The following is a 55,343-nucleotide window of genomic DNA, read 5'->3' on the forward strand; positions in this document are numbered from 1 at the left end:
AGGAGGTTGGCCAGCTTGGCGCACCACCGCTCCCAGGTCGGCGCGCCCACGATAGCGACCTTGTCGAAGTCGCGGCGGTGGCGCAGGTCCAGACAGGTGTTGCGCCAGGCGGCTCGAGCGCGGCGACCTCGCCGAGCCAGACGTTGTCGCGGGCCTCGGCGAGCCGGGCTTCGGCGTTCGTGTCATCTCCTCAAGCCTGCCGAGCTGAGCGGGGTCGACGCGCAGGAACCGGCAGCGGGTGCAGGCGGGCCGCATCGCCGCGCCGCGGATTCAAGAGAGCCGCTCTGCGCCTCCCAGCGTCTGTCGCCCGCGGCTCTATCGCTCGTAGCTGGCCGCGGGAATGCCGCGCTAGTCTCGACATTATACCCCCGGGGGTAGTTGAGAGGCAGGAGCGAGACGTGGACGTGGACAGCGTGCAGCTGGTGGATGTGCTTGGACGGCTGCGGCGGGTGCAGGGCCAGATCGGCGGGATCGTCCGCATGATCGAGGAGGGCCGCGACTGCTCGGACGTGGTGACGCAGCTCGCGGCCGCGTCCCGAGCGCTGGACCGCGCCGGATTCAAGATCATCGCGACGGGCATGCGGCAGTGCATGGTCCAGGACGACGCGGGAACCCGCCGGTTGAACGAGGAGGAGCTGGAGCGGCTGTTCCTGTCTCTCGCCTGACATCTCGTCAACATCGAGGACACCTGCGGAGGAGTCCATATGGATGTCGCCTACGAGCACAGCGTCACCGTCGAGCTGCCCTATGCCGAGGCGGTCACGCGGACCCGTGAGGCGCCGGCCGAGCAGGGCTTTGGCGTGCCGAGTGAGATCGACGTGCAGGCCGCCCTGCGGGAGAAGCGCGGTGTGGAGATGGAGTCCTACGTCATTCTCGGGGCCTGCAACCCGGATCTGGCGCACCGGGCGCTGGACATCGACCGCAGCATCGGCGTGCTGCTGCCGTGCAACGTGGTGGTCAGCGGCCACGACCGCGGCGCGAAGGTGCAGATCTTCGATCCCCTGATCATGGCTGCCGTTATGGGCCGCGAAGAGCTGCAGTCCATCGCCCAGGACGCGGCCCGCCGTCTGCAGACCGTGCTGGACACCTTGACCACCCGCACTGAGGAGGAGACCTGATGGACCCCAAGACCGCCTACGAACGTCGCCAGGACGTGCAGCTGCTCGACGTCCGCGAGGATGCCGAGTGGAACGCCGGCCGCATCGAGGGCGCAGTCCACATCCCGCTGGCGCAACTGCCGGCACGTCTGGCCGAACTCGACCGCGGCCGTCCGGTTGTCACGGTGTGCCGCAGCGGTGGCCGCGCCGGGAAAGCGAGCGAGCACCTCGCCCAGGCCGGACTCACCGCCGAGACCATGGACGGCGGCATGACCGCCTGGTCGCAGGCCTGCCTGCCGTTCACCGCCACCGATGGCGGCCCAGGCCGCGTCGCCTGACGCGACGCCCTTTCCATTTTTCGAACTCACATACCCTACGGGGTAGGGAAGGCAGTCATGGTTCAGATCGTGACAATCGAGACGTCCAGCTTGGGGGACCGCAGCTACCTGGCCCACGATGGGGAGGTGGCTGTGGCGGTGGATCCGCAGCGCGACATCGACCGGGTGCAGGCGCTGGCCGCCGAGCACGGGGTGCGGGTCAGCCACGTGCTGGAGACCCACGTGCACAACGACTACGTCACAGGAGGGCTGGAACTCGCCCAGGCCACCGGCGCGACCTACGTGCTTCCGGCGGGTAGCGACGTGGAGTTCGAGCACACCAGCGTCGCCGACGGGGACGTGGTGGACGTCGGCGCGATGCGCGTGCGGGTGCTGCACACCCCTGGGCACACCCACCACCACGTCAGCTACGTCCTGGCCGACACTGGCGGTGCGGTGCAGGCGGTGTTCACCGGCGGGTCGATGCTCTACGGCGCGACCGGGCGCACCGACCTGGTCAGCCCGGACGACACTGTGGAGCTGACTCACGCGCAGTACCGGTCGGTGCGGCGGCTGGCCGCGGAGCTGCCCGCCGAGGCCGCAGTGCTACCCACCCACGGGTTCGGCAGCTTCTGCTCGGCCACCCCGACCAGCGGCGACGCCTCCACCATCGGGCAGCAGACCCAGGTGAACCCGGCGTTGACGCTGGCCGAGCAGGACTACGTCGACACGCTGCTCGCCGGGCTGGACGTCTACCCCGCCTACTACGCCCACATGGGCCCGATCAACCGGCGCGGCCCGGAGCCGGTGGACCTGTCACCGCCCGAGCCGGTGGAGCCGGCCGAGCTGCGCCGCCGCATCGAGGCCGGTGAATGGGTGGTGGACCTGCGGGAGCGCACCGCGTTCGCCGCCGCGCACCTGGCCGGCTCGCTCGGGTTCGAGCTGTCCACCAACTTCGTCACCTACCTGGGCTGGCTCTACCGCTACGGCACCCCGCTGACGCTGATCGGGGAGACTCCTGAGCAGGTCGCCGAGGCCCGCCGCGAGCTCGTCCGCATCGGCATCGACGAGATCACCGGTGCCGCCACCGGTGACATCGAGGCCCTCGCCGGCGGGCAGGAGTTGCGCTCCTACCCGGTCACCGACTTCGCGGGGCTGGCCAAGGCCCGCGAGCAGGGACCGGTGCAGGTCCTCGACGCCCGCCGCAACGACGAACGGGCCCGCGGATACGTGGCCGGGTCCCAGCACATCCCGCTGCACGAGCTGGCCGACCGCATCGACGAGGTCCCGCAGGGCGAGGTGTGGATCTACTGCGGCTCCGGCTACCGCGCCTCCATCGCCGCCTCGGTGCTGGACCGCCCCGGCCACCACGTCGTGTTGATCAACGACTCCTACGACGCCGCGAACGCCGCAGGCCTGGAGGACGAGCACCCTACTGAAGGCGCCGGCGCGAGCGACCGGAGGTCCCCCCGATGACCCAGCCCCACCACAGCCATCACCGCGCCCATCCGGAGCGGGTCGACGCGGCCACGGTCCGCGCGTGGCTCGCCCAGCCCGACACGGCGACCGTGCTGGACGTCCGCACCCCGGCGGAGTTCGAGACCGTGCACATCCGCGGCTCCTACAACGTGCCGCTGAACCTGCTCGACGAGCACGCCGAGCAGCTGGCCCCCCGGCTCGACCGCCACGTCGTGCTGGTCTGCCAGTCCGGGCCGCGGGCCGCACAGGCCCGACAGCGCCTCGCCACAGTCGGCGCGGACCGGGTTCACGTCCTCGACGGCGGCATCACCGCATACGCCGGCAGCGGGAGCGATGGCGGTGACGGTGACGGCGGCGGTAAGGCGGACGGCAGTCTCGTGCGGGGCCGGGCCCGCTGGTCACTCGGGCGCCAGGTCCGCCTCGTCGCCGGGACGCTGGTGACGGCCGGGTTGGTCGCCGGGCTGCGCGCCCCCAGCGCACGGCTGCTCTCCGCCGCGATCGGGGCCGGGCTGACCGTGTCCGCGCTGACTGACACCTGCACCATGGCCCGGGTGCTGTCCGCGCTGCCCTACAACCGCGGCCCCCGCGACCGCACCCCTGCTGAGGTCCTCGCCCAGCTCCCGGCCGGGGCGGCGGCCCGACCCGCGCCGTCGCCCACCGAGTAGCGCCGTGCTCGCCGGGACCGGACTCGGGCAGGTCATCGGGGTGCTGCGCGGGCTGCTCGGCGGCGGGTCGATCCTGGCCGTGCCCGCCCTGGTCTACGGCGCCGGGGTGCCCCTGGCCGCGGCGGTGCCAATGTCGCTGCTCGTCGTCGGGATCTCCTCCGCGGCCGCCCTGCTGCCCAGGCTGCGCCACGGTCAGCTCGCATGGCGCATCGCCGGGGTGTTCGGGGCGGCCGGGGCCGGGGCGGCGTTCGCCGGGGCGGCGGTCAACCGACTGCTCGACCCCCGGGTGGTGCTGATCGGGTTCGCGGTGATCATGGTCGTCGCCGCGGTGCGGATGCTGCGCGAACAGACCACCGAGGGCGGGGACTGCACGCTGCCTGGGGGCGGAGTGAACTGGCGCGGCTGTCTACCCAAGGCGATCGGCTCCGGGCTGGTGGTCGGGTTCCTCACCGGCCTGTTCGGCGTCGGCGGCGGCTTTCTGATCATCCCCGCTCTCGTGCTGCTGCTGGGCCTGCCCATGGCCGTGGCCGTTGGCACCTCGCTGCTGGTCATCGTCATCAACTCCGCCGCCGGGTTCGCCGCCCACGCCGGCGACACCACCCTGGACTACCGGCTGACCGCCGCGTTCACCCTCGCCGCGATCTTCGGCTCCATGCTCGCCAGCCGGGTCGCCACCCGGTTGCCCGCCGACCGGCTCCGCCGCTGGTTCGCCTACCTCGTGCTCGCTGTCGCGGCCTTCGTCACAGTCCGGACCCTGGTAAACCCGTCGCCGTGACTGGATGAGCCGCAGCGGGGCCATCCAGGTCATGGCAGGTGGTAGGTCATGCGAAGCGTCCGCGCGGAGGGAGCGGCCTGACATCGGATTCCCGGCCCGGGCGTGAGCGCGGGTCCGTCGGCGATGTCCGTCTCCACCACCCACCGCCTGCCCCGTCTTCGCGTCGTCGCCGTTCTGCTGGCTGAGTCCCATCCACATCATTACGCCCGTGTCGACCTCCGAACGTTCTACTATCTCCGTACGGAGTCATAGGTTGTGATCGGCGGCGTGCGGTTCGTGCCCGGGAACGGGCGACCCAGTTCCATCTGCTTGCGGCGTTGGGCCTCGGCCGTCGGGCCGGTTGGCCATGTCCTGTCGATTTCGGCGTTGAGCTCTGCGCCGAGCAACACAGCGAGCGCACTGACGTAGAAGAAGAGCAGCACACCGATCGGCGCGGAGAGCACCCCGTACTTGGAGGTAAGTTCCAGGTAGGCCTGTAGCCCGTAGCTACCGGCGAAACACAGCACTATGGCCAGAGCAGCCCCGGGCAGGTCGCGACGCCAGGGCCTGCGCACCGGCACGCTGAGGTGATAGAGGTTCGTGAGGGCCATCACCCAGACCAGCGCGACCGTGGGCCGATAGGTCAGCTGCAGTAGTGTCGTGGCAGCCCGGGTGACGGAGCCTGTGGGGATCAGCTCGATGAGCAGGTCGGGCCCGCGCACGAGCACCGGCAGGAGAACGGCTCCAGCGCCAGGGCGCCGAGGTAGAGGCCGAGCGCCAGAAGGCGAGCCTTCAGGCGCTGCGCAGGTGAGGCAGGTCGTAGGCGATCGTGATGGTGCGCACAAAGGCGCCCATTGCAGCGGAGCCGGCCCACAGCGACAGCACGAAGCCCAGCGAGGCGACGCTGGCGTAACCGCCCCCGAGCACGCGGCTGACGACTGGTTCGATCAGGTCCCTCACGGCCTGCGGTGAAAACACGTTCCCGGCCACCGCGAGAACACTGCCCTTGATGCACCACCTGGGGATCTGTCATTTCCCCGAAGTAGCCGACGACCTTGAGCAGCCCGAGCACGAGCAGGGGCAGGGGCGCCCAGAAGGCCGCCTCCGCGGCGAGACCCAGTATACGGTCGTCGCGGGAGTGCCGGGCGGTGCGGTGGACGAGGTCCGCCGCTGTCCGCAGCTTCTTCAGCCACCGGCCATACAGCGACGGCACCCGCGTGGTGGCCAACCGACGGAGTGTCTTCGGTGGGAACGCCAGCTATCGGGCTGCCAGCGTGGGGAGAGGCCCATCATGCGACTCTCGTGGTCGGGCAGCGATCACGGGTGGCGGTCGGTTACCGGGGGAGTGTGTTGGAGCAGTTCCTGGAGGGCGCTTCGGCGGACCTTCCAGGTGGCGGTGGTCGGCAGCTCGGGCCATGGGAACTGCCGGGGAGCCGCCATGGGTGGCAGGTCGGCGGCCGCGGCCTGCCAGCGGGCGGGGTCGAGGGCGGTGTCGTCGCGGGTGCAGACGACCGGCACCGGGTTCTGGTCGGGCTGCGTGGTGAGGACCAGCTCGGTCAGTTCGGGGAGCCGGTCGAGTAGCAGGTCCTCTACCGCCAGGTAGTTCGGCAGGGCGGGGATCGCGTCGACCGCTCGTCCGGCCAGGCGGAGTTGGCGGGTGCGGGTGCCGATGTCGCCGGTGTCCCACCAGCTGTGCAACTGGTGGTTCCGAGTGCGCTGCGGCTCGCCCAGGTATCCGGCGAACAGGCCGGGGCCGCGGGCCAGGATTCGCCCGTACTCACCAGGCCGGTGTACCCGACGCCCGGTGGCCGGGTCGACCAGCCGGACCTGGGTGAGCGCGATCCCCGGCCAGCCGACGTCGCGGGTGTCCCTGCCCGCACCGCGTCGGCGCGCGCGGAATCCGACGCTGATCGCGCCGAGTTCGCTCTGTGCGTAGGCCTGGGCGTAGATCGGAAGCCTGCGCCGTGAGGCGGCCAGCATCCGGCGGATGGTGCGCGGGTGCGCCGCGTCGAAGGTGGACAGGAAGATCCGCACGTTGGCCAGCGGCCGGTCGGGGTGCTCGGCGAGTTGTTCCCAGTGCAGGAACACATTGGGGAACGTTTCGAGCAGGGTGGGCCGGTAGCGGGCGAGCAGGGCCGCGGCCGCGGCCGGGTCCGGATCGACCATCGCCAGGTGCGGCGCGCCGACCGCGGCGACGGTGAACGGCCCGGACAACGTCCTGGCGTGCGCGGTGGTCAGGCAGGTGGCGACAACATCGTGGGGACGCAGTAGCAGCCGCCCGCCCATGACCTGGACCGCCGCCTGCCCGACGAGGCTGTCACCGGTGTGGCCGATCAGCTTGGGCACTCCGGTGGTGCCCGAGGTGTGCGTGATCGCCACCAGCTGGTCGCCTGTGCGGCTGCGGGGAGCGGGCGCGGCGGCGCCCCGTAGCTGCGTCAGCGGTACGGCTCCAGCGGCCGCGCCGTCCACGCTGATCAGCCGGCGCAGGCCGTCGAGCTCGCCGAGTTGGTGGTGCATGATCGCGGGCAGGTCGGCGATCGTCACCGGGTTGCCGAGGCGTGCAAGTAGTTCGGCAGTGGTCGCCGCATCGAACTCCGGGGCGATCAGTGCCGGTACCGCGCCGATCCGCGCGGCCGCTTGGGCCAGCGCGAGGACGTCGATGTTGTGTGCCTTGACGATGGCGACGGTGTCGCCGGGACGCACCCCGGCCGCGTGCAGCCAGCCGGAGGTCTCCTCCACGAGCCTGGCGATGTGCTCCCAGTGCAGCTCGCAGCCCAGGTCGGGGGCGATCGCCAGTGGCCGGTCCAGCCAGATCGGCAGCGGCCCGTGCACATCCGCCACTGCCTGCGCGAGCTGACCGAGTGACGCGCTGCCCGCGCCCCACAGCCGTCTCGTCAGCCGTGCGGTGGCCAGCGCGCCCAGGACGGTCATCCGAGCACCCCGAGGACCAGCAGCACGACCACGACGAGGGCAGGTAGCAGGCACGCCGACCAGGACGCCAGCAGCCGCCAGGTACTGGGCGTGCCGTTCACGATGTCCTCCCGCGCGTCCCGGGGGCGCGTACGTAGCGGTAGACCGGGCAGTACCCGATCAGCCCGCTGACCACGAGGTCCGCGACCCCCAGCACCAGCAGCGCCCCCGCCGCAACCGCGACCATGCCCTCCGCATGGCGAACGAGCACCCAGATGCCGCCCGTGGCCAGCAGGAGCCCGGCCAACAACCGCACCACCCGTTCGGCCCTGGTCATGTTGATCGCCGGGCGCTTCCAGCGAAACCGAGCACCCGACCCTGCGGGTGCTTTCACAACGTCAGACACGTGTACCCCCTGGCGCTCCGGCAACGTCGTCGGATTCAGCAGGCCCGGGCGTGGACGCCCTGAGAGGGAGGGTGAGCAGCGCCGCACCGGCAACGACCAGGGCGAGCGACCACAGCTGAGGCTGGGTCAGCCCGAGGACCGCTTCGTCGTTGACCCGGACGATCTCGACCAGGAAGCGGGCTGTGCCGGTGAGCACCGCGTAGGTGCCGACGACGGTGGTGGGGCGCCACCTGTGTCGCACGCTCCACAGCAGCCCGGCGATGGCGAACGCGGCCACTGTCTCGTAGAGCGGGGTGGGGTGAACCGGCACGGTGGTAGGCACTACCCCATTGGGGAAGGCCATCGCCCAGGGCAGGTCGCTGGGGGTCCCGTAGGTGCCGTCGCCGGCCAACAGACATCCCAACCGCCCGATTCCGTAGGCGACCGACGCCGGCGCGGCCGAGACCGCGGCCAGTTCGGCCAGTGGCAGGCGGTGCCGGCGGGCGATCACCACGAAGGTCGCCACTCCGGCGAGGAAGCCGCCGTACCAGGTGAACCCGGACCCGCCGAAGTCGTGGACGCTGAGGCTGCCCAGGTGTTCGGCAAGGTAGTACAGCTTGGCCCCGAGGAAACCCACGAGCGTTGTCGCGAGCACCAGCGTGGTCGCGACGTCGGGATCCCAGCGGAGCCGGCGGAACTCCCGGGTGAGCAGGACGACCGCGGCCAGGGCGGCCAGCGCCTTGCTCACCCCGTAGCTGCCGATCGGCAGGCCGAAGATTTCGAACAGGGTCGGGTACACCGTCACTCCCTGGCGATAGGTCACGGGTCGCAGGCGAGGTCAGAGCCGTGTGCCATACGACGACACCGTCGGGCGGGAAAGGGCCAACGCGCACGATCACGCTACGAACGTTTCGCCACCACGTGCTCTACTGACGACGGCCGGCCGGCTCAGCCGCTCGAGTCGCCGTCTGAGCCGCCCTCGCCATCGGAGCCATCCATCATGCCGCCCATGTCCATGCCGCCCATGCCGGACATCATCTGTTGCATCTGCGGGCGCATCTGCTCGTGCATATCCCGGGCGTCGTCGCGCATCTCGGCCGGCATCGCTTCGATGCATCCCTCCATGGATTGGTCCATCTGGCGCATCTGCTCGTCGGCGTCGGGTTCGGGCGGCTGGGCGTTGGCGACGCCGGCGCCGGCCAGACCGGTGCCGAGGGCCACCGCGGTCGCAACTGCCAGGCCCAGACGACGCGTCTTGAACAACATGATGAAGTACTCCTCAACTCGTGATCGGTGGACAGGCCTGACGCTAGGGCCGTGCTGTGAAGATCTGATGAACGTCGTCGAGGTCACCGGTTTCGTTCGCCGGCAGGCGTACCAGGAAGCGGCTGCCGTGCCCCGGCTCGCCGTGCATGGTGATGTCACCGCCGTGTGCGGTGACGAGTTCGGCGGCCACCGCGAGCCCGATACCCGAGCCGCCGGCTTGCGCCCCGGCGCCGCGGAAGAAGCGCTCGAACACGCGTGGCTGCTCCTCGGTCGGGATGCCAGGGCCGGTGTCGGTCACGGCCAGCTCGATGTCGCCGTCGCGCTGTCCGAGGGTCACGGTGACCGTGCCGTGCGGCGGGGTGAACTTGGCCGCGTTGCTGATCAGGTTGGTCAGCACCTGCCGCAACCGTGCGGGGTCGACGCAGGCCGTGACCTCGGCGAGGTCGGTGACGAGCCTGAGGTTGCGCTCTGCGAGGTGGCCGGTGAACCCGTCGAGTACCTCGTGGACCAGCGGGCGCAACGCCACCTCGCTGCGATCCAGGCTGAACCCGGCCGCGTCGGCGGCGGCCATCGCCTCCAGGTCGGCCACCAGCCGGCCCAGCCGCAGCGACTCCTCGTGCAGCGAGTCGACCACGGCGGGGGTGGGGGCGGTGAGGCCGTCCTGGACGGACTCGAGCTGACTGCGCAGGACGGTCAGCGGCGTCCGCAGCTCATGGGCAACGTCGGCGGCGAAGACCCGGCGCAGCTCGTCTTCCCGGGCGACCGCGTCGGCCATCGCGTTGAACGAGGTGGCCAGCTCACCGACCTCGTCGACGGAGGACACCACGGCGCGCCGGTCTCGCCGACCCGCCGCGAGCGCATTGGCCGCCGCGGTCAACTCGGTGAGCCCCGCAGTGGGGCGCCGGGCGAAGGCCAGCCCAACCAGCAGCGCCAGTACCCCCGCGACGAGTGCGCCTCCGAGCAGCAACCAGTTGACCGAGGTCCGGAACTGCGCGTCCGCGGCAGGCAGCGCAGCGTGCGGGACCTGCAGCACCGCGGTGCCGACCTGCGTTCCATCGACCACGACCGGCAGCCGGCTGGTCGCGCCGGGCGGCGGGATACCCATCATCTCGCGGTGCATCGCCGCCATCTGCGGACTCATGGCGAAGCCGGCCGACGACCACACCGGGCGCCCCTGAGCGTCCAACAGCTCGATCCTCGCTCCCGCCATCACCACGGCCGGCGCAAGCCGGTTCAGCGACTCGGGCCGCCAGCCGCCGGTCTGCTGGTACTCCTCGGCGAGCAGGGCGACGATCTGCTGCTCGCGCGCCTGGCGCTGGGAGTCGAGGTAGATGTCGAAGCGGGCGCCGATGGCCAGGTTCACCAGCAGCGCCGTGAGTGCCGCCGCCGCGACCGCGGTCGTGACGAATGCGATGGTCAACCGGCGGGCGAACCGGCCGGCCCACAGACCCCCCAGCGGCTTAGGCATCGCGCTCCATCCCCAGCTTGTAGCCCACACCGGGCACGGTGAGCACCAGGCGCGGTGGCCGGTCGCCGAGCTTGCGTCGCAGGTTCTTGACGTGCTGGTCGATGGTGCGCTCGTCGGTCTCGTACACCTCGCGCTGCACCCGGGCCATCAGCTGCAGCCGTGACCACACCCGTCCGGGGCGGGCGGCCAGGGTGGTGAGCAGGTCGAACTCGGTGCGGGTCAGGGTCACGCGCCGCTCGCGCACCCACACCTCCCGCTGTTCCGTGTCGATGCGGAAGGACCCGTCGCCGAAGGACGCCGGCCCTGCGCCGTCGGATGCGGGCATGGCGCGGCGCAGCACCGCGTCCACCCGCGCGACGAGCTCGCGAGGGCTGAACGGCTTGGCGACGTAGTCGTCCGCCCCCAACCGGAGCCCGGCGATCCGCTGGGACTCGTCGGCCTTGGCGGTAACCATGATGATCGGCAGGGCGGTGGTGGCGCGGACCTGGCGCGCCACGTCCTCCCCGTCCCGGTCGGGGAGCCGGAGGTCGAGGATCATCAGGTCCGCGCCGGGGGCGAGCTCCAGCGCCCGGGCCGCGGTGGCGGCCTCGAGCACGCCGTACCCGCCACGCTCGAGATAGCTGCGCACCAGAGCCCGGATCTTCGGCTCGTCCTCGACGACGAGCACCGTCCTCTGCACCGTCTCCACGCACCCTTCGCTTGGTCAATGAGGGTCGGACGGAAGGTGTTCCGCCACGGCCTGGCGGACCTCCTCGACCGTGCGGAACACCTTGGGTGGAACGAGTTGCACCGATCCGTCCGGGCGCACGACGTAGCTGAGGGGGATCACCGGTGGTGCGTCGAGCGCCCGCTGCAGCGCTCCGTCTGGATCGGTGACCGACGGGAACCGGACGTCGCCGTCGGCCAGCATGCTCAGCGCCGCCTCCGGCAGGTCCCGCACGTTGACTCCGATCACCGCAACCGCGTCCGGTTCGGCCGCGTACGCGTCCAGGACCGGCATCTCCTCCTTGCAGGACGGGCACCAGGACGCCCAGAGGTTCAGCAGCGCCGGGCGCCCGGCCAGCGCGGCCCCGAGGTCCACTTCGCCCGGCGCGCCGAGGCAGGGCACCACGATGCCCGCGAGCGGACCCGACGGCGGCGGGGCGGCCGGGTCGGGTGCCGGGCAGGGGTCCAGCGCAGCCCGCGCCCGCAGCGGGGCGAGCGTGGCATTGTCCGGAGCCGGCACGGTTTCCGAGACGTGCGGGCCTGGTGTCCTGGTCGAGAGCGCCTCGCGGCCGCTGTCCCGGGGCCAGAGCGCGACCACCCCGGCGACGGCGAGCACCACGACCACGATCGTCGCGCGCACATCCGCGCGGGTCAGCACCTTCGCGATCCGGCTCACCGCCGCGCACCGCCGCCCACGAAATCGAACCGCGGGCCGCCCCTTCCTGTCGGTAGCTGGCCTGGCATGTGCTCCTCACCGTCCGCGGCGTCCGCAACCTACGTATCTCGACAGTAGAATACGGCTCCGCGGCCGGCGCGCTCGGGCGTCGCTGGATGGGGTAGACGTTCCCGGGGATGGACCCAGCCGCCCGGGAAGGTGACGTGAGCACGATGTTCTTCCAGCAGTTCTCCCTGCAGAGCCTGGGCCACGCGTCCTATCTCGTGGGGGACGAGAAGACCGGGCAGGCACTGGTGTTCGACCCGCGCCGCGACGTCGACGTCTACCTGCGCGCGGCCCGCGAACAGGGCCTGCGGATCGCCTACGCCGCCGACTCGCACGGCCACAACGACTACCTGTCCGGGCTGAGCGAGCTGAGGGCCCGTACCGGCGCGGACCTGTGGGGCTCGGCGACCGGCGATCTGGGCTACGCGCACCGGCCGTTGAAGGACCGCGAGGTCATCGAGATCGGCGATGTGGGCGTCGAGGTGGCGCACACGCCCGGACACACCCCCGAACACATCAGCCTGCTCGTTTACGACAGGTCCGCGAGCGCGGACACGCCGGCGCTGATGCTCTCCGGCGGCGCGCTGCTGGTGGGGGACCTGGCGCGGCCCGACCTGCTCGGCGGGCCCGAGCAAGCCCGCCAGGCCGCCCAGGTGTACTGCGACACGATCCAGACCACGCTGCTGCGGCTGCCCGACCACATGCAGGTCTTCCCCACCCACGTCGCAGGGTCGCTGTGTGGGGGCAACATCGGTAGCCGGCTGTCGACGACGGTCGGGTTCGAGCGGCGGACCAACGCGATCCTCGCCGAGGTCGACTCCGCGGACGGCTTTGTGCGCGAGTGCATCCGGCTGGACAACCTGCCCGCGGTACCGCCGTACTGGAGGCGGATGCGCGATCAGAACCTGGCCGGCGTCGCCGAGCTCGGTCAGCCCGCCGAACCCCCGGCGCTGACGGTGGCCGAGTTCGCCCGGCATCAGGAGGCCGGCGCGCTGGTCCTGGACGTCCGTGCCTCGGAGGCCTTCGGTGGCGGCCACGTCCCCGGCGCACTCAACGTCGGCCTCGGGTCGGCGTTCGCGACCTGGGCCGGCACCGTGCTGCCCGATCAGGCCCAGGTGCTGCTGGTGCTGGACCGGCCCGAGGACCTGTGGGAGGCCACCTGGCAGCTGCTGCGCATCGGCTACCCGCTCCCGCGGGGCTGGCTGCGCGGGGGCATCACGGCCTGGCGCACCGCGGCTCGCCCGGTCGAGACCATCCCGCAGATCACCGTGCACGAGCTCAAGGCTCGGCTGGACCGCGGCGAGACCGACCTGCTCGACGTGCGCCAACCCGACGAGTGGCACACCCGGCACGTGCCGGGCGCCCGCTGGATCACCGGTGCCGAACTTCCCGACCGGGTCGACGAGGTGACCGACGACCGGCCGCTCGCGGTCACCTGCGGCAGCGGCTACCGCTCCTCGGTCGCCACGAGCGTGCTCGCTCGCCACGGGCACCGCGACGTCGTCAACGTCGCCGGTGGCATGACCGCATGGAACAACGCGCGCTACCCGGTCGAGCAGTGAATCGGATCAGATCGGTGGCCAGCCCAACCGGGCGTACCAGGCGAGCATCCCGCTCATCGCGGCCGTCCAACCACCGGTGATCATCAGGACCCCGGTGACTGTCAGAGCCAGTCCGCCGCCGATCTCGATTCGCCGGCTGTGCCGGCGCAGCCAGCCGAACCGGTCCCGGCCGCGGGCGAGGCCGGCGGCCAATGCCAGGAACGGCAGCCCGAGGCCGAGCGAGTAGGCCAGCAGCAGCAGCGCACCGCGTCCGAGGTTCGCCGCGCTCGCCGCGGTGGTCAGGATCGAGGCGAGGACGGGGCCCACGCACGGCGTCCACCCGAACGCGAAGGCCGCCCCGAGCGGCAGCGCGCCGCCCGGGCCGGTGCCGAAGCGGCCGAGGTCGACACGCAGCTCGCGCTGCAGCAGCGGAATTCGGATCAGGCCGGTCATCGCCAGCCCCATCACGACCACCAGCACCCCGCCGACGACGTTGATCGTGTGCTGGTTCTGGCGCAGCAACAGCCCGAGCGCGGAGGCGGTCGCGCCCAGTGCCGTGAACACGATGGCGAACCCGGCGACGAACAGCAGCGCGCCCAGCAGCACCCGCCGGCGGGTGCCGAGCGCGGCCCCACGGCCGGTGCCGCGGCTCCCGGACAGGCCCGAGATGTAGGACACGTAGCCGGGCAGCAGCGGAAGCACGCAGGGCGAACTGAACGACACCGCCCCGGCCACCGCGGCCAACGACATCAGGGCGAACAGCTCCACCGCAGGATCCCCCTCTCATCCGTGGCCGCGGCCCCGGCAGGCGCCGACAAGTACTGAGTGAGATAGTAGTTTCTCGTGTGGGACGTCGAACCGGGGACGAGATGCGCAGCGGGATGCACGCCGACTCGGGGCCGGTGACACCCTCTCGGTGGACCGGGATGCACCGTTGGCGCGGCTGGACCGCGTCGCCGTGAACGTGCAGCGCACTCCTGTGTTGCGCGGATTGGACCTGCAGCTCGGGCCCGGTGAACTGGTCGGGATGCTGGGCGCCAACGGATCCGGGAAAACCACCCTGCTGCACGTGCTGGCGACGTTGGTCACGCCCTCGGCCGGCCGCGGTCAAGTGCTCGGCGCCGACCTCGGCGGCCCGGAGTGCGCCGAGGTGCGTCCCCGGATCGCCCTGGTCGGCCACCAGCCCGCGCTGTACCCGCAGCTCACCCTGGCCGAGAACCTGCGTTTCGTGGCCCGGCTCATCGGCCATGACGACACCGCAGCCGACCGAGCACTCGACGCCGTCGGGCTCGGCGGCGCCGCGCAGCGGCGGGCGGACCGGTGCTCGCAGGGCATGCAGCGGCGCGCCGAGCTGGCCCGGGTGCTGTTCACCGAGCCCCAGCTGCTGTTGCTCGACGAGATCCACGCGGGCCTGGACGCGGACGCCGTCGGCCTCGTTGACGAGGTGGTCGCGCGGGTCCGCCGGCGGGGCGGGCGTGCGTGCGTGCGTGGTGGTCTCGCACGAGCCCGACCGCATGACCGGCCTGGTCGACCGCATGGTGCGCGTGTCCGAGGGCCGGGCGTAGCGTTCGGAGCGGTGCTCGTGACCCCCGGGACCGCGGCGCTGCCTGCGCCGCTGACCCAGTGTCTCGAACGGGCCCGCAAGGACCTGCGGCTGGAACGCCGGGCCGGGGAGGCGTTGCTGGTCACCGCGCCGTTCGGGGCGGTGGCGCTGCTGCTCGCACCGTTGGCGGTCGGGGTGGACACGCCGCTGCTGCGCGAGCTCGGGCCGGCGTTGTACTGGCTGGTCGTGTTGCTGTTCGGAGTGCTGGTGACGCTGCGGGCCAGTGCGGTCGACGGGCCGGCGCAGCTGGCCCTGCTGCGGCTGGCCGGGGTCGGGCCGCGGGTGCGGCTCGCCGGGCGTGCGCTCGCCAACGGTGTGTTGCTGCTGGGATTCCGGCTGCTGCTCGCCCCGGTCGCGGTGCTGCTCTACGACCCGGACCTGAGCGGTTGGCCGTGTCGCCGCGCTGCTCGCCGCGTGGTGTGCCCGCTACCTGGAGGAGATGACATGACCGTGTTCGGCCGCCGTCTCCCGCTCGTCACCGGCATCGCCGGTGCGGCCGGGCTGACGGCCGCGATGCTGTCACCGCCCGACCACCTGCAGGGCGAGCTGGTGCGACTGATGTATGTGCACGTTCCGGCCGCGTGACGGCATTTCTGGCCTACGCGGTGACCTTCGCCGCCAGCCTCGGCTACCTGTGGCGGCGCCGCCCGGGCCTGGACCGGCTGGCCGCGGCCAGCGCCGAGGCCGGGGTGTTCTTCACCGGGCTGGCCATCGCGCTGGGTTCGATCTGGGGCAAGCCGACCTGGGGCGTGTGGTGGATCTGGGACGCCCGCCTGGTCACGACCGCGCTGCTGTTCTTCATCTACCTCGGCTACCTGGCGCTGCGCCGCCCCGCCCCGGACCCGGTGGCGCGGGCGCGCCGGTCGGCGGTGTTCGGGGTGGTGGCGTTCGCCCAGGTCCCGCTGGTGCCTTTCTCGGTGCTGTGGTGGCGCACGCTGCACCAACCGCCCACGGTGCTGCGGCCCGCCATCGACCACACGATGCTCGCCGCGCTGCTGGCGAGCGTCGTGGCGTTCACGCTGCTCTACGCGCTGCTGGTGCGCCCCCGGGCGCGGCTAGCCCCGGCCGAGGAGGAGCTCTACGCGGCCGAGAACGCCCGGCCCCGGGCGCTGGCCGGGCGACGCGGTGTCCGCGCCGCGATGGGAGGGGACCGGTGTCTGACTGGGCGTGGGTGGCGCTGGGCTACGCGGCGGCAGGCGTCGGGATCAGCGGCTACGTCGTGATGCTGCGGGCCCGCGCGGCCAGGTTGCGGCGGCGGGCGGAGGAGCCGCAGTGACCTGGGCGAGCGACGGGACCCGGGCGAGCGCCGGCGCGCTGACCCGCTATCGGTTGCTCGCCGTCGCCGCGCTCGGTGTGGTGGCCGTGCTCGTCGGGCTGCTCCTGTTCGGCAACCTCAACCGCAACCTCGTGTACTACCTCACCCCCGACGAGGCGGTCGCCCGGCCGTGTTCACCGGCGTCTACGCGGTCGGGCTGCGGGAGATGCGGGCCCTCGCCGAACCACCACGCCCTCCGGAGCTCACGATCGAGGTCGTGAGCCACATGTGGTGGTGGGAGGCACGCTACCCCGACACCGGTTTCGAGACCGCGAACGAGATCCACGTCCCCGTCGGCGAGCCGGTCTCGCTGCGGCTGTGGACCGCCGACGTGATCCACAGCTTCTGGGTGCCGAGGCTCGCGCCCAACCTCCTGCCTGACCGCGTCAACGAGATGTGCCTGCTCGCCGACGAGACCGGCACATTTCGCGGGCAATGCGCGGAGTCCTGCGGGATCCAGCACGCCAACATGGCCTTCCGCATCGTCGCCGAGCCGCGCGAGCAGTTCGAGGCGTGGCTGGCGCAGCAGAGCCGACCGGCCAGGAGCCCGCGTCCGAGCTCGCCGCCCGAGGCCGCAGCGTCCTTGAGACCACCGCCTGCGCCAGCTGCCACACCGTCGTCGGGACCAGCGCCTCGGGTGACGTGGGACCGGACCTGACCCACGTCGCGAGCCGGGACCGGATCGCCGCAGAGACGATCCCCAACGACATCGGTCACATGGCCGACTGGATCAGCAACTCGCAGACGGTCAAACCCGGCAACCTCATGCCGCCGCAGCCGCTGTCCCCCCAGGACCTCCGCGCCGTCGTCACGTACCTGCAGGGGCTGGAATGAGCCGCCCGTAGCGCAGCCGTCGTCAGTGTGCAGGAACGGCTCGGGCCTGAGGAGGCCGCTGGCCCTCGTCTCGAGGATCGGGAGGGAAGAGCCCGGCCTGCGCGGCCCGAGTCACGGACGGCCGGCGCCCTCTTGTCCGAGCCTGAGCCAACGCCGCGGCTGAACGCCGTTGGTACTCCATGCAACCTGCGTTACGCGCATCTACGTAGTGATAACGTAGGTTACCTACTGCCTGACTGCGTAGATGCTGCCTGTGCTGCCGTTGGCGATGACGCGGGCGATGAAGGAGTGAGAGATGGGGCGTGCAGAGCGGCGTCTGGCGGAGCGCCAGCAGCGGCGGCGTACCCGGAGCACCGCCGCTCCCGCGCGGCCCCCGGCCGCCGTCCGGCCCTCGGATCACGAGGCCGGCCACGCCGTGCGGGCGGAACTCGACCGGCAGAAGGTGACGCGAACAACCGGCGGCGCTTCCGGCCCGACTGCCCGCGACGCCGCAGGCATGCCCTCCTCAGCTACGACCCCACCGCGGGTCCGCGCCGCGAAACGACCCGCTGTCGTCACCACCGCTGCGTCGCTGCACGCAACGTCCGTCAGCTGCAGTGCCATCGAGGGCGCCGCGCCGCAGGCGCTTGGGTTGACCTACACCTTCGAGGCCGCCGAAGACGGAGAGGCGTACCCGCTGACAATCCGGTTCGACGGGCGCCGCACCGGGGTCAGGGGCAAACCGGGTCCGCAGGACGCCTTCACTGCCGTCGAGACCATCGAACGGATCGAGCCGGGCGGCGGACACGTCACGCTCACGAAGCGCATCGACGGCATCTCGCCGGGAGACTGGGAGGTGACCGCCACCCCGGTTCCCGACGCTGCGATCCGGATGGGCACGGCGTCACGCCCGATCCCGTCCCGAGCATCCACCTCCGGCGCCACCGGATTCGCGCCCCTCGTCCGGGTCCGCGCGCCCGGGGTCCGCATCGGGGCATGGCCTGGCCTGGTGGGATCGGGGGCCGCGGTCGCGCTGGCCGTGCAGGCCCTGCTCGCAGCCCGCATCCCGATGCCGGTCACCCCGGTCCTGCTGCTGTCGCTGCTCGCGTGCCTGATCGGGCTCGTCGGCGCCAAGGTGTACTACTTGGTGGAGCATCCGCGGCAGCGGCGGCGGGGCCTGATGAGGATGGCCTCGGGAATGTGCATCCAAGGCTTCATCCTCGCCGCCATCGCCGCCCTCGTCATCGGCGCCCTGCTCGCGGGGCTACCGGTCGGCCCGCTGCTGGACGTCACGGCACCGGGGCTGCTGTTCGGGATGGCGATCGGGCGTGTCGGTTGCTTCTTCGGGGGCTGCTGCGCCGGACGTCCGACGGGTAGGCGGTGGGGCCTGTGGTCCTCCGACCGCCGGCTGGGCGCGCGGCGGGTTCCCACGCAGTTGTTCGAGTCCACGCTGGCACTGCTCGTCGGCCTGGCAGCGCTGACGATCGTCTCGACGGGGTCGCCGCAGCCCGCCGGGGTCGTGTTCGTCGCCGCGCTCGCCGCCTACATCCTCGGCCGTCAGCTGCTGTTCCCGCTGCGCGATCTCCCCCGCCACACGAGCCACGGCCGAGTCCTGACGGCCGCAACCGCCGGGCTGGTGCTGATCGCCGCGCTCGCCGTCACATCACTCGGCTGACCGGTTCGAAGCGGCCGCCGACCCCACCCCACCCGGGGTGGGGTATAGTGACGGTTGTGGATGAGCAGCAGCGCGCCGTGGTCAATCGGCTGAAGACCGCCCGCGGCCACATCAGCGGCATCGTCGCGATCGTTGAAGAGGACGCGTACTGCCCGGATGTGATGAAGCAACTCGCGGCGGTACAGGGGCTGCTGGAGGGAGCGAGTCGGCTGATGCTGCGCCGACACCTGGAGACGTGTGTCGCGAAGGCGATGCAGGAGGGGCGGACCGCCGAGATCGTCGACGAGCTGATGGAGACGTTGAAGTTCGACAAGCAGGTGTTCCGGCCGGCGCCGTCCGCCGGTCCGGACGCCGTCGAGCCCGAGTATGGAGGGGCCCGTCATGACTGACACCGCCGTTGTTGAGAAGAGCGCGTCCGGAATGCCGGACGGCGCCGCGCTGGACTTCGCCGTGCGGGGGATGACCTGCGGGTCGTGCGCCAACCGGGTGCAGCGCACCCTGAACAAGCAGCCCGGCGTGGCGCACGCGGAGGTCAACTTCGCCACCGGGACCGCACACGTCGTCCTGGCCGAGGAGCCGGCCGACCCCACGGCGCTGCAGGCTGCGGTGACCAAGGCCGGTTACACGCTCGAGCAGTCCGCGACCGGGCCCGGTGCTGGCGCGGACACGGGCGACCTCGTCGAGGACGAGGAGGCGGCTGCCCAGCGGTCGTGGCTGTGGCGGCTGTTGCTGGCGTGGCCGCTGGGGCTGGCCACGATGACCATCGCGTTCTGGCCGGGTGTGGCGGAGCAGCCCTGGGCGCCGTGGGCGCAGCTGGCGCTGGCCACCCCGGTGCAGTTCGTGGCGGGCTGGCCGTTCCTGCGCGGCGCGGTTCAGCGGGTGCGGCGGCTGTCGGCGAACATGGACACGCTGATCGCGATCGGCACCCTGGCCGCGTTCACGTTTTCGCTGGTGGAGTTGCTGCGCGGACGTCACGAGCTGTACTTCGAGACCGCCGCGCTGTTGATCGCGTTCCTCGCGCTGGGTCGCTACTTCGAGATCCGGGCCAAGCGCCGCGCCGGCAAGGCGATCCGGGCGCTGCTGGAGCTGGGCGCCAAGGAGGCCCGGGTTCTCCGCGACGGGGCCGAGGTGCTGGTCCCGGTCGAGCAGGTGCAGGTCGGGGACCTGCTGCGGATCCGGCCGGGGGAGAAGGTCCCGACCGACGGCGAGGTCGTCGACGGCGCGTCCGCGGTGGACGAGTCGATGCTCACCGGCGAATCGGTGCCGGTGGAGAAGGCGGAGGGCTCCTCGGTGGCAGGGGCCACGGTGAACACCAGCGGCGTGCTCACTGTGCGGGCAACCGCCGTCGGCGCGGACACCGCACTCGCGCAGATCGTGTCCCTGGTCTCGGCCGCACAGGCCGGAAAGGGCCGCGCGCAGCGCCTCGCGGACCGGATCTCGAGCATCTTCGTACCGACCGTCATCGTGATCGCCCTGGCCACCTTCGTCACGTGGTGGCTGCTCGCCGGCGACCCCGAGGCCGGTCTCATCGCCGCGGTCGCGGTACTGATCATCGCCTGCCCGTGCGCTCTCGGGCTGGCCACCCCGGTGGCCATCATGGTCGGCACCGGGCGCGGCGCGAGCCTCGGCATCCTGATCAAGGGCGTTGAGGTGCTGGAACGCACCCGGAAGATCACCACAGTGGTGTTCGACAAGACCGGCACCCTGACCCGGGGCGACATGGCCCTGACCGACACCCGGCCCGGCAACGGGACCGATCCGGCCGAGCTGCTGCGCCGCGCCGGGGCGGTCGAGGCCGACAGCGAACACCCGATCGGGCAGGCCATCGCGGCCGCGGCCCGGGACGCGCACGGCGCGCTGCCGGGGGTCACCGGATTCGACTCGGTGGCCGGGCACGGCGTGCGCGCCGAGGTGGACGGAACCCTGGTGTGGGTGGGGCGGCGCAAGATGCTCGCAGAGGCCGGGCTCGCCCTGCCCGCCGAGCTGGCCGAGGCCGCGCAGCGGCTGGAGGAGCAGGGCAGGACCGCGGTGTTCGCCGGCTGGGACGGCCAGGTCCGCGGCGTGCTGGCGGTCGCGGACACCCTCAAGGAGGGTGCCGCCGACACCGTGGCCGAGCTGCACCGGATGAGCCTGAAGGTCGCCATGATCACCGGTGACAACGCGCGCACCGCGGCGGCGATTGCGGGGCGGGTCGGGATCGACACCGTGCTGGCCGAGGTGCTGCCCGCGGACAAGCAGAACGAGGTGACCCGGCTGCAGGCCGCCGGAGAGGTCGTCGCCATGGTCGGCGACGGGGTGAACGACGCCCCCGCCCTGGTCGCGGCCGACCTGGGGATCGCCATCGGCACCGGCACCGACGTCGCCATCGAGTCCTCGGACCTGACCTTGATGCGCGGCGACCTGTCCGGCGTGCCCACCGCGATCCGGCTGTCCCGGCGCACCTACCGCACCATCTGGCAGAACCTGGGTTGGGCGTTCGGCTACAACGTGTCGCTGATCCCGCTGGCCGCGCTCGGGCTGCTCAATCCGATCATCGCCGGTGCGGCGATGGGGTTGTCGTCGGTCAGCGTGGTGGCCAACTCGCTGCGGCTGCTGCGATTCCGGGACCGGAGCCCGGCCCGTGCGCGGAGGCAGGCTCCGAAGCGCCCATCGTCCGAGGGGCCCAACGAGCGCGACCGGTCCGACTTGGTGCGGGTGCACCTCCGCGGCGGAGGTTGGGTCGAGGGCTACCGGCGGACCTCGGCGGTTACCGACGGACGCGTCCTGCTGCTCGACCCGGTCGCCGCCGCCGACTTCACCGGCACCGCCCGCGTGCCCCGCCCGCCTGACGCGTTCATCCCCGCCTGCGACACCGAGCGCGTCGACGCGCTCGCCGCGCCGACCAAGGGTGGAGCCTGAGATGCCCGTACTCCCCGAGGAGATCACGGCACGTTCGTTGCGCCGGCGCTGGCGCGGCTACGACCGCGGGCAGGTCGACGAGTTGCTGGACCGGATCGGCGTGGACTACGGCGGCGCCATCGAGCGCCTCGCTGTTGTAGCCGACGAGTGTGCCCAGGCCCGGGCGGAGCGAGAGGAGGCGGAACGGCGGCACGACGCGTTGAACGAAGCGGCCCGGCAGGCCGCCGAGCAGATCCGCGCCGACGCCGTCGCCGACGCCGCAGGGATCCGGCAGCGGGCTGAACGGGCGGCGGAGCAGATCATCGCCCAGGTTGAGGAGGCGGCCGCCACGTGCACACGCCAGGCGCAGGGCTTGCGGGCGGCCGCGCAGGCCGACGCGGACGCCGCCCGGCAGCGGCTGGAGGACGCCGACCGCCGCGCTCGCGAGCTCGAGGACGCCGCCCGCGACCGCTGGGACGCCGTGCGGGCGGAGACCGAGGCGCGCTTCGAGCGGCTGCAGGCGACCGAGCGGCGCGTCGCCGACCGGGTCCGGCAGGTCGAGTCGGCGCTGAACGGGCTCCGGTCCCAGGTGGCGTTGCTCGACCAGGTCCACCAGGCCGAGCAGGTCCTCGCGGCGGTGCGCGCCGACACCCATGTTACCGGGTGGGGCAGCGAGGAGCCGACCAATGGGCATCAGCGCTGAGCAGCGCCGCCGCTGGCGGCGCTACTGGGATCGGCAGACCCACGGCTACGACCGGCAGATGCGGCTGATGGACCGGGTGCTGTTCAAGGACACCCGCCGCTGGGTGTGCCGCAGGGCATCCGGCCGGGTGCTGGAGGTCGCCGTCGGCAGCGGCCTGAACCTCGAGCACTACCCGGTCCAGGTGACGTTCACCGGGATCGATCTCAGTCCGGCGATGCTCGAGCTCGCCCGCCGGCGCGCCGCCGAGCTCGGCTGGGGCGTGAACCTGCGGGTCGGCGACGCCGAGGCTCTGGAGTTCGACGACGCCAGCTTCGACACCGTGGTGTGCACGTTCTCGCTGTGCGCGATCCCGGACCACCGTTGGGCGGTCGCCGAGATGGTGCGGGTGCTGCGCCCGGGCGGGCAGCTGCTGCTGGCCGACCACGTCGCCAGCACCCACGCCGTCGTCCGGGCCGGGCAGCGGCTCGCCGAGCTGGTCAGTATCCCCTTGGGCGGGGAGCACTTCCGCCGTCGCCCGATCGAGATGGTCACCGCCACTGGGCTGCGCATCGAGGACCACGATCGATTCGGGCTCGGCATCGTCGAACGCCTCACCGCCCGCAAGCCGACGAGCTAACACGACGGCCTGCCGGGAACCCTGGCGGGCCGCGCCGCTGCCCGGGTCAGGTCGTCGAGACGCCTGGTATCGGCTTGTGGATCAGGTCCAGCACCGGACAGTGCTCGTCGACGGCGGCATGCAGGCGCTGGTAGGTCTCGGCAGGTTTCGGACCGGTGAGCCGGATGTGCACCCGGATCTCGCCGAGGCCAGGACGGGCCGAGTCGTGGAACCCGAAGAAGTCACAATCCTACAGACGCCCTCGACACCGATGTACACGTCGTCTAGACAAACAGGTCACCGCGGCAGCTCAGGGCAATCGACGGGGGCGCCTGGCCCGGGGCGCGCGCCGGACGAGGGTGAAACGTCAGGGGCGGCGATGAGGCGCAGGTGAGCTGGAGGTTGTGCCGCGTTCGTCTCCGGGTAGCGGATTTGGTGTTGTCGGCGTTCCGGCCCGTCGCCGCGGTCGCTTCCCCAGCGGCTACCGGGCGAGGGGCGCGATGCTGTGCGGATGGCGGACAAGAGCCGGATCACCGGCTCCAGGTTCTCGATCTCGGCCCGGCATTGTGGGCAGCCGGCGACGTGGAGGGTGAAGCTGGCTGCCTCGGCAGCTTCCACCCCGTCGAGCAGGTACGCCCCGATGTCGATACGGTGCCGGCAGTTACGGCTCATGAACCACCTCGGTTGCAGGTGCCGCCTCCGGCGGTGCAATGGCGCGCGACCGACGCTGCCGGGCGAGGGTCGCGATGCCGATGATCACGATCAGGGCCGACCACAGTTGCGGCTGGGTCAGGCCGAGCAGGGCCGGCTCGTTGATCCGCAGGAACTCCACGAGGAACCGGGCCGCGCCGGACAGGATCAGGTACAGCCCGAACAAGGCCGGCGCGGCGACGCGCGGGCCGACCCAGGCCAGCAGTCCGGCGATGGCGAACGCGGCCAGCGCCTCGTACACGGGGGTCGGGTGCACCGGCACCATGGTCGCCACTGATCCGTGCGGGAAGGCCGTGGCCCAGAGCAGATCGGTCGGGCAGCCGTAGGTCCCGTCGCCGGCGAGCAGGCAGCCAAGCCGTCCGATCCCGTAGGCCAGCGACAACGGAACCGCGATCAGCCCGCTGACCAGGCTCAACGGCAGCTGGTTGCGTTGGATGACCACGAGCACGGCCGCTGTTCCGGCGATCAGCCCCCCGTACCAGGTGAATCCCATCGGATCGAAGTCGTGCCAGGTCAGGGTCGGGGCGTGCTCGGCCAGGTAGTAGAGCTTGGGCCCGAGGAACCGCCATAACGTGCCGTGCAGCACCGCCGACCAGGTGGGCGACCTCGCCGGGCAGTCCGTGGCGGCGGAAGGCGCGCGCCGGGACCAATCCCGCAACGATCGCGGCAAGAGCGTTGCTCACGCCGTATGCCTGGATCGGGAACCCGAACACGGTGAACAGGACCGGATACACGGACCAACTCCTCGATGGAGGGCCTGCACGGCGGGCGGCCACGCCGTGGCGTGACACCCATCGTCGAAGCGACTACTGTCTCTGTACGTAGATAGTAGATGATGGGAACGGCCCAGTCGAAAGCTGCACACGAGGAGAGACGTATGGAATCGCTGCTCTACGGAGTGGCCATCCTCGCCTGCCCGGTCGGGATGGGGCTGATGATGTGGATGATGATGCGCGGCAACCGCAACGGCGGGGGCAGCAGCGGGAAGGGCGGCGGGTCTGAGCAGGTTGCGCAGCTGCGCGCCGAGATCGAGCAGCTGAAGGTCGACCGCGCAACACAGCGCACACCCAAGGGGCTGTGATGTCGACCTGGATCGCCCTCGCGGTCGCTGTCGCTGCCATCACCGCGACCTACTTCTTCTGCGTGCGGCCCGGGCTTCGCGGCGAGTGCGGGATGAGCAAGAGCTCGAGCAGCGACCCCGAGACCGAGCGGCAGCTCGCCGAGCTGCGGGAAGAACTTCGCGTGCTGCGTGCCCAGGACTCTCTCGACAGCGGGCGCGTCCCGCGACGCCATCCCTCCGCCGACGCCTGACTCGCCGTCCTCAGCGACGGCTGCGCAGGCCCGGATGGCCGGCCCCTCACGGCCATCCGGGCCTAGGTATGGCATGTGTCGACGCCGCGTTCCTCGGGGCAGGAGATGACGATCGGTGGGAAGCCAGGCACGAGGCCAACGACGGAGCCGCAGATAGCCGGGGTGCGGCACGACGGCTGGGCGCCGGGTGCGTGCGATGAGGGATTGTGCAGCTGACCGCGGCGAAGGCTGCGTTCGGGGCGCTGCAGCGCTGCGTCAGGGTCGGTGACGGGCGGGAAGTGGACGTCGAGCTCGGTCAGCAGGTTCAGCGGCGCGGCCGGTCCTGCACGTTTGATCCCGGCCACCGGAGTCGCGTCTCGTTCGGCTGCCCAACATCGGGCATCTCCTCACGGCTCGGCCGCACAGTACGCCCACATGTTGAGCAGCGCGCTGCGCGCGGACAGCGCGGTCGTAAGGTCAACCTGGCCCAGGCACTCGTTCCCCACCGGTCACGGCGAGATCAGTGCTTCGCACAGCCAGGACAGAGCGAGCACGAGAACCGGCGCGGTCAGCAGCGCGGTCACAGCGAGGCGGAGGCGAAGCCGGTCGGCGCGCTGATGCTCGGCTGTCGGGGGGAACAACAGTCGCTCGGCCCGGTCGGCGACGGCGGTCGCGGCGGCGGCGAGGGCACCATCGGGCCGGGCGGGTCCGGCGGCGAGCGCGAGCAGCGCTCCGACCAGGGTTCGACTGCCATGTGCACTGGCCGCGGCGTCGTCGGCGGACATCTCGACAAGCCGGCTCAGCTCCCTGCTGCCTTCGGTGAACAGCCGGATCCACGGCATGGTTGTCGCGAGCGCCCGCGCGGCGGCGAGCAGCAGGTGGTGACGGCCGGCGAGATGCGCCCGCTCGTGGGCGAGCACGGCCTGCAGCTGCGCGCTGTCGAGCGCCGCCAAGGTCGGCCGGCTCAGCACGATGGTGTGCGGGCGTCCGGCCACGGCGTAGGCGAGCCGGTCCGGTACGTCGACCACGAGTGCACCCAGTGTCTCGTCCATCTGTCCGAGCAGTCGCGCCGCGTCGGCGTGCCGGTGTGTGTGTCGACGCGCCCGGCGCAGGATCCGGCCGAGGCGCACCACCAGCACGGCCAGGCCGATCGCGACGAGCACCGTGAGCGCGAGCAGGCCCACCTGGGCCGGCGCACCGTACGCGCCGGTGGCCGCGCCGCGCAGGGCTGCCACGCAGCCGGCCAGGACCTCCGCGAGGTCGCCGCCGGCCAGAATCAGCTCGGCACCGGCGAGCGTGATGGCGCCCAGCCATGCCGCGGGCAGACTGCCGATGGCGAGCACCCAGACTGCGATGGCCATCCGGGGGTCCGCCCCGCTACGCGTGGCGCCCCGCAGCGCGTCCGGGGTGAGGACGGCGACGACCAGGCTGTACGCCAGCAGACAGACGGCCAGGCTCATGCCGAGGTCTCCTCTGCGTTGCGGCCCAGCAGCTCCTGAAGTCGCCGCGACTCCTCGGTGCTCATCTGCTCCACGAAGTGGCTCAGGATGGCCTCGGAGTCCCCGCCGCTGGTCAGCGCCTCGCGCATGACTGCGGCGCTGTACTCGGCGCGGGTCGCCGTCGGCCGATAGCGGTGCGCCTTGCCTTCGAGCTCCCGAGTGAGGCGGCCCTTGCGGTGCAGGTTGTGGATCGTGCTCAACACGGTCGTGTAGGCGATCTGCCGGCTCTGCCGCATCTGCTCGTACACCTCGCGCACGGTGGCGCCGCCGTCGGCCGCCCACAGATGCTGCATGACCGCGCCCTCGAGCTCACCGAACCCGCGCACCCTAACCTCCCATGTCCATCGACACCAGCTTAACCAACCTGCGGACCGAGCCGACACCCGTACCTACTATCTCCGTACATAGTTAGTAGGATGGAGTGCGTTGGCTGCCGATCGAAGGGAACGTGGATGCGCTGCTACTCGGCCTGGCCGCCCTGGCCTGGGGTGGACGACATTCCGTTGATCTCAGTCCCGTTCGCCGTGCCACAACCGGGTGGCGACCATGGTTGAGCTGTTGTTGGGTACGACGCTGTTGGCGTCGTTCCTGGGTGGTGTGGTGGCGCTGCTCGCGCCGTGCTGCGTGTCGGTGATGCTGCCGGCCTACCTCGCGACCGGCTTCCGCCACCACGGCGGCGTCGTGCCGGCGACGCTGGTGTTCGGCGCCGGGGTCGCGACGGTGATCCTGCCGATCGGGCTCGGCGCCACCGCGTTGAGCCGACTGCTGATCGAGCAGCACACCGTGGTGTTCCTGGTCGGCGGCGCGCTGATGCTCGTCGGCGGCCTGGCGATGCTGGCGGGTTGGAAGCCGAACCTGCCGATGCCGAGTGCCCGTTCGACTCGTCCGGACAGCTTCCGTTCTGCCTACTTCCTCGGGATGTTCTCCGGGGTGGCCAGCGCATGTTGCGCGCCGGTACTGGCAGGGGTGGCGATGCTGGCCGGGGCGGCGGCGTCGTTCCCCGTCGCGCTGGGCATCGGGCTCGCCTACGTGGCCGGGATGGTGGCACCGCTGGCGCTGGTCGCGCTGCTGTGGGACCGCCACCAGGACCGGCTCACGCCCCTGCTGGCCGGCCGCCAGGTCAGCATGCGGATCGGCCGGTGGCGGCACCGGCTCCCGCTCGGCAACGCGCTCGCCGGCGGGCTGATGATCGTCATGGGTGCGCTGGCTGGCGTCCTGGCCTTCGCCGGCACCGCGATGGCCACCGAAGGCTGGCAGCTGCGTATGAGCGCCTGGCTGCAGCACGCGAGCAGCGTCGCTGTGGAGTCGTTGTCCTGGCTCCCGGGGTGGCTCATCGCCGCGGCGCTGATCTTCGGCGTCGTCGTCCTGCTCCGGCGGGCGCGCCGCAGCCGTACCGCACCTGCGGCCACACCGCCTGCCCCCACTCGCGTAGAGGAGATCGAGCATGACCAAGACGTCCCGTAGGCCGCGGAGGGAGCGCGTTCCGGCCGGGAAGCGTTCCGGCGGCAACCTCGGCATGCGTTCTGGTGGGCGGGGCTGGGTCATCGCCTGGGTGCTGCTCGTCGTGGTCGCGGTGGGCGGGCTGTACCTGCTCTACACCTCGTCCGGGCCGTCCGGATCGGGCAGTTCGACCACCACCAGCGACGCGAGCGGCTACTCGCACGTCGCCGGCGAACCCGGTGCGGGCGAGATGGCCCCCGACTTCACGTTGCCGGCGAGCACCGGGGGCGAGGTGAGCCTGTCTGACTACCGCGGGCGCAGCGTGCTGCTGTACTTCCAGGAGGGGCTGATGTGCCAGCCGTGCTGGGACCAGATCCGCGACCTGGAGCAGAACGAGGCCGCTCTCACCGCTGCTGGCATCGACGAGATCGTCTCGATCACCACCGACCCGGTCGACCTGGTCGCCCGGAAGATGGCCGACGAGGGCCTGGCTACGCCGGTGCTGTCCGACCCGTCGCTGCAGGTGAGCCGGGCCTACACGACCAACGAGTACGGGATGATGGGCACCTCCCGCAATGGCCACAGCTTCATCCTCGTCGGCCCCGACGGCCAGATCGCCTGGCGCGCCGACTACGGCGGCGCGCCTGACTACGTCATGTACCTGCCTACGGAGAGCATGCTCGCCGACTTGGAACGGGAGCAGGCCCGGTGAGCCGTCCTGTCGAGATCACCTTGCTGACCCAGCCCGACTGCGCGTTCTGCGACGTGGCCAAGCAGATCCTGGTCCGCGTCGGTGACGAGTACCCGCTGCACGTCCGCGAGATCGATCTGGCGACCGCGGAGGGACAGCACCTGGCCACCTCGGCCGGGGTGCTGTTCGCGCCGGGCGTATTGCTCGACGGCGAGGCGTTCAGCTACGGGCGCCTGTCCGAGCGCAAGCTCCGCCGAGCCCTGCAGCGATGGCTTTCCGGCTAGTACTCCAGCGGTAGATCGTGATCATGTCTCGGGTCGGCGTCGGTAATGGCTGGTTCGGGCGCGGTGTTGGTATCGGCGTCGCCGGTGACTCCAGTGCAGAACGCTGGTCAGGACAGCTGCGGAACCCCGGTCGAGGTGAACAGCGCGATTCTGTCCCGCGATACGTTCGTGGGCACCGGTCGCCCCGGGCTCAGCGCGGTCCCGGCATCGTGTTCCTGCGGGCCGCGGTGTTCGGGCTCTTGCTCGTCGTGCTCGCCCGTCTCCGCTTGGAAGCCGCCGCAGCGTAGGCGGGCTGGCCGCGGGCAACGTGGTCGAGCCCCATCGCCGAGCCGGCCGCGTTCGAGGAAGCAGCGCTCGGACGACGGCATCTTCCGACGGCAACGTCGTCAGTGTCGGCCTCGCCGAGCGTCGCCGCCGCCCTCACGGCTCGCCCGCCTGAACCTGGATCCACCGCGGAAATGTGCTGGTGAGGGTGGGGCGTGACACACGAATGCCCCTCTGAGCTGGGAAGATGTGGCTTGCGAAGGTCACATCGATTCCGACCAGAAGGGCATCCGTTGGATGCGACTATCCCACGCCCGGGCCGCGATCAGCGTGCGGTTCGATGATCGCAATCTCGTGTCGTGTGCCGGGCTGGTCCCGGTGATGGCGTTGGCCGCTCGGTGCGGGTTCGACAGCTTGCTGGTCCAGACGCTCACGCTTGCCGGGAAGGGCACCGCGAACACGGCCGCGAAGATCACCGCCCTGATCGGTGGGATGGTCGCGGGTGCGGACTCGATCGCCGACATGGCCCTGCTGCGCCACGGCGGGATGGGGCGGGTGTTCGACCAGGTTCGCGCCCCGTCGACGCTGGGCACGTTCCTGCGCCGGTTCACCTTCGGCCACGTCCGCCGCCTCGACGCCAGTCGCCGCCCGGCTGCTCGCCCGTCTCGCGCGGGTGACCCCGCTGCTACCCGGCGCCGACCAGATCGTGTTCTGCGACATCGACGACACCGTGCGCCAGATCTACGGCTACGCCAAGCAGGGCGCCGGTCGCGGCTACACCGGGGTCAAGGGCCTCAACGCGCTGCTCGCGGTGCTCTCCACACCGCTGGCCGCACCGGTGACCGCCGCGACCCGGCTCCGCAAGGGATCCACGAACTCCGCCCGCGGCGCGGCCAAGCTGCTCTCCGACGCCTTGGTCACCGCCCGCCGCGTCGGCGCGAGCGGCACCGTACTCGTGCGGGCGGACTCGGCCTACTACGGCTACGACATCATCAACACCTGCCGCCGGGCCGGGGCCCGGTTCTCGGTCACCGCGCGCCTGACCAAGACCGTGACCCGGGCCATCAGCAGCATCGACGAGGCCGGATGGACCGCGATCCGCTACCCGAACGCCATCTCCGACGACGACGAACAACGCTGGATCTCCGACGCCGAGATCGCCGAGGTCGAGTTCACCGCCTTCACCGGCCGCCGCGCCGAGCACGTCACCGCCCGGCTCATCGTGCGCCGGGTCCGGCGCCTCAACCCCAAGACGGTCCCCGCCGGACAGTCGGAGATGTTCGCGGTCTACCGCTACCACGCGGTGTTCACCGACAACGCCGAGCCGATGCCCGCCGCGGAGGCCACCCGCCGCGACCACGCCATCGTCGAGCACGCCATCGTCGAGCAGGTCATCGCCGAGCTCAAGAACGGCCCACTGGCGCACCTGCCCTCGGGCTCGTTCACCGCGAACAGCGCCTGGCTGGTCTGCGCGGCGATCTCCCACAACCTGACCCGCGCCGCCGGCGCCCTGGCCGGCGGCAGACACCCCCGACAACGCGTCGCGACCCTGCGCACCCGGCTGATCCTCACCCCGGCCCGGGTCGCGCACTCCGCGCACCGCCAGGTCTTCCACCTGCTCCGGGACTGGCCCTGGGAACCGGGCCTGGACGAGCTGTTCCGCCGCGCCCTGCACGACCCACTACCCGCCGCTTCCTGACCACCCGCCCGCCGGGGCCCGATCGGAGAACCTGCAGTGGAAGCGCCGGACAGACCGGCAGCTCAACCACGCCCTGCCACCACCAAACCCAGCCGAAGATCAACTACCGGGTCCCACGAATCACGGCGGTGGATCCAGGCTGAACCGCCCCTGGACGTTTCTTTGCGCAAACATCGTCCGCCCTCCAGAATCGCGTATCGATACGGCAAGCGCCGCGCCATTCCTTCTCCCGCGCCTCGTTCGACCCTTGGGTCAAGGTTGTCCCGATTCAGCGGTCAGCGGGAGGCCATAGTCGATCTCCTGCTCGCCTCGACGCGATCGGTGAAGCCGCCGAACTTCGGTTGTTGACAACGCGAGGGTCAAGCAATGGTAAAGTTGGAGATTGAGCGCGCAGGGTGTCGACGTAAAAGGATGCGCATCCGTTTGGGTGGTCCAGCGTCACTGCTGGTGACGGTCGGGCTCGCTGTTCACGATCCAGGCTGGTGTGATGGCGTCCAAAAGAAGGCGTATCCAAACGCAGTGTGGCAGACTCACACGATAGTGGTGCGCGGGTTGCCCAGGTTTGCCGCATCTCGCTACGTTTCTTGCGGTCAGCGAGGGCTCCCCGGTCATTACACGCTGGCTCTGAATGAGTTCGACCCCGGGGTCGACTCGGACCGTCAACAGGAGATTACTGTGCTCAAGAAGGCTGGAATTGTCGTGGCTACCGCCGCGGCCGGTCTGCTCGCGGTCAGCCCGCTCGCCTTCGCCGGCGATCATGACGGGCGCGGGCATGACAAGACCAAGATCGAGGACGTCAATAGCATCGACGGCTCGAACAAGGGTCTGCTCAACGTTGCTGGCAACAATCTCTCCGTTCCGGTCAACGTCTGTGAGAACCAGGTGCCGGTGAACGTCCTAGGTGTCCAGGTGCCGCTCAACGGCACCACGGTACTGGCCGATCTGACCGGTGCGCTCGGCCTGGGTCTGCTGGGGGGCGCCGACACGGACGCGAAGTCTCACGGCGACAACACGATCAACGAACCCTGCACGGCGGCAGCCGAGTCCGGCGACAGCGCCAATATCGATAACTGATCTGCAGGGTCGATCACAGAACCGGCGCCGGACCCCTTCGGGTCCGGCGCCGGTTCTGTGATCCGGGAAAGTCGGCTCATGTCAACTCCCGGTAGTCCCCTGATCGCCAGGCGAGATCAGGTCGCCCGCGTCGAGTGCCTACGGAGGGAGGTGGCGGCTGCGTAAACGTTACCGGCCTGGGCGGTAGGTGGATTCAAGGAGTCGTCGCAACACCCTGTATGAACTGGGGTGATGGGTGTGGCGGGTCCTCCTCGGCTGCCGCGTCGGCAAGTACGGGCTGTTCACGGTCAAGCAGAACCAGCCCCGGCTGTTCGCCGCGCTCGACGCGCAGCCATGGGCGCAGACACCGGTCGCCGCCTGCGAGGTCGACCGTGCCCACGGCCGGGTCACCACCCGCACCGTTCAGGTCCTGCCCGCACCCGCCGACCTGCCGTTCCCGCACGTCAGCCAGCTCTGGCTGATCGAACGCTATGTCACCGACCTCGACGGCACGCCGCTGTCCGCGGTCGCCGCGCTCGGCGTCACGATCCTGCCCGCGCAACACGCCACCCCCCAATGCCTCGCCTCGCTGGTCCGCAGCCACTGGGGCATCGAGTCCCTGCACGGGCTGCGCGACACCGTCTACCGCGAAGACGACTCCACCCTGGCACCGACCATCACCGACGACTCTCCACGTTCACCACACCTATGGGTGGGGCTGCAACGCACTCCCGGTCAGAATCGCCAGCAGGGGCTATCATTGGCGACTGGCGATCTTTTTCGGGAGGTGGTCGAGATGGAGTCGACGGCGCGGAGGGTGACTCGAAGGGTCGCTCGGGTGGTGCTGATTGTCTCCGCGGTCGTGTTGATCAGCGCGGGAAGTTGTGGGCGGACCGACGGTGGCGGTAGCGGACCGCAGAACCCGCCGCCGGGGCAGCCCGCGCCGACCGACACCGATGATCGGGAGGATCCCGGGCGGGGCCCGGCCACCGACGACGGTTCCCGTGACCAGGACGGCTGACTGCGCGGCCGGCTGGCGGGTTTCGGGCGTCGGGCTCCCGCAGACCAGGCCCGGCAGGGAGCTCACAGGAGCCCGAGACGGCGAGCCAGGTCGGGCAGGGCCGTGTCCAGGGCGGTAGTGGCCACCGGCCAGGTGTGCCCGCCGGGGACCTCGAGGAGTTGCACGGCCATGCCGGCGTTGCGGGTGGCGGCCAGCACGGTCCGGGCTTGGGGTCCGTAGACGGGGTCGTCGCGGCCGACGGCGATGATCCCGGTGCTGGCAGGGAAGGTCGTGGCGGTCAGGATGTCGAGCGGATTGACCGCGCGGAACGCGGCCTGGTCGCCGCCGAACGCGGCGGCCACGGTCTGGGCGCGGGTGCCCAGGCTCGGTTCGGCTTGTCCGGAGATGTCGAGGTACGTGGGGTACACGCCGGGTTGGCGGACGGCGAGCTGCAGGGCGCAGGTGCCGCCGTAGGAGAACCCTGCGATGGCCCGGTGGCTCAGATCGGGGTCGACCTGCAGGGTGGTGGCGATCCAGTTCGGGACGTCGCGGGCCAGATAGGTTTCGGCGTTGTCGAGGCGGGAGTCCAGGCACAGCGGGTTACCGAGGGTGGATCCGGTGGCGTCGGGCATGACCACGATCGGGGCGAGACCGCGGTGTGCCGCGGCAAAGCGGTCCATCACCTGGGCCAGCTTCCCGGCGGTCAGCCAGTCCTGGGGAGAGCCGGGCTGCCCGGCGATCAGGACCAGCACCGGCAGCAGCGGGCGCCGTTGGCTGCTGAGGTAGGCCGGGGGGAGGTACACCGATCCGGGGCGGGCCGGGAACCCGGACACGGTGCCGGGGATGTCGACCTTGGCGGTCCGCCCGGCGGCGGGCAGGTCGGGCGGGGGCTGCCAGGCCTGCGCCAGGGACCCGGCGGGGGGCGGGCTCGGCACGGTGGCAGGGACGTCGGCGAGGGCGATCTCGTTGGCCGCGGGGATCCCGAGCACCGTCCGCACACTCGGGTAGTAGCCGTAGAAGGCGTTGATCTTCATGGCGGGCAGCGCGAGCAGCACCGCCAGCAGCGGCGCGGCGAGGGCGCGGCGGCGGGTCGACGCGGGTGGGCGCAGCCAGGTCGCGGCGGCGAGACCCAGCCCGAACAGGGCAACCCCGATCCAGCACAGCACCCGCAGTGGTAACGGGTCCGGAAACGGGCGCCACCAGCCGTTCGCGACCCACCCGACCGCGGCGGCCCCGAGCGCGGCGGCGGCGACGGCGATCGGGACGGCCCGCCGCCACCAGTCGCGGCCGCGACGGACGAGCAGCACCGTGGCCGCGGCCAGCCCGGCGATGGTGATCACCAGCGGGATCGGCCCGGCGAGCACCGAGGCGTCCAGCAACCGGTTCACCGGCCGCCGCCCGGGGCCGGCGACCGCGTCCTGGTCCTGGCGTTCTGACCGCCGGGTTCCCGGCCGTTGTCGTGAACCGAACCGGGGTTGAGATCGCGCGGCTGCTCGCGCTCGGGCGCGGGGGAGCTGATGGGGCCGCCTCGGCTGTGCTGGCGGGCATCGGCCCGGTCCGAACGGGCCCGGTGGGGTGGGAGGCTGCGGTGGAGCTGCCGCAGCCGGCGCAGCAGCGCGAGCGCGCGGACGGGGCCCAAATCGGGCAGGTAGGCGCGGCCGACCGCGGTGGCGATCGCGGGCAGCGCGGCCGGGTCCGGGTAGGCCAGGTACAGCGGCCGGTACTCGGGCTGGAACTTCGCCTTGAACGCCAGCAGCGAACCGAACCCGTACACCGGCTCCAGAACCCGCCCGAGCCGGTCGAGCACCCGCTGCAGCAGCTCCGATCGCTCCGATGGCTCGTCCCGACCGAGCCGGGCCAGCGGTGCGGCGGACAGGCTCAGGTACGCCGCGCCCTCCTCCTGCAACCGGAGTGCGGCGGAGGCGATGAGGAACTCCATGACCGGGCCGAAGCCGCGGTCGCGGCGGCGCATGAAATCCAGGGTCCATCCCACGACGGCGCCGTCGCCGCCGTACACCGGCAGCCAGCTGGTGATCCCGTGCACGGTGCGATCGGCGTCGACCGCGATCAAGCAGCGCACGGCGGGATCGGCCAGCTCGTCGAGCCCACCGAGGGTGAACCCCATCTCGGGCAGGCCCTTGTCGGCGACCCAGTCCTCGGAGATGGCCCGGATCTGGTCGGTGAGCACCAGCGGCGCCCGCGAGTAGGTGATCCATTCGGCGGTGATGCCGGCCTTGCCGGCCTTGTTCAGCGCGGTGCGCACGTCCTGCCACTTGCGGCCGGTGAATGCCAGCTCGGGCAGCGGCACCATGGTCTCCTCGGCCACCTGCACCGCGCTCCACCCCAGGTCCTGAGCATGCGCCCGCGTGTCGTCGCCGACGCTGTACAGGCACGGGGTCCAGCCGTGCTCGGCGCAGAACCGGGCGAAGCCCGCCACCGCGCGGCCGCGGGCGGCCGGGGCGCCGAACGGTTCCCCGGTGCTCAGCGCCACCGGTCCGATCACCCGGAACGCGATCGCGGCCCGGCCGCCGGGGTCGAGCCAGTAGCTGTTGCCCGGCCACATGCCCAGATACGACAGCGACGACCCGCCGTGGCGTTGCAGCAGCGTGCGGGCACGCTCAGCGTTGTCGGGCACCCGAGGGTCGGCGCGCAGCACCCGCACCGTGGCCGTGACCGCGACGGCCCAGAACAGCACCCCGGTCCACTCGTAGAGCACCGTCGCGGCCCAGCCGACCGGCAGGAACCCGATCTCGAGCTGCCCGAGGTAGCCCGGGGGTAGGAACCGGGTGGGCAGGTCGGCCAGCAGCTCCGGCCATCCCGGTGCCGGGGCGAACTCGCCACGGGCCAGGACGCCGCCCCCCAGGTACACCACCGACGCGGTGAGCAACGCCATCCCCACGGTGGCTGCCCAACGGTGGATCAGCCCAGTGGGCGCGGGGACCACGAACCGGCGCCGGGTCAGCGCCAACAGCGCCACGACCAGCAGCGGCTGCACCACCGCGGCCACCAACGCCACCGGGAAGGCGGCGCCGCCCCCGTCCCCGAACGCCACGAGTCGCTCGGCCGGGACCGCCGACGTGAACACCGCCAGCGTGCCGGCCACCGCCGCGAACAGCAGGTTCAGCCCTACCGCGCCCCACCAGGCGAACCGCCGGCCGCGGCGCAATCCCTCGGCCAGCACCAACAGCAACACCACCGGCAGCACCGTCAACACCGCCGGTCCCAGCCCGCCGAGGCGCAGCCGCGCTTGCAGATCCGCGCAGTCCTCGACGACCGCGGGCGTGGCGCACACCGCCTGCAACACGTCCGGCTCCGGCGGTGGTGTCAGCACCAGGAACCGCAGCGCCCACAATGGCCCGGTCGCGGTGCCCGACATCGCCGCCACGACCGGGCCCACCGCCGAGGCCGCCACCACCAACGCCACCAGCACCCGGGTCTCGCGCCCGGTCACCGCCAGCCTCGGGCCGCCCCGGCGGCGTCCCCGGCTCGTCCCGGCCAGGAACAGACCGATCACGGCGGGCAGGGCGAGCCCGGCCAGCCCGCCGCTCAGGCGCAGCACATCCTGCAGCGTCCCGGAGTACAGAACCCCCATCACCAGTGCCGCCAGCACCAGCACGCGCGCCCGGCGCCGCCACAACGCACCCCAACACCGACTGGCGGCCAACACCGCGCCGACGGCGGCGGGTATCGGTCCCACCGCCACGTCGGTGGCCAGTTGCTGCGACCACCCGTCACCCGCAGCCGCCCCGGCCCTGACCAACCCGGCCGCCACGACCGCGGCGACCAGGTGCGTCGACACCAGCAGCACGCTGGTACGCCGTGCGCCGATCCGCGCCTCAACCGGGGCCACCAGAACGAGCAACACCACGCTGCTCGCCAGGTAGCTGACCAGATTGGCGCACCACAGCCCACCGGTCAGCAGCGTCCACCATCGGCCTGCGCCGAGGCTCGACACACCGACCCCGACCACGGCCTGCAGCTGCGGCGACGGGCCGTGCAGCAGGCTGCCGGTGACCGCGCCACACAGCCACAGCACCACGATCAGGCCCAGCGTCATCGGAGCCTGGCGCATCACCGCCACCACCCGGGCGACGGTCGGTCGGACACGCGGCGCACCGGGTCCCGGGACATCAGGGCGTGGCGGGCCGGTCGCCGGGCAAGGCCTGCCCATCAGCTAGGGCCGATCGCGGTTGGGATCCCCGGCTGCCCAGCGGCCGCTACCACCGGGGGAGCGCATCGCCGCCGTGCCGTGTCGGCATCGAAGACGGTATGCACGAGCGCGATCTCCTCACAGCAGGCCATGCGACCACCCGCCCGCCAGCTGAGCGGCGCCGAGTGCATCCCGCGGAGGTGGAGTACGCCCGCTCAGGATGCGACCGCCGGCCACTGGCCGGCGCCCGGCGGTGCGCTTGGACGGGCGCCTGGTCGCTCCGAGGGCGTTCACCGCGGTGACCCACACGCTACCGAGGTCCTTCGACCGCGGGTGCCGAGCCACCCGACGGGCAGGGCTGTGTGATGTCGCCGGGCGACTCACCGTCCACGGGATTCGCTGTCGTGGCCACATTGCCGCAGAAGGAGCCGTGACTGGCGTCGGTTCCGATGCGCACGGGCGCGCCCGCCGATCCGGTCAGGTTGTTGTTCTCGACGGCGTTGCCGCTGTTGTCGTACTTGCCCGGGTCATCGCTCTGAATCTTCACGTTCCACCCGGCGCTGCCGGAGATCACGTTGCCCCGCACAACGTTGTTGAAACCGCGCAGCTCGACGTTGCTGCCCTTGTTGTCCAACGGCTCAGCGTTGTTCGAACAGTCGTTGTTCTCGAACACGTTGTCGTGCGCGTTCTCCTTGACGTCGAAGCACTCGGAGCCGAAGGTGCGGATGACGTTGCCCGTTACGACGTTGGTCGAGCTACCGTCGTTGCCGCGCATGGGCTGCTTGTCCGACTTCGGGCTGGTCCCGATGTAGACACCCTCGCCGTTGTGGTAGCGGAACGGAGCCTTCCCCTTCGGGTCCTTGGCGAACATCCCGCAGTACTGGATCACCGAGTCGGCGATCGTGTTGCCGTGCGCGTTGTTGCGCAGCCGCACACATTCCGAGCCGGCCCCGCTGAGGAACATGTTCCTGATCGTGACGCCGGTGATGTCAGTGGCGGAGTCGCCGGCCCCGATGTAGATCAGCTTGCTGTCCACCACCCTCGGCTGCACGCCGTCTTTGAACCCGGCGATCGCGGTGAGGTCGGTGGGCAGCGCGGTGCCGGACAGTTGTTGCTGCCCGTCCACCGTGAACCCCTCGAGGGTGTAGTAACTGTGGTCGATGCTGACGATGCGGCCCTGTCCGCGCAGCACCGCCTGGTAGCGCCCGGACGGATCCGTGCCCTGTTCCGGGCCCCGGATCGTGATCGGGGCGTCGGGGGAGCCCTCGCGCACCGTTGTGACCTGCTCGCGGTACTCGCCGGGTGCGAGGTTGATGACGGTGCCCGGTGTTGCGCGCTCCAGCGCGGCCTGGATCGTTTGCAGCGGCGCGGCCTGGGACCCGTCGCCGCTGTCGTTGCCCGTCGGGCCCACGTAGAGCTGCTGCAGGGCAGCCGGCGCGCGCGGCATCGGGGATGGCGCGGGGCCTGATCCGCCCGTCGTCGCGAGGATGAAGTAGGCGAGAAGGGCTGCAGCCGCGCCGATCCCGATCGCGGCGATCGTGACCGTCCGGCTGCGCGTGGTCGTCGATGACGCGTGTCTCATCAGACCTTCCAATCCTGTGGGTAGCGGCCGTCGGGGGCGACGGGGAGCCTCGCCGTGTTGATCAAGGCTTCTGGGCGGCGGGCTCTGCCGGGAACGGCAGACGACGGCGGGCCCGCACCAGTAGCACACCGGCCGCCGCGACGCTCTGCGCCCCGAGCCAGGACACGCCGGTGCCGACGACGCACAACACCGGCATGAGGAACCAGCTCCCCGCGATGACTGCCGTCGTGATCGAGGCGGGCAGCCCGAACAGGACGCGCCCGTTGCGGCGCACGCGGGCGGCCCACACGGTCGACCAGGTGATGACGTTCGGAATGGCCGACAGGGCGAGCAGCACCAGCAGCAGGGTGCCCTCGTCGGCGTAGAGCGGGCCGAACAGCGACAGCAGTGGGTATGCCAGCACCGCGATCCCGAGCACGGCCGGGACGAGCAGCACCATCGCCTTGCTGATCATGCTGCGGCGGGCCGCTTCGAGCTTGTCGGGTTCGGCGGCGACGTGGGCGACCAAGGACTGCCCCATCCCGTTGACAACCAGGTAGAGGGCGTAGGCGATCTGCCAGACCACCCCGTACACGGCCGCCGCCTCCGGGCCGAGCCGAGCCAGCACGAGCAGCGGGAGCCCGAACACCGCAGCCAGCAGGAACACGGTGCCGGCGTAGTCGGCCCGGACGAACGACGCGACGTCGGGAACGGTGACCGGCCTCGGGTCGGGGTCTGCCGGCCTCCGATGCGGGAGGACCCGCGCCAGGTAGATCGTGACGATCAAGACGATCACCGCGGTCGCGACCATCCAGGAGACCGCGATCCCGCTCGTCGTCCCGAGCGCAGCGGCCCCCGCCAGGAAGAGGATCTTGAGGACGGAGAACACGAGGTTCTCCACCGGCACGACCGCAGCGCGCTTCAGCGCGGGCAGGACGTAGTCCTGCAGCACGAACATCGTCCAGATTGGCGTGCTCACGGCGAAGAACGCGAGCAGCGCGGACCCGCCGAACCAGGCGTGCAGCCCCGGCGCCCACCACGCGGCGCCCAGGGCGAACACCGCACCCGCCGTGGCCGCGGCGGCGACGGCGACCGCGTAGCACGCCGCCACGAGCCTCCTGGCGCGCCCGCCCGCGACGGGGACGAAGCGCAGCAGTGCATTACCCAGGTTGAGCTGCGCGGCCGCGCCCAGCAGCGACAGCGCCGACAGGACCGTGCTGTTCACGCCGACCGTGGCCGGGTCGTACAGCCGCGCGGCCAAGATCCAGAACAGCAGTCCGAAACCGGAGGTGAGGCCCGAACTGAGCACAAGCGCCAAACCGTCGCGGTGTTGCGGCGTCCGCCAGCTGCGCAGGAACCCGGACCGCGGCGACCTGCTGGGGGGAGAGGCGGGGTGACCCTGCGAGGCGGACATGCGGTCCTTCCGGTCATCGGTTCACCCGGCGCGCCACTCGCCCCGAGAGCGTGGCCCACCGTGCAGGCCCGCCGCTGAAGAGGCGCTGAGAGCGGGGCAGGACGCTGAAGCGACGCTGAGAAGCCGACCTCATGCCCGCCCACGGCGCGTTGGCCACGCTGTGTGAGTCAGGGCTGGGACGGCTGCGGACACCGTCGCCATGCTCGGCTCACGGGCATCGCATCGCAGCCTGTCACCGGTGTCGGCGGCGCCTGAAAACTGACCCCTTTGCGGCGGGTGAAAGTTGACCCCCTCCACCAGATCGTTCTCAAGATCAGGAGGGTGCTGAGCGTGGAGGATTGGGCGGAGATCCGCCGGTTGCACCGGTCGGAGGGGTTGCCGATCAAGGCGATCACCCGGGTGATGGGGTGTTCGCGCAACACGGTGCGTGCAGCGCTGGCCAGCGATGGGCCACCGAAGTATGAGCGGGCCCCGGCGGGGTCGATCGTGGATGCGGTGGAGCCGCGGATCCGGGAGCTGCTTGCGGCGTATCCGACGATGCCCGCGACGGTGATCGCGGAGCGGATCGGGGGACCCGGTCGATCCGGGTGTTACGTGACCGGGTGGCCGAGTTGCGGCCGGTGTATCTGCCGCCGGACCCGGCCTCGCGCACCAGCTATGTGGCCGGGGAGATCGCGCAGTGCGACCTGTGGTTCCCGCCGATCACCATGCCGGTCGGGTTCGGACAGACCCGCAAGCCGACCCAGCTACCGGTGCTGACCATGGTGACCGGCTATGCCCGGTGGCTTTCGGCGGTGCTGATCCCCCTCCAGGAAGGCGGAAGACCTGTTCGCCGGCTGGTGGCAGCTGCTAGAGCGCCTGGGCGCGGTGCCGCGGGTGCTGGTCTGGGACGGCGAGGGCGCGATCGGGCGGTGGCGCGGCGGGCGCAGCGAACTCACCGGCGAGTGTCAGGCGTTCCGCGGAACGCTCGGTGCGAAGGTGCTGATCTGCCGGCCGGCCGACCCGGAGGCCAAAGGTCTGATCGAACGCGCGCACGACTACCTGGAACGCTCGTTCCTGCCCGGCCGCATCTTCGGCTCGCCGGCGGAGTTCAACACCCAGCTCGGCGACTGGTTGGCGGTAGTGAACACCCGGACCCGCCGGGCGTTGGGCTGCGCCCCCAACGATCGGATCACCGCCGACCGCCAGGCGATGCTCACGTTGCCACCAGTCGCGCCGGCGACCGGGTGGCGGGCCTCGACCCGGCTGGCCCGCGATCACTACATCCGGCTGGGCTCCAACGACTACTCGGTGCACCCGAGCGTGATCGGGCGCCGCATCGAGATCATCGCCGACCTGGCCCGGGTCCGCGCCGTCTGCGAGGGCAGGCTCGTCGCCGACCACGAGCGGATCTGGGCGGCTCACCAGACGATCTCCGACCCGGAGCACGTCGCAGCCGCGAAGGTGTTGCGCCGCCACCGGATCGGCATGTTGCGGCCCGCCCCGGAGCCGGAGGTCGAACAGCGGTGCCTGGCCGACTACGACACGGCGCTGGGTGTCACCAGCGCCGACCAGTCCGATGAGGGTGGGGTGGCGTAATGGCTCCCGCGAAGACCACCGCGACCACCGCGGCCGGGAGGGATCTGGCCGCCGAGGTGGCCTACCTGACCCGGGTGTTGAAGGCCCCCACCCTGCGCGAGTCGGTGACCCGGCTGGCCGAGCGGGCCCGCGCCGAGGGCTGGACCCACGAGGAGTTCCTGGTTGCCTGCCTGCAACGGGAGGCCTCGGCGCGGGAGTCCCACGGCGGGGAGGGCCGGATCCGGGCCGCGAGGTTCCCGGCCCGCAAGAGCCTGGAGGAGTTCGACTTCGACCACGCCCGGGGCCTCAAACGCGACACCATCGACCAGATCGTGCGCGACGGCGTTCGGCGGATGCTGGCCGAGGCCCTGCAGGCCGAGGTCGAGGCCTACATCGCCCAGTTCAGCGCCGAACGCGACGAGAACGGCCGGCGACTGGTGGTGCGCAACGGCTCCCACCAGCCACGCGAGGTCCTCACCAGCGCTGGCGCGGTCGGGGTGACCGCACCACGGGTCAACGACCGCCGCGTCGACCCCGACACCGGCGAACGGCGGCGGTTCTCCTCGGCGATCCTGCCACCCTGGTGCCGCAAGACCCCGAAGGTCACCGAGGTGCTGCCGCTGCTCTACCTGCACGGCCTGTCCTCGGGCGACTTCGTGCCCGCCCTCGGGCAGTTCCTCGGGTCCACGGCCGGGCTGTCCGCGCCGGTGATCACGAAGCTGACCGAGACCTGAGAGGCCGAGCAACGCAGTTTCGCCGCCCGCGACCTGTCCGGGGTGGACTACGTCTACCTGTGGGCCGACGGGATCGTGCGCCACGAGGCGCTGCATGACCGGGTGGGGGTGAGAGACCTCCACCGCCGGGCTGTCGTGGCAGCCGGGTGAAGCTGAGGCGAGGCCGGGAGCCGGCTGCCGCTCGTGGTCGGCGCCATCATCACGTTCGTCGCCGCGGTCGGATTCGACGTGCTGGCGGGTGAACACCCGACGCACACCCTCGGGCTTGCGCTGGTGGCCCTGGCGGTGGCCAGCATGCGCGTGCGGTAAAGTGGTCGGCGCGATGGTCTCCTTTCGGTCGTGTCGGGTGCCGTGGTGGCCCAGCCCGCTCTGCATGCAACGGCGAAGCTCGACCTGACGGCAACACACCACACGTCAGGCGGCCTCCCGCACGTGGTCGTAGCCGACGGTCCGGGTACCGGGATGCAGCTCGCGGTGTCGTCGGCCGTCGTCGTTGCTGTCGCGATGAGTGGGCGCATCGCCCGGCTGCTGCTGACCGCGCTGCGCCGGCCGGTGCAGCTGCTGGTCTCCCGACCAGCGCGACCCGTCCCCGTCCGTGCTACGGCTCGCCTGTGCGCCCGCCGTTGCGGGTCGATGTTGCGCTGGTGCGGCTGGAGCATCCAGGCGGCGAGACGTGGGGTGTCCACGGAAACGTCGATCCGCCATTCTGTCCCATGGCGACGGCCGCAGCTGGAGGTGGCCGAGCCGGACTGCGCCCGGCACCTGGGGATCCGTGGTGTTCGCGGCGGAAATGGATCTGCTCGACGTGCGTCAACCCGACGAATGGCACGCCGGGCACGTCGGACGCGCGCTGGGTCACTTGCGCCGACCTCCCGGATCGGGTCGACGAGGTGCTCGCCGAGCGACCGGTCGCCGTCACCTGCGGCAGCGGGTACCGCTCCTCCGTCGCGGCCAGCCTGCTCGCCCATCGCGGTCAACACGACGTCGTGAACGTCACCGGCGGTATGACTGCCCGGAGCAACGTGGGCTATCCGGTCGAGCACCGGCGGGCCGGGGTGCACGGGCCGGCAGGTTGACGATGAACAGCGGTCAAGCGGGGTGTACTCGTGCGGCGCGCCGCAGGGCGTACACCGCGAGCCGCACGACCAGCGCGTCGAGTAGGAAGGCGATGAACGGCCACGGGTTGTTCCAGGTCGGAAGAACGTCGCCGAATCCGGGCACACCTGCCACCATCGGTACGAGGAAGCTGGCCACACCTAGTGAACCGGTCACCGCAGCTGCCAGCAGTGTCCCTGGCCGCTTGGCGATCACCAGCGCCACGACGCCGACGGCGGCCGCCGCGGCGAGCACGGCCGAGACCGTTGCACCCACGATCCCCGCGCGGGAGGCGTCGAGCGCGACCCACAGGTGCGCGGCACCGGCAGCAGACCACACCGCGGCCGCCGCTTCACGGCTGCCGTGTGAGAACTGGGCGTCCTTGGGCACAGTGCTCCTAGCCCCGTTATTCCTGGTCGATGATCACGAGCGTGCCGAGCGGGACTTCGGTGAGCTGTTCCAGCGCTTCCTGAGAAATGCGGAGGCAGCCGTTGCTGACCGCTTGGCCGAACGAGCTCGCCTCGGGCCACGCATGGATCGCAACGGTTCCCGGACCGCCACCGAAGGTGTCGAGCGTGGGGCTGTGCGTGCCGAGCGGGAGGATCACCGGTGAGAAGTTCTGGTTCTGGTCGGCGAACGCGCCGAGCAGGAACGTGCGGCCGGTCGGTGTGGGCGTCTCCTCCGTGCCGATTCCCACCGACCACTGGCCCACGACGTCGCCGTCGCGCACGAGTTCGAGGGTCTTCGAGCCCAGGTGCACCTCGACGACGTAGGGCGTCCTGGCCCGCTCGACGTCGTCCGCGCGGATCCAGCCGGTGGAACTGGCCGGCTTGGAGGGCAGGAGCACCTGCACCCAGCCGGGCTGCTCGGCGAGCACGGGGAGCCACGTGTCGCCGAACTGCGTGGTCTCCATGCGGGCGATCGCACGTCCGTCGGGGGCGTCGTGCACCGGAGTCTCCCGGATCGGGTGCACGACGAGGCCGTCGTTGCGCCCCAACGGGTCGGGGTCGGACGGTGCGCCCTCGACCGTGGTGTAGGTGCTGCTCACGGGGAGTTCGCCGGGAGGGGCGTCGCCCTCGGTGACGGAGGACGGCTCGGTGCCGGGCCCGCCGCCGTCGAGGAAGGTGAAGCCCAGCGCGAGGGCGATCATGACGGCGACTCCGGCGATCGCCCCGAAGAGGATTCGGCGCCGGGACGAGCCGGGGCCGGGGCCCCGGGAGGGTGCCGCTTCCGGCGGCGCGATGTGCTGCGACATGTCACCCAACAGAGCCGATCGGACAGGGAGGACCTCACCGCACGGCATGTTGCCCACCGACGGTCACGCATCTCTTCAACGAAATCCGCTCGATCGGGTTACTCCGATTTGTCCGACTACGGTCTGTGCTTCTCGGTGGACGGGGTAGGAGCCTGCCCGCAAAGCGCCGGTGCCCACGGTCCGACGCGACGGCAGGCTCGCGCTGAAGCCGCTCATCGAGATCGGCCTGCCACCCGGCGCACTTCTCGTGTGAGCGCGGGAGCCGCGAGGGCGAGGACGGCGAGCACGATGAACGGCATGTCGCCGAGTTGTGCGTACGGTGTCAACCCGGTGCGCAGTGGCACGCTCTCGCGGAGCAGCCCTGGGGCTCCGAGTTCGGTCTGCGCCACTACCTGGCCGTCCGGGAGTACGACCACGGAGTAGCCGGTAGGCGCGGACTGCAGGACGGTGCGCCCGAACTCCTGCGCTCGTAGCCGGGCGGCGGCGACCTCGATCGCGGGGACCTCTTCGGTCGGGTAAGAGGCTGCGTTGGTCGGCACGAGCACGATCCGCCCGCCTGCGGTGACGGCCTCGCGTACGCGATCGGCGAACAGGACCTCGTAGGAGATGACTACACCGAGCGGGCCGGCGGGGGAGTCGAGGATGGCCTCGCCCTGACCGGCGATGGCGTCGCGGGGTACGAGCGCGGTCAGGTCGGTGACGCGCTCGAGTAGCGCGCGGCCGGGGATGTACTCCCCGAAGGGGACTCGGTGCTCCTTCTCGTACCGGCCCAGCCGCGACCCGTCCGCGCCCCACAGGACGGCCGCGTTGCGGAAGCCGGAGTCCTGGAACTCGGCGATCCCGATGACGACCGGGGCATCGACGCGGCGAGCCAGGTCGGTGGCCCGGCGCTCGGCGGGGGATCCGTTGATCGAGCCCTCGACGCTGATCACGGTTTCGGGCAGCAGGACGAGGTCCGGTGATCCGGTGATCTGTTCGGCCACGGCGAACTGCCGGTCGGTGGTGTCCTGGGGGTTCGTGTGGACCGCGCGCAGTCCTCGTGGGCCTCCGCCCTGCACCACGGCGGCGTCGATGGTGCCGGCCGGTGTGGTCGCGACCGCTGCCCCGGCGACCAGCGACGCCCCGGCGATGACGGCAGCAGTGCCAACGGCCAGCAGCCGGCGCCTACCCCGGCAGAGGAAGACGGCGGCGAGCCCGACGCCGGCGGTCGCCGCGAGCGCGGTCACCAGCAGCGAACCGCCCAGCGGCGCCGCGAGTGCGAAGGGCCCGTCGATCTGGCTGAGCACCAGCGCGGGCAGGGGGAAGCCGTCGAGCGGGAACCGGGCCTGGGCCGCATCGAGTAGAACCAGGGCCGCCGGCAGGCCCCACCAGCCTCCCGACCATCGCCCGGCGCGGGCGGTGGGAACCAGGGCCACGGCGACGGCGAGCATGACGGCCTCGAGGAGCGCGACGGCGACGTAGCCGGCCACGGCGAACCCGGTCAGCCACAACAGCGTCCACGAGTACAGGACGACGCCGGTGAGCCCGCTGAGCAACAGCCGAGTCCGCAGGGTCCGGCCGTGCAGCGCGACCGTCAGCGCGGCGACGCCGATCGGCAGAAGCGGCCACCAGCCCCGCGGTGGCGCGGCCAGCGCCCAGGCGGCTCCGGCCGCGACCGCGAGAGCGACGGCGGCGGGCAGCGGCACCGCCGGTCGTGCCTGATCCACGGCGGCCGTATCGCTCTCGGGCACATGGGTGACCGGGTCGTCGACGTGGATGGCGGGTCTCCTCTCGGGGGCGACGCGGCCGGTCACGGCTGGTCGGTCAGGTAGCGCCGCACGGTCTGCGCGACCTCGTCGGGTGTGGAGAACACGACGGGCGGGTTGATCCGCTGGAGCGATCCGTTCGCCCGCACCACGTACGAGGTCGGGATGGCGAGTGGGACCTGCAGCGCCGCCCACAGCTCGCCGTCGGTGTCGACCACCGAGGGGTAGGTCGCGCCGAGGTCGCCGAGCACGCCCAGTGCGGTGATCGCGTCGTCGCGCACGTCGACGCCGATCACGGGAACCGCGTCCGGTCGGGCGGCGTAGGCATCGAGCACCGGGATCTCCTCACGACAGGGCCCGCACCAGGACGCCCAGACATTGAGCAGGGCGGGCCGGCCGGCCAGCGCCGCGGCGAGATCCACCTCGCCGGGCGCGCCGAGGCAGGGAACGATGATCCCGGCCAGCCGCCCCGAGGCAGGGGGCGTGCCGGGCGCCGGGGCAGGGCAGGGCGCGAGCGCGGCCCTGGCCCGCAGCGGGGCGAGCTCGTCATCCGACGGCATGGTCATGACCGACCCGTCGGCGCCGACCGACCACGGGAGGATGCCGTCGCCCGGCTCCGTCTCGCCGCCGCTTCGAGGCCAGAGCGCCACCACACCGGCGAGGGCGAGCACCACGACGAGCACCGTCCAGCGTGCCTCTGACGAGCCCAGCCCGGCCCGCATCAGCCGCCCCCGATCAGAGGAGCCCCGGGCGCGGGCTGTACCGGTCCGCCGCTCTGTCCCCCTGGTTGCCGCCCGGCGATCACCGCGTCCAGGATGCCGGCGAGGAGCGGGTAGGTGGTGGGCCCGGTGATCTTTGCGACCACCGTGCCGGACCGGTCCAGAACGAACGTCTCGGGCACCCCGAACAGTCCGAACTCGAGCGCAGCGCGGGATCCGACGTCCGTGGCGTACAGGTAGTTGTCGCCGCCGCGGCCCAGCTCGTCGAGGAACGCCACCGCGGAGGATGCCGCGTCCTGGTAGTCGACGCCGACGAACGTGACGCCCGCGTCGCGGTACTGCGCCGCAGCACCGACAAGGGCCGGGTGTTCCTCCCGACACGCGACGCACCACGACGCCCAGAAGTTGACCACCACGATCTGGCCGCGCAGGGCGGCGAGCGAGACCTCGCCCGTCCCCTCCAGCGCGGGGAGCGCGAAGTCGGGGGCCGGTTGGCCGATCAGAGGGCTGTCCACCAGCGTCGGGTCGGTGGTCAGTCTCGACCCGAACATCGCCCCGATCCCGATCGCGACGAGCACGACGACCACGGCGGCCACCCGCAGTGCGCGGCGGCGCCGCGGCGGGACCGGGGCCGGCAGGTCGCTCATCCCGTACCTCCCTGGCCTGAACCTTCTTGGCGGCGCTGCTCGGCGGTCGCGGTGAGCTGGTCGACCTGCGCGCGGACCTCCGCGGGCAGGTCACGCCCGGCCAGCTCCTGCAGGGTGGCGAGCGCGGCCGTCGGGTCGTCGACACCGTAGAGCTCGATGTTCGCCTTGAACCACAGCGCTTCGTCCAGTGACGGGTCGATGGCCAGCGCCTGCTCCACCGACCGCATGGCCTCCTCGGGTTGGTCGATCTGCAGGAGCAGCCAGCCGAGGCGGGCCAGGGCATCGGCATTGCCCGGCTCCCGGCGCAGTGCGTCGAGGTAGTGGCGCATCGCCGGCTCGTACTCGCCCTGGGCCACGTAACGGTCGGCCAGCGCCACACGCATCCCGATGACGTCGGGGTTGGCCGCGACCACCTGTTCGAGCTGCTCGTCGGTGACGGTGGCCGACGGGTCGAGCGGCGGGGCGCCTGCGGCGCCCTGAACGGCCTCGTTCCCGGTGACGGCGCCACCGGCCGGCCGCTCGAGCAGCGAGGCGGGGAGCAGGACCACGGCGGCCACCAGCGCGACGACGACGGCCAGCAGGTACGCGAGTGACCAACCGCGTGGGCGGGACCGCGGCATGAGCGGAGGTTCGGCGTCGGTGCCCAGCGCATCCAGTGCATCCAGCGCCTCCAGGGCGCGGCCCGCGGTGGTTTCGTAGCGGCGGCGCAGGGGGCGGGCGTCGACCTCGGTGATCTCGCCGGCTGCGACCTGCGCGTCGAGGTCGACGATGTCGCGCACGGCCTGGTCGGCCAGCTGGCGCAGCTGCACCTCCCGGGCGGTCACGGCTCGTCCTCCTCTGCCGTCCCGGCCGCCCGCGCTCGGGCCACGGCGGCCTCGACCCGGGCGCGCTCGTCGTCGGTGGGCTCGACGGTCGGGGCGTCCCGGCGTCGGCGCACGCGGGCCAGCACCAGAGCGGCGCCGAGGACGGCCGCGGCGAGCGGCACCAGCCACAGCGGCAGCGTGCTGCCCCGCGTCGGCGGGTCGAACAGCACCCAGTCGCCGTAGCGGGCGCGGAAGAAGCCCACGATCTCGCGGTCGGTGCGCCCGGCGGCCACCTGCTCGGCGACGACCTGCCGCATGGCTGTCGCCGTGTCGGACGGCGACTCGGCGACGGAGACGCTCTTGCACACCGGGCAGCGCAGCCGCTCCGCGAGCTCCTGGACGCGGTCCGGAGCCGGTCGCGTTGCGGTGAGCAGCGTGCCGACGGTGACCGCGAGCAGCCCCAGGATCGCGAGCGCAACCGCGAGGGTGCCGGCCCGCCGTCGAGTGGGCTCAGCCACCGGCACGCACCTCCAGCGGCGGCTTCTCCCCGGGGGGGACCTCCGGAGACCGGCGCCGCGGGGTGCCGAGGGCCCAGAATCCACCTGCCGCGACAAGCGCGCCGGCAACCCACAGCCACACCATCAACGGGTAGCGGTAGAGGTTCAGCGTCACCCGGTCCGGGTCGAGGCTGCCCAGCGACACGTAGATGTCCTGGCCGAGGGTTGACCACACCGACGGGTTGCCCACGGCCTGCGGCTGGTTCGGGAACGAGTTGAGCCGCGGCTCCGCGACCCGCACGACCTCCCCTGCGGACCGCAGCACGATGTGGGCGTCCGTGACCAGTCGGTCGGGTTGCCGGTGCTGCTCGCTGACCTCGAAGGTCACCGAGTAGCCGGCGAAGTCGACGGACTGGCCGCGATCGAGGGTCACCGTGGCCCGCTCGGCGAGGCCCCCGGACACGGCGATGACCACGGCGGCGAACGCGACACCGAGGTGGGCCAGCTGCCCGCCCCAGTAGCCGCGCTGCCCGCGCAGCAATCGCCACACCGCGGCCGGTGTCCGGGCGGGCGCGGTGACCAGCAGCTGGCGCACGGTGGACGCGGCGATGCCTGCCGCGATTCCGACGACCGCGACCACGCCAGGCGACAGCACCCCGGCGGCCACGACCGCCGCGGCGGCGGCGCTGGCCGCGAGCAGCGGGATCCGCAGCCGGGACCACAGCACCGCGGCGCTCGCGCGACGGTACGGGGTCACCGGTCCGACGCCCATGGCGAGCAGCAGCGCGAAGCTCAGCGGCACCGCCATCCGGTCGAAGAACGGTCGCCCGACCGACACCTGCTGCCCGGTCACGGCCTCGACGAAGATCGGGTAGGTGGTGCCCAGCAGCACGACGAACGCGAACAGGCTCAGCAGCAGGTTGTTGATCAGGAACATGCCCTCGCGGCTGGCGATCGACTCGGGCCGGGACAGCGACGCCACCCGCTCGGCCCGCAGCACGACGAGCGTGAACCCGGCGCCGACCACCAGCACGAAGAAGGCCAGCAGCGCCGGACCCACGGCGGACTGGCTGAAGCTGTGCACCGAGATCACCACTGAGGAGCGGGTGAGGAAGGTCCCCAGGATGGTGAGGGAGAAGGTGGCCAGCGCAAGCACGAAGTTCCAGGCCTGCAGCATGCCGCGGCGCACCTGCACGACCGCGGAGTGGAGGAACGCCGTGGCGACCAGCCACGGGATCAGCGCCGCGTTCTCCACGGGGTCCCAGGCCCAGTAGCCGCCCCAGCCCAGCACCTCGTAGGACCACCAGGCGCCGAGCACGAGGCCGGCGGTGAGGAAGCTCCAGGCCACCAGGTTGGCCCGGCGGGTTCGGCGCAGCCAGTCCACGCCGCCCTCGCGCATCAGCAGCGCCGACATCGCGAACGCGAAGGGCACGGTGAACCCGACGTAGCCCAGGTACAGCATGGGCGGGTGGAAGGCGACCATCAGGTGGTCGCGCAGGATCGGGTTCGCCCCCGGCCCGTCGGCCGGCGGGTTCGCCAGGATCTCGAACGGGTTGGCGGCGAGCACGACCACACCGAAGAAGAACGCGCCGACCAGCCCGAGGACCCCCAGCGCGCCGGTGCCCAGCCGGTCGGCCGTCCCGGGCACCTGCCGCATCACCACAGCCGTGAACCCGGCGAGGATCAGCACCCAGAGCACCATGCTGCCGTCGAGAGCGGCCCATGCGCTGGTGATGGTGAACAGCAGCGGGGTGGCCCGTGAGTGGGTCTCGGCGACGTAGGACACCGCGAAGTTGTCGGTGAGCAGCGCCACCTCCAGCGCCGTCATGGCAAGCGCCGCACCACCGAGCATGCACCACACCGCGGCCTGCAGCTGCCGGCGGCGCACCGCGTCGGGCCATCGCTGGGCGCGCAGCCCCAGCACGGCGAGCACGATCGAGCCGGCGAGGCCGAGCATCGCGCCCGACCAGCCGGCGGCCGGCACCGCGGTGGTCATGTCGCCTCCCCCTCCGGGGGCCGGTAGTTCTCGTCGTGCTTGACCTTCATCGTGTCCGAGACGAACTCGTCCCCGCGCCAGGAGCCCTCCAGCACGACCCCGATCCCGGCTCCGAACAGCTGAGCCGGGGCGCCGCGGTGTTCCACCGGAATCCTCGCGCTGTCCGGTGCGGTAGCCGAGCTGACCTCGAACCGCACGCCATCGGCAGTGGGCGTCACCGTGCCGTCCACGACGAGCCCGCCGAGCTGGAACCGGCGGCCGTCGGGGTACTCGGCGCGCTGCGTGGTCGCCTCGGCCGGGTCCAGGTAGTAGACGAGGTTGCGGTTGAGGTTGCCGAACAGCAGCATGCCGACGAGCACCGCGACAGCGCCGAGGGCCGCGACCGCGAGCAGCCGGTACCGGGTGAGCCCGCGCGGTGCCGCCCGGGTCATCGCGACTCCTCCGCGCGCCGGCGCAGTGCTCTCGCCCTACGCAGCAGCACCGTGACATAGCCGGTCATCGCCGTGGCCGTGGTCGCGTAACCCACGAGCACCCACATCCACTCAGACATTTCCACCCCCGATGTCACGGCTCTCCCGTCGCGGAGCGGTCACCGCGGCGCCGGCCACCGGCCGCGGCCGGGCCTCCTCCGCGGCGTCGAGGGCGTCCTCGGTCGCCTGCAGCCGCGCCCGTGCCCGCACCAGCAGCGTGTACAGCAGCGTGAACGCCACGACGCTGATCACCAGGGCCGCGAGCATCGCCTCGTCGATGGCCGGGGCGCCGGGCCGCAGGACGCTGGGCGGCTGGTGCAGCGTGCGCCACCACAGTACCGAGAAGTGCACCAGCGGTACCTGCGCGAACGCGACCACGCCGAACACCGCCGATCGGCGAGCGCGCAGCAACGGGTCAGCGGTGGCGCGGCGCAGGGCCATGTAGCCGAGGTAGATGAAGAACAGGAGCGCGGTCGTCACCAGGCGCGCGTCCCAGGTCCACCACACGCCCCAGGTCGGCTTGCCCCAGATCGAGCCGAGCGCGATGGCCAGCCCGGTGAAGAACACCCCGACCTCGGCGCTGGCTGCCGCCAACCGGTCCAGCCCAGGACGACGCCGCCACAGCCAACCGATGCTCGCCGCGAACGTCACGGCATAGCTGAGGAACGCGGTCCACGCCGCCGGAACGTGGACATACATCAACCGGACCAACTCGCCCTGCAGGTAGTCGGGCGGCGACAGCATCGCCGCCGCCAACCCGGCCGCACCGGCCAATCCGGCGGCGACCGGAAGACGGTGCCCGAACACCGCCCGTGCCGACACCGTGACGGCATGGTCTGTCATGTCAGGTCCTCCAGGTAGCGGGCGCACCACGCGGCGAGCAGCGCGGCGACGAGGTCGACGGTGAGCATGAGCACCAGCCACGGCCAGGGCGAACGCCCGTGATGGCCGGCCTGCACGACGCTCGTGGCGCCGATCAGGAGCGGCACCGCGACCGGCGCCACGAGCAGCGGTCCGAGCGTGGTGCGACCGGCGAGCCCCACCGCGAGCGCGTCCGCCAGTGCGCCGAGCACGGCCAGCCCGGCGGCCACGAGCACGAACACCGGTGCCAACCACGGCCAGCCGATCAGGTTCGGGTCGTAGAGCAGCACCGCGACCGGGGCCAGCACGAGCTGGAACCCCAGCAGGAGTACACCGTTGGCCAGCGCCCGCCCGGCGAGGCGCACCCGCGGGCCGACCCCGGACAGGCGCAGCACGGTCCGCTGCGCCGGGGGTTCGACGGCACTGGCGCGCATGGTCACCATCACCCCGAACAGCAGCACGACCAGCCAGTACAGCGCCGGGCCGAGCGCGCGCAGCAGCGGCGTGTCCACCCCGACGGCCAGCGGAGCGAGCAGCAACGCGACCGCCCCGAACGGAGCGGTCACCAGCAACGCCTCGCCTGCCCGCAGCTCCGTCCGCAGGTCCTTCCGGGCCAGGGTGAGGGCCTGCGTGAGCGGAGACACCAGGACAGGAGGCACTGCCGCCGCAGTCATGACGCACCCCTCGGGGCCGCCACGGGCTCCGCGTGCCCGTCGACGATCCGCACCAGGCGGTCGACGACGCCGGTCAATCGGTCCGGTTCGTGGGAGACGAGCACGCAGGCACCGCCACGGCCGCGGACGCCTGCCACGACGTCGTTCACCAGCCCGACGGCGTCGCGGTCAAGGCCAGCGTGGATCTCGTCGAGCAGCAGCAGGGACGGCCGCGTCAGCAGCACGCGCGCCAGCTCCGCACGCCGCTGCATGCCCTGCGAGCAGCGCTCGGCCCGCCGCGCCGCGGCGCCCCCGAGCCCGACGGCCTCCAGCGCCCGGTCGGCTGCAGGCTCGTCCCACCCGGTGATCCGGGCGACGAACCGCAGGTTCTCCGTCAATGAGAGCTGCGGGTACAGCGCAGGCAGGTGACCGACCAGTGCGATCGCGGGCCGAACCGCGGCGCACTCGGGACTGCCGAGCTCGCGGCCCAACACCTCCCCGCGGCCCGCAGCCGGTCTGATCAGCGTGGCCAGCAGGTGCAACAGCGTCGTCTTGCCCGAGCCGTTCGCGCCGAGTACCCCGAGCACCTCGCCTGCATCCAGGTGCAGGTCGAGGTCGCGCAGCACCGGCGTCCGGTTGAGTGTGACCGCGACGCCGTTCAGGCGCGCACGGCGCTGCCCGGTGTTGCGGGCCGGCCCGGAGCGCCGGTGGGCCCGATCGGTGGGCAGCTCGCTGTGCGGCATGGCGATCCCGCTCCGACCTCGGTTCCTGGTGACTACTGTGGACGCGCGAACCGCGCGTAGCCATACTGCGTTCCTCAGTACTATGCATTGTAGAAGGTGTGGGCGTGCAGGCGGGGTACCTCCGACGTCGGCCGAGGGAAGGACGGGTTCGTGGAGTTGCTCGCCCTGATGTCCCTCGCCGTCGTCGCCGGGGCGGTGTCGTTCAGCTCGCCCTGCGTCCTGCCGCTGCTGCCCGGCTACGTGTCCTACGTATCCGGATTGAGGGGCGACGCAGTTCCTGTGCGCCGGGGCGGGGAAGGCGGCGGGTTGGCCGCGCGGCGTCGGGTCGCGCTGGGGTCCGGGCTGTTCGTCGCCGGGTTCGCGGTCGTCTTCATCGCGTTGGGAGCCACCGCCTCGGCCGTCGGCCTCGTGCTGCGCCAGCACATCGACGTCCTCAACGTCATCGGCGGCGCCGTCGTGGTGCTGCTCGGCCTGGCCATGGCCGGCCTCGTCCGGATCCCGGTGTTGCAGCGGCAGGCCCGTCTGGACCTGTCCCGCATCGGGACAGGTCCGGGCAGCGCCTTCCCCCTCGGCGCCGCGTTCGCGTTCGGCTGGACGCCCTGTGTGGGTCCGGTGCTGGCGTCGATCCTCACGACCGCGGCGAGCTCGGCGAACGTCGGACGGGGGGCACTGCTGCTGTCGGCCTACGCACTCGGCCTCGGCGCACCGTTCCTGGTCCTGGCCCGTGCCGTTGCCCGGGGGCGGGACCGCTTCGACTGGCTGCGGCGCAACGCCCGCCGGGTCGAGACGGCCGGGGGAGCGGCCCTGGTGCTCACCGGGATGCTGCTGATGACGGGGGGATGGACCGTGCTGATGAGCCGGGTGCTCGCCTTGTACGCGAGGCTGGGGTGGCCGCCGATATGACGGTCTGCACGAGCAGAAGGGCGTCATGTCCGATCCGCCGCCCTCGCCTCGCCCAGGTCTCCCGTCCCCACGAAGCCTGCATGCGGTCCTGGTCGTCGCGCTGTTCGATCCCGATCGGATCATCCCTTCGGGCAACTCGAGGCGTTCCGTCCGCAGGTCCTCGCCGTGGCGGCGGCCGGGGCCCGAGATCTACGTACTAGGTAGGTACACCCTCGACGGTCTCACTGTAGAACTCTGCGATCCGCCTGCTCGTCACGCCTGAACCCACGAGGGGGCGATGACGGCGAGGCGAGCTGGGTCCCCCGCGCAAGTGGGCAGTAAGGCAGTACTACCCTTCTACGTAGTTTATCGCGGGTCTGGCCGACGCCGCCGCGATTCGCCCCCGAGGGTGTCAGGGACGGTGTGATGGTCAGCGGGAAGAAGAGCAAGCAGGCTCGGCAGCCTCGGTCCGCGCTCGCGACCGGACGGGAGGTGCCGTGGGGGACGATCGCGGCCGTCCTGGTGGTGGTGCTGTTCGCGGGGGGCGTGTTCGGGTACGCGTTCCTCCAGTCGCAGGAGAACAACGCCCGGGACGCCGCGCTCGCCGCCTTCGTCCCGTCCGCCTCGAACCAGGACCCGTCGAGCCGGATCCCTGGCATCACCGAGCAGACCTACCAGGGGGCGCAGCACGTCGCCCCGACCGAGCAGGTCGCCTACACCGGGTCCCCGCCCACCGGCGGC

Annotated in this window: 61 protein-coding genes and 4 pseudogenes (1 of these 65 running past the window's edge); 31 read left to right on the forward strand and 34 right to left on the reverse strand. The window is 71.7% G+C overall.

The features are described from left to right. On the reverse strand, window positions 1-140 hold a 140-nt coding region (locus tag CFP66_RS50540; protein ID WP_369805275.1), incomplete at its 3' end, for an STAS/SEC14 domain-containing protein. A 258-nt stretch (window positions 141-398) separates the two neighbouring features. Between CFP66_RS50540 and CFP66_RS41130 the strand changes: the two genes are divergently transcribed. From CFP66_RS41130 to CFP66_RS41155, 6 genes are all read left to right on the forward strand, one after another. Next, entirely contained in the window at window positions 399-665 is a 267-nt protein-coding gene (locus CFP66_RS41130) for a metal-sensitive transcriptional regulator (protein WP_094930796.1), read from the forward strand. Between the two features lie 39 nt (window positions 666-704). Continuing rightward, the gene (locus tag CFP66_RS41135; RefSeq protein ID WP_094930797.1) at window positions 705-1,118 is read left to right on the forward strand and encodes a DUF302 domain-containing protein; all 414 of its coding nucleotides are present in this window, start codon (window positions 705-707) and stop codon (window positions 1,116-1,118) included. Beyond that, window positions 1,118-1,435: a rhodanese-like domain-containing protein gene (locus CFP66_RS41140; RefSeq protein WP_094930798.1), complete on the forward strand. Its 318-nt coding sequence runs from the start codon at window positions 1,118-1,120 to the stop codon at window positions 1,433-1,435. Before CFP66_RS41135 ends, CFP66_RS41140 begins: the two co-directional genes overlap by 1 nt. A 69-nt stretch (window positions 1,436-1,504) precedes the next feature. Continuing rightward, on the forward strand, window positions 1,505-2,890 hold the full coding sequence (locus CFP66_RS41145) for a rhodanese-like domain-containing protein (RefSeq protein WP_369805273.1): 1,386 nt from the start codon (window positions 1,505-1,507) through the stop codon (window positions 2,888-2,890). Then, the gene (locus CFP66_RS41150; protein WP_094930800.1) at window positions 2,887-3,558 is read left to right on the forward strand and encodes a rhodanese-like domain-containing protein; all 672 of its coding nucleotides are present in this window, start codon (window positions 2,887-2,889) and stop codon (window positions 3,556-3,558) included. The genes CFP66_RS41145 and CFP66_RS41150 overlap by 4 nt, the downstream gene beginning before the upstream one ends. A 4-nt stretch (window positions 3,559-3,562) precedes the next feature. Continuing rightward, window positions 3,563-4,333, forward strand: coding sequence for a sulfite exporter TauE/SafE family protein (locus tag CFP66_RS41155; protein ID WP_094930801.1), 771 nt, complete (start codon window positions 3,563-3,565; stop codon window positions 4,331-4,333). A 230-nt stretch (window positions 4,334-4,563) separates the two neighbouring features. On the opposite strand, the gene CFP66_RS41160 is transcribed toward CFP66_RS41155, so the two are convergent. The 9 genes from CFP66_RS41160 to CFP66_RS41195 form a co-directional block, all read right to left on the reverse strand. Beyond that, entirely contained in the window at window positions 4,564-5,040 is a 477-nt protein-coding gene (locus CFP66_RS41160; RefSeq protein WP_158228423.1) for a YihY/virulence factor BrkB family protein, read from the reverse strand. Window positions 5,041-5,104: 64 nt separating this feature from the next. Then, the gene (locus tag CFP66_RS47590) at window positions 5,105-5,302 is read right to left on the reverse strand and encodes a hypothetical protein (protein ID WP_143517560.1); all 198 of its coding nucleotides are present in this window, start codon (window positions 5,300-5,302) and stop codon (window positions 5,105-5,107) included. 327 nt (window positions 5,303-5,629) lie between these two features. Continuing rightward, window positions 5,630-7,243 (reverse strand): class I adenylate-forming enzyme family protein, encoded by a 1,614-nt coding sequence (locus tag CFP66_RS41165; RefSeq protein ID WP_094930803.1) that lies wholly within the window; start codon window positions 7,241-7,243, stop codon window positions 5,630-5,632. Window positions 7,244-7,340: 97 nt separating this feature from the next. Next, a complete protein-coding gene (locus CFP66_RS41170) occupies window positions 7,341-7,559 on the reverse strand; it encodes a YgaP-like transmembrane domain (protein WP_094930804.1) in 219 nt (72 codons plus the stop codon). 61 nt (window positions 7,560-7,620) lie between these two features. Then, on the reverse strand, window positions 7,621-8,406 hold the full coding sequence (locus CFP66_RS41175; RefSeq protein WP_094930805.1) for a prolipoprotein diacylglyceryl transferase: 786 nt from the start codon (window positions 8,404-8,406) through the stop codon (window positions 7,621-7,623). A 149-nt stretch (window positions 8,407-8,555) separates the two neighbouring features. Continuing rightward, window positions 8,556-8,873, reverse strand: a complete 318-nt coding sequence (locus tag CFP66_RS41180) for a hypothetical protein (protein ID WP_094930806.1) — start codon at window positions 8,871-8,873, stop codon at window positions 8,556-8,558. A gap of 43 nt (window positions 8,874-8,916) precedes the next feature. Beyond that, window positions 8,917-10,341 (reverse strand): cell wall metabolism sensor histidine kinase WalK, encoded by a 1,425-nt coding sequence (locus CFP66_RS41185; RefSeq protein WP_094930807.1) that lies wholly within the window; start codon window positions 10,339-10,341, stop codon window positions 8,917-8,919. After that, window positions 10,334-11,029: a response regulator transcription factor gene (locus tag CFP66_RS41190; RefSeq protein ID WP_198962020.1), complete on the reverse strand. Its 696-nt coding sequence runs from the start codon at window positions 11,027-11,029 to the stop codon at window positions 10,334-10,336. Before CFP66_RS41190 ends, CFP66_RS41185 begins: the two co-directional genes overlap by 8 nt. 15 nt (window positions 11,030-11,044) lie before the next feature. Beyond that, window positions 11,045-11,722, reverse strand: a complete 678-nt coding sequence (locus CFP66_RS41195) for a TlpA disulfide reductase family protein (RefSeq protein ID WP_233160135.1) — start codon at window positions 11,720-11,722, stop codon at window positions 11,045-11,047. Window positions 11,723-11,934: 212 nt separating this feature from the next. Here CFP66_RS41195 and CFP66_RS41200 point away from each other — a divergent pair, with 212 nt between their 5' ends. Beyond that, complete coding sequence (locus tag CFP66_RS41200; protein WP_094930873.1) at window positions 11,935-13,329, forward strand: MBL fold metallo-hydrolase; 1,395 nt, start codon at window positions 11,935-11,937, stop codon at window positions 13,327-13,329. Between the two features lie 6 nt (window positions 13,330-13,335). On the opposite strand, the gene CFP66_RS41205 is transcribed toward CFP66_RS41200, so the two are convergent. Continuing rightward, window positions 13,336-14,076, reverse strand: coding sequence for a cytochrome c biogenesis CcdA family protein (locus tag CFP66_RS41205; RefSeq protein ID WP_094930808.1), 741 nt, complete (start codon window positions 14,074-14,076; stop codon window positions 13,336-13,338). 148 nt (window positions 14,077-14,224) lie between these two features. Between CFP66_RS41205 and CFP66_RS49610 the strand changes: the two genes are divergently transcribed. The 10 genes and pseudogenes from CFP66_RS49610 (at window position 14,225) to CFP66_RS41260 (ending at window position 22,910) form a co-directional block, all read left to right on the forward strand. Next, window positions 14,225-15,496, forward strand: a complete 1,272-nt coding sequence (locus CFP66_RS49610) for an ABC transporter ATP-binding protein (protein ID WP_233160136.1) — start codon at window positions 14,225-14,227, stop codon at window positions 15,494-15,496. After that, window positions 15,493-16,134 (forward strand): cytochrome c biogenesis protein CcsA, encoded by a 642-nt coding sequence (gene ccsA / locus CFP66_RS41220; RefSeq protein ID WP_094930809.1) that lies wholly within the window; start codon window positions 15,493-15,495, stop codon window positions 16,132-16,134. Before CFP66_RS49610 ends, ccsA (CFP66_RS41220) begins: the two co-directional genes overlap by 4 nt. A gap of 49 nt (window positions 16,135-16,183) precedes the next feature. Next, entirely contained in the window at window positions 16,184-16,447 is a 264-nt protein-coding gene (locus tag CFP66_RS49615) for a cytochrome c maturation protein CcmE (RefSeq protein WP_233160137.1), read from the forward strand. 5 nt (window positions 16,448-16,452) lie between these two features. Beyond that, a pseudogene (locus CFP66_RS49620) lies at window positions 16,453-16,698 on the forward strand (cytochrome C oxidase subunit II); the annotation flags it as partial. Continuing rightward, window positions 16,662-17,060, forward strand: a complete 399-nt coding sequence (locus CFP66_RS49625) for a cytochrome c family protein (protein ID WP_094930811.1) — start codon at window positions 16,662-16,664, stop codon at window positions 17,058-17,060. The pseudogene CFP66_RS49620 and the gene CFP66_RS49625, both read left to right, overlap by 37 nt. 631 nt (window positions 17,061-17,691) lie before the next feature. After that, window positions 17,692-18,714, forward strand: a complete 1,023-nt coding sequence (locus CFP66_RS41240; RefSeq protein ID WP_198962022.1) for a prolipoprotein diacylglyceryl transferase family protein — start codon at window positions 17,692-17,694, stop codon at window positions 18,712-18,714. Between the two features lie 56 nt (window positions 18,715-18,770). Continuing rightward, on the forward strand, window positions 18,771-19,103 hold the full coding sequence (locus CFP66_RS48310) for a metal-sensitive transcriptional regulator (protein WP_158228426.1): 333 nt from the start codon (window positions 18,771-18,773) through the stop codon (window positions 19,101-19,103). Continuing rightward, window positions 19,096-21,612 (forward strand): cation-translocating P-type ATPase, encoded by a 2,517-nt coding sequence (locus CFP66_RS41250; RefSeq protein ID WP_094930812.1) that lies wholly within the window; start codon window positions 19,096-19,098, stop codon window positions 21,610-21,612. The genes CFP66_RS48310 and CFP66_RS41250 overlap by 8 nt, the downstream gene beginning before the upstream one ends. Window position 21,613: 1 nt before the next feature. Continuing rightward, window positions 21,614-22,294, forward strand: coding sequence for a DivIVA domain-containing protein (locus CFP66_RS41255; RefSeq protein ID WP_094930813.1), 681 nt, complete (start codon window positions 21,614-21,616; stop codon window positions 22,292-22,294). After that, complete coding sequence (locus CFP66_RS41260) at window positions 22,278-22,910, forward strand: class I SAM-dependent methyltransferase (RefSeq protein ID WP_094930814.1); 633 nt, start codon at window positions 22,278-22,280, stop codon at window positions 22,908-22,910. The genes CFP66_RS41255 and CFP66_RS41260 overlap by 17 nt, the downstream gene beginning before the upstream one ends. Before the next feature lie 46 nt (window positions 22,911-22,956). Here CFP66_RS41260 and CFP66_RS41265 read toward each other — a convergent pair whose 3' ends face one another. The 3 genes from CFP66_RS41265 to CFP66_RS41270 form a co-directional block, all read right to left on the reverse strand. Further along, window positions 22,957-23,082: an OsmC family protein gene (locus CFP66_RS41265; protein ID WP_198962023.1), complete on the reverse strand. Its 126-nt coding sequence runs from the start codon at window positions 23,080-23,082 to the stop codon at window positions 22,957-22,959. 104 nt (window positions 23,083-23,186) lie between these two features. Then, on the reverse strand, window positions 23,187-23,561 hold the full coding sequence (locus tag CFP66_RS47600; RefSeq protein WP_143517564.1) for a zf-HC2 domain-containing protein: 375 nt from the start codon (window positions 23,559-23,561) through the stop codon (window positions 23,187-23,189). Further along, complete coding sequence (locus CFP66_RS41270; RefSeq protein WP_198962024.1) at window positions 23,551-24,186, reverse strand: prolipoprotein diacylglyceryl transferase; 636 nt, start codon at window positions 24,184-24,186, stop codon at window positions 23,551-23,553. The genes CFP66_RS47600 and CFP66_RS41270 overlap by 11 nt, the downstream gene beginning before the upstream one ends. Before the next feature lie 291 nt (window positions 24,187-24,477). Between CFP66_RS41270 and CFP66_RS41275 the strand changes: the two genes are divergently transcribed. Both CFP66_RS41275 and CFP66_RS41280 read left to right on the forward strand, forming a co-directional pair. Continuing rightward, window positions 24,478-24,681, forward strand: a complete 204-nt coding sequence (locus CFP66_RS41275) for a hypothetical protein (RefSeq protein WP_094930816.1) — start codon at window positions 24,478-24,480, stop codon at window positions 24,679-24,681. Further along, the gene (locus CFP66_RS41280; protein WP_143517565.1) at window positions 24,681-24,911 is read left to right on the forward strand and encodes a hypothetical protein; all 231 of its coding nucleotides are present in this window, start codon (window positions 24,681-24,683) and stop codon (window positions 24,909-24,911) included. Before CFP66_RS41275 ends, CFP66_RS41280 begins: the two co-directional genes overlap by 1 nt. Before the next feature lie 62 nt (window positions 24,912-24,973). On the opposite strand, the gene CFP66_RS47605 is transcribed toward CFP66_RS41280, so the two are convergent. From CFP66_RS47605 to CFP66_RS41290, 3 genes are all read right to left on the reverse strand, one after another. Continuing rightward, a complete protein-coding gene (locus CFP66_RS47605; RefSeq protein WP_143517566.1) occupies window positions 24,974-25,255 on the reverse strand; it encodes a hypothetical protein in 282 nt (93 codons plus the stop codon). A gap of 144 nt (window positions 25,256-25,399) precedes the next feature. After that, window positions 25,400-26,350: a M48 family metalloprotease gene (locus CFP66_RS41285; protein WP_094930818.1), complete on the reverse strand. Its 951-nt coding sequence runs from the start codon at window positions 26,348-26,350 to the stop codon at window positions 25,400-25,402. Further along, on the reverse strand, window positions 26,347-26,715 hold the full coding sequence (locus tag CFP66_RS41290; RefSeq protein ID WP_233160138.1) for a BlaI/MecI/CopY family transcriptional regulator: 369 nt from the start codon (window positions 26,713-26,715) through the stop codon (window positions 26,347-26,349). The genes CFP66_RS41285 and CFP66_RS41290 overlap by 4 nt, the downstream gene beginning before the upstream one ends. Before the next feature lie 220 nt (window positions 26,716-26,935). Between CFP66_RS41290 and CFP66_RS41295 the strand changes: the two genes are divergently transcribed. From CFP66_RS41295 to CFP66_RS41320, 6 genes and pseudogenes are all read left to right on the forward strand, one after another. Beyond that, window positions 26,936-27,853 carry a cytochrome c biogenesis CcdA family protein gene (locus CFP66_RS41295; RefSeq protein WP_094930878.1) on the forward strand — a complete coding sequence of 306 codons (918 nt, stop codon included), beginning with the start codon at window positions 26,936-26,938 and terminating at the stop codon, window positions 27,851-27,853. After that, a complete protein-coding gene (locus CFP66_RS41300; protein ID WP_094930819.1) occupies window positions 27,834-28,541 on the forward strand; it encodes a peroxiredoxin family protein in 708 nt (235 codons plus the stop codon). Before CFP66_RS41295 ends, CFP66_RS41300 begins: the two co-directional genes overlap by 20 nt. Further along, window positions 28,538-28,804: a glutaredoxin family protein gene (locus tag CFP66_RS41305; protein WP_094930820.1), complete on the forward strand. Its 267-nt coding sequence runs from the start codon at window positions 28,538-28,540 to the stop codon at window positions 28,802-28,804. Before CFP66_RS41300 ends, CFP66_RS41305 begins: the two co-directional genes overlap by 4 nt. 561 nt (window positions 28,805-29,365) lie before the next feature. After that, window positions 29,366-30,767, forward strand: a pseudogene (locus tag CFP66_RS41310) (IS1380 family transposase). 675 nt (window positions 30,768-31,442) lie between these two features. Then, window positions 31,443-31,841 carry a hypothetical protein gene (locus CFP66_RS41315; RefSeq protein WP_094930821.1) on the forward strand — a complete coding sequence of 133 codons (399 nt, stop codon included), beginning with the start codon at window positions 31,443-31,445 and terminating at the stop codon, window positions 31,839-31,841. Between the two features lie 235 nt (window positions 31,842-32,076). After that, complete coding sequence (locus CFP66_RS41320; protein ID WP_094930822.1) at window positions 32,077-32,841, forward strand: hypothetical protein; 765 nt, start codon at window positions 32,077-32,079, stop codon at window positions 32,839-32,841. A 62-nt stretch (window positions 32,842-32,903) separates the two neighbouring features. Here the strand turns inward: CFP66_RS41320 and CFP66_RS50185 are convergent, their stop codons facing one another. From CFP66_RS50185 to CFP66_RS41340, 4 genes are all read right to left on the reverse strand, one after another. Further along, a complete protein-coding gene (locus CFP66_RS50185; protein WP_094930823.1) occupies window positions 32,904-34,208 on the reverse strand; it encodes an alpha/beta hydrolase family protein in 1,305 nt (434 codons plus the stop codon). Then, a complete protein-coding gene (locus CFP66_RS41330; RefSeq protein WP_198962025.1) occupies window positions 34,205-36,892 on the reverse strand; it encodes a bifunctional lysylphosphatidylglycerol flippase/synthetase MprF in 2,688 nt (895 codons plus the stop codon). The genes CFP66_RS50185 and CFP66_RS41330 overlap by 4 nt, the downstream gene beginning before the upstream one ends. Before the next feature lie 388 nt (window positions 36,893-37,280). Further along, on the reverse strand, window positions 37,281-38,552 hold the full coding sequence (locus CFP66_RS41335) for a right-handed parallel beta-helix repeat-containing protein (protein ID WP_094930825.1): 1,272 nt from the start codon (window positions 38,550-38,552) through the stop codon (window positions 37,281-37,283). Between the two features lie 61 nt (window positions 38,553-38,613). Further along, on the reverse strand, window positions 38,614-39,840 hold the full coding sequence (locus tag CFP66_RS41340) for a lipopolysaccharide biosynthesis protein (RefSeq protein WP_094930826.1): 1,227 nt from the start codon (window positions 39,838-39,840) through the stop codon (window positions 38,614-38,616). Between the two features lie 426 nt (window positions 39,841-40,266). On the opposite strand from CFP66_RS41340, the pseudogene istA reads away from it, so the two are divergent. The 4 genes and pseudogenes from istA (at window position 40,267) to CFP66_RS41355 (ending at window position 43,312) form a co-directional block, all read left to right on the forward strand. Beyond that, window positions 40,267-41,523 (forward strand): annotated as a pseudogene (gene istA, locus CFP66_RS41345) (IS21 family transposase). After that, a pseudogene (locus CFP66_RS50075) lies at window positions 41,523-42,377 on the forward strand (transposase); the annotation flags it as partial. The pseudogenes istA and CFP66_RS50075, both read left to right, overlap by 1 nt. Window positions 42,378-42,419: 42 nt before the next feature. Continuing rightward, complete coding sequence (locus tag CFP66_RS50080; RefSeq protein ID WP_255413936.1) at window positions 42,420-42,545, forward strand: hypothetical protein; 126 nt, start codon at window positions 42,420-42,422, stop codon at window positions 42,543-42,545. Window positions 42,546-43,126: 581 nt separating this feature from the next. Beyond that, the gene (locus tag CFP66_RS41355; RefSeq protein WP_094930827.1) at window positions 43,127-43,312 is read left to right on the forward strand and encodes a rhodanese-like domain-containing protein; all 186 of its coding nucleotides are present in this window, start codon (window positions 43,127-43,129) and stop codon (window positions 43,310-43,312) included. Between the two features lie 13 nt (window positions 43,313-43,325). Here the strand turns inward: CFP66_RS41355 and CFP66_RS41360 are convergent, their stop codons facing one another. The 13 genes from CFP66_RS41360 to CFP66_RS41415 all read right to left on the reverse strand — a co-directional run bounded on the left by CFP66_RS41360 (window position 43,326) and on the right by CFP66_RS41415 (window position 53,720). Continuing rightward, complete coding sequence (locus CFP66_RS41360) at window positions 43,326-43,721, reverse strand: hypothetical protein (protein ID WP_094930828.1); 396 nt, start codon at window positions 43,719-43,721, stop codon at window positions 43,326-43,328. Window positions 43,722-43,737: 16 nt separating this feature from the next. After that, entirely contained in the window at window positions 43,738-44,586 is an 849-nt protein-coding gene (locus CFP66_RS41365; protein ID WP_143517569.1) for a L,D-transpeptidase family protein, read from the reverse strand. 212 nt (window positions 44,587-44,798) lie between these two features. Next, window positions 44,799-46,379, reverse strand: a complete 1,581-nt coding sequence (lnt, locus tag CFP66_RS41370; protein WP_198962026.1) for an apolipoprotein N-acyltransferase — start codon at window positions 46,377-46,379, stop codon at window positions 44,799-44,801. Further along, window positions 46,376-47,053 carry a TlpA disulfide reductase family protein gene (locus CFP66_RS41375; RefSeq protein WP_233160139.1) on the reverse strand — a complete coding sequence of 226 codons (678 nt, stop codon included), beginning with the start codon at window positions 47,051-47,053 and terminating at the stop codon, window positions 46,376-46,378. Before CFP66_RS41375 ends, lnt begins: the two co-directional genes overlap by 4 nt. Next, window positions 47,053-47,697 carry a redoxin domain-containing protein gene (locus tag CFP66_RS41380; RefSeq protein WP_094930830.1) on the reverse strand — a complete coding sequence of 215 codons (645 nt, stop codon included), beginning with the start codon at window positions 47,695-47,697 and terminating at the stop codon, window positions 47,053-47,055. The genes CFP66_RS41375 and CFP66_RS41380 overlap by 1 nt, the downstream gene beginning before the upstream one ends. Then, a complete protein-coding gene (locus CFP66_RS41385) occupies window positions 47,694-48,521 on the reverse strand; it encodes a tetratricopeptide repeat protein (protein ID WP_094930831.1) in 828 nt (275 codons plus the stop codon). Before CFP66_RS41385 ends, CFP66_RS41380 begins: the two co-directional genes overlap by 4 nt. Continuing rightward, window positions 48,518-49,018, reverse strand: a complete 501-nt coding sequence (locus CFP66_RS41390) for a cytochrome c-type biogenesis protein CcmH (RefSeq protein WP_094930881.1) — start codon at window positions 49,016-49,018, stop codon at window positions 48,518-48,520. The genes CFP66_RS41385 and CFP66_RS41390 overlap by 4 nt, the downstream gene beginning before the upstream one ends. Beyond that, complete coding sequence (locus CFP66_RS41395; RefSeq protein ID WP_094930832.1) at window positions 49,011-50,993, reverse strand: heme lyase CcmF/NrfE family subunit; 1,983 nt, start codon at window positions 50,991-50,993, stop codon at window positions 49,011-49,013. Before CFP66_RS41395 ends, CFP66_RS41390 begins: the two co-directional genes overlap by 8 nt. Next, entirely contained in the window at window positions 50,990-51,424 is a 435-nt protein-coding gene (locus tag CFP66_RS41400; RefSeq protein WP_094930833.1) for a cytochrome c maturation protein CcmE, read from the reverse strand. Before CFP66_RS41400 ends, CFP66_RS41395 begins: the two co-directional genes overlap by 4 nt. After that, the gene (locus tag CFP66_RS50085; RefSeq protein WP_255413937.1) at window positions 51,421-51,543 is read right to left on the reverse strand and encodes a hypothetical protein; all 123 of its coding nucleotides are present in this window, start codon (window positions 51,541-51,543) and stop codon (window positions 51,421-51,423) included. The genes CFP66_RS41400 and CFP66_RS50085 overlap by 4 nt, the downstream gene beginning before the upstream one ends. Next, on the reverse strand, window positions 51,536-52,306 hold the full coding sequence (gene ccsA / locus CFP66_RS41405; RefSeq protein WP_094930834.1) for a cytochrome c biogenesis protein CcsA: 771 nt from the start codon (window positions 52,304-52,306) through the stop codon (window positions 51,536-51,538). The genes CFP66_RS50085 and ccsA (CFP66_RS41405) overlap by 8 nt, the downstream gene beginning before the upstream one ends. Next, the gene (locus tag CFP66_RS41410; RefSeq protein WP_233160141.1) at window positions 52,303-52,968 is read right to left on the reverse strand and encodes a heme exporter protein CcmB; all 666 of its coding nucleotides are present in this window, start codon (window positions 52,966-52,968) and stop codon (window positions 52,303-52,305) included. The genes ccsA (CFP66_RS41405) and CFP66_RS41410 overlap by 4 nt, the downstream gene beginning before the upstream one ends. 26 nt (window positions 52,969-52,994) lie before the next feature. Next, window positions 52,995-53,720 carry an ATP-binding cassette domain-containing protein gene (locus tag CFP66_RS41415; protein WP_094930836.1) on the reverse strand — a complete coding sequence of 242 codons (726 nt, stop codon included), beginning with the start codon at window positions 53,718-53,720 and terminating at the stop codon, window positions 52,995-52,997. Window positions 53,721-53,870: 150 nt separating this feature from the next. Between CFP66_RS41415 and CFP66_RS41420 the strand changes: the two genes are divergently transcribed. Next, on the forward strand, window positions 53,871-54,623 hold the full coding sequence (locus tag CFP66_RS41420; protein ID WP_094930837.1) for a cytochrome c biogenesis CcdA family protein: 753 nt from the start codon (window positions 53,871-53,873) through the stop codon (window positions 54,621-54,623). Window positions 54,624-55,028: 405 nt separating this feature from the next. Next, on the forward strand, window positions 55,029-55,343 hold the beginning of the coding sequence (locus CFP66_RS41425; RefSeq protein WP_094930838.1) for a DUF3105 domain-containing protein. The gene runs 492 nt beyond the window's last position; the window shows 315 of its 807 coding nt (coding positions 1-315); the start codon lies at window positions 55,029-55,031; its stop codon lies off the right edge, out of view.

This window comes from Pseudonocardia sp. MH-G8, assembly GCF_002262885.1.
Taxonomy (GTDB): Bacteria; Actinomycetota; Actinomycetes; order Mycobacteriales; family Pseudonocardiaceae; genus Pseudonocardia.

Bases quoted from the DNA above. Each gene is read 5' to 3' on its own strand.
- CFP66_RS41380 (WP_094930830.1), bottom strand. From the start codon at position 47,697: ATGAGCGACCTGCCGGCCCCGGTCCCGCCGCGGCGCCGCCGCGCACTG.
- CFP66_RS41185 (WP_094930807.1), bottom strand. From the start codon at position 10,341: ATGCCTAAGCCGCTGGGGGGTCTGTGGGCCGGCCGGTTCGCCCGCCGG.
- CFP66_RS49625 (WP_094930811.1), top strand. From the start codon at position 16,662: ATGCGCGGAGTCCTGCGGGATCCAGCACGCCAACATGGCCTTCCGCAT.
- CFP66_RS41150 (WP_094930800.1), top strand. From the start codon at position 2,887: ATGACCCAGCCCCACCACAGCCATCACCGCGCCCATCCGGAGCGGGTC.
- CFP66_RS41375 (WP_233160139.1), bottom strand. From the start codon at position 47,053: ATGCGGGCCGGGCTGGGCTCGTCAGAGGCACGCTGGACGGTGCTCGTC.
- CFP66_RS41170 (WP_094930804.1), bottom strand. From the start codon at position 7,559: ATGACCAGGGCCGAACGGGTGGTGCGGTTGTTGGCCGGGCTCCTGCTG.
- CFP66_RS41300 (WP_094930819.1), top strand. From the start codon at position 27,834: ATGACCAAGACGTCCCGTAGGCCGCGGAGGGAGCGCGTTCCGGCCGGG.
- CFP66_RS41415 (WP_094930836.1), bottom strand. From the start codon at position 53,720: ATGCCGCACAGCGAGCTGCCCACCGATCGGGCCCACCGGCGCTCCGGG.
- CFP66_RS41250 (WP_094930812.1), top strand. From the start codon at position 19,096: ATGACTGACACCGCCGTTGTTGAGAAGAGCGCGTCCGGAATGCCGGAC.
- CFP66_RS41180 (WP_094930806.1), bottom strand. From the start codon at position 8,873: ATGTTGTTCAAGACGCGTCGTCTGGGCCTGGCAGTTGCGACCGCGGTG.
- CFP66_RS41200 (WP_094930873.1), top strand. From the start codon at position 11,935: ATGTTCTTCCAGCAGTTCTCCCTGCAGAGCCTGGGCCACGCGTCCTAT.
- CFP66_RS47600 (WP_143517564.1), bottom strand. From the start codon at position 23,561: ATGAGCCGTAACTGCCGGCACCGTATCGACATCGGGGCGTACCTGCTC.
- CFP66_RS41335 (WP_094930825.1), bottom strand. From the start codon at position 38,552: ATGAGACACGCGTCATCGACGACCACGCGCAGCCGGACGGTCACGATC.
- ccsA (WP_094930834.1), bottom strand. From the start codon at position 52,306: ATGACAGACCATGCCGTCACGGTGTCGGCACGGGCGGTGTTCGGGCAC.
- CFP66_RS41255 (WP_094930813.1), top strand. From the start codon at position 21,614: ATGCCCGTACTCCCCGAGGAGATCACGGCACGTTCGTTGCGCCGGCGC.
- CFP66_RS41295 (WP_094930878.1), top strand. From the start codon at position 26,936: ATGGTTGAGCTGTTGTTGGGTACGACGCTGTTGGCGTCGTTCCTGGGT.
- CFP66_RS41285 (WP_094930818.1), bottom strand. From the start codon at position 26,350: ATGAGCCTGGCCGTCTGTCTGCTGGCGTACAGCCTGGTCGTCGCCGTC.
- CFP66_RS41140 (WP_094930798.1), top strand. From the start codon at position 1,118: ATGGACCCCAAGACCGCCTACGAACGTCGCCAGGACGTGCAGCTGCTC.
- CFP66_RS50085 (WP_255413937.1), bottom strand. From the start codon at position 51,543: ATGTCTGAGTGGATGTGGGTGCTCGTGGGTTACGCGACCACGGCCACG.
- CFP66_RS41260 (WP_094930814.1), top strand. From the start codon at position 22,278: ATGGGCATCAGCGCTGAGCAGCGCCGCCGCTGGCGGCGCTACTGGGAT.
- CFP66_RS41330 (WP_198962025.1), bottom strand. From the start codon at position 36,892: ATGCGCCAGGCTCCGATGACGCTGGGCCTGATCGTGGTGCTGTGGCTG.
- CFP66_RS41275 (WP_094930816.1), top strand. From the start codon at position 24,478: ATGGAATCGCTGCTCTACGGAGTGGCCATCCTCGCCTGCCCGGTCGGG.
- CFP66_RS41365 (WP_143517569.1), bottom strand. From the start codon at position 44,586: ATGTCGCAGCACATCGCGCCGCCGGAAGCGGCACCCTCCCGGGGCCCC.
- CFP66_RS41280 (WP_143517565.1), top strand. From the start codon at position 24,681: ATGTCGACCTGGATCGCCCTCGCGGTCGCTGTCGCTGCCATCACCGCG.
- CFP66_RS41400 (WP_094930833.1), bottom strand. From the start codon at position 51,424: ATGACCCGGGCGGCACCGCGCGGGCTCACCCGGTACCGGCTGCTCGCG.
- CFP66_RS41135 (WP_094930797.1), top strand. From the start codon at position 705: ATGGATGTCGCCTACGAGCACAGCGTCACCGTCGAGCTGCCCTATGCC.
- CFP66_RS41165 (WP_094930803.1), bottom strand. From the start codon at position 7,243: ATGACCGTCCTGGGCGCGCTGGCCACCGCACGGCTGACGAGACGGCTG.
- CFP66_RS41395 (WP_094930832.1), bottom strand. From the start codon at position 50,993: ATGACCACCGCGGTGCCGGCCGCCGGCTGGTCGGGCGCGATGCTCGGC.